Below are 56,898 nucleotides of genomic sequence, written 5' to 3'. Positions count from 1 at the left end.
CCTCCCATTCCCGATCGGATTTCGCGTTTAAAAGCCGAATCATTTCTCGTGTGAGAATCCTGGTTCTATCCTCTAACACGGAATAAACGGAATCCCTCTGCGCTTTCCGCAGCGTAGCAAAACCCGCTCTCATTCCGAACGGATTCCCGCTCAAGGTTCCCGCTTGATACACGGGACCGGAAGGAGCGACGAGATCCAATAATTCCTTTTTGCCCGCATAACAGCCCACCGGGAAACCGCCCCCGATGATTTTTCCGTACGTTACGAGATCGGGACGAATTCCGAGCAAACCAGACATTCCTTGAAAGCCCGTTCTAAAACCGGAAATTACTTCGTCAAAGACGACTAACGTTCCGTGTTTTCTCGCGATCTCGACGATCTTTGACAGGAATTCTTTTCTTTGAATCAAAAGTCCGTAGTTTGCGGGAAGAGGTTCGATGATCAATGCGGCGATATTCTTCCCTTCGGTTTCAAAAACCTTGTCGACCGCCGCTTCGTCGTCCAAAGGAAGAACGAGAGTGTTTGCGATCGCGGTTGCGGAGATTCCCGCGCTATCGGAAGAGGATTCTCCCGCAAGACCGGAACCCGCTTTCACGAGCAAGGCGTCCAAGTGACCGTGATAACATCCGTCGAACTTTAAAATTTTTTCCCTTCCGGTTGCGGCCCGAGCGACACGAAGGGCGCTCATCACGGCTTCGGTTCCGGAATTCACGAAACGAACCTTTTCGGCCCAAGGGACATTGTTTGTGATAAACTCGGCGAGTTCGAGAGAGTAGGGCTCCGCAGCTCCGAAACTCCACGCAAGACCCGCGGTTTCACGAACGACTTCCTCGACTTCGGGGTCTCTGTGGCCCAAGATCAAAGGACCGAAGCTTAGACAATAGTCGACGTATTCTTTTCCTTCGATGTCGGTTAACGTGGCTCCGCTTGCCGAAGCGAAAAAGACGGGAGTTCCGCCCACAGATCGGAACGATCGCACGGGAGAATGAACTCCTCCGGGAGAAACCTTCACCGCTCTTTCAAAAAGTTCCTTGGAGTTTTGACCTTTCCAAGATTCGGAAATCAACTTTGAATTGGATGTTTGCGAACTCACGATAAAATCTCCTTTCCTCTTCTTGCGGCATACGTGATTAAATACGAAGCCCCGGCTCTCGAAAAAATCTGCCAGGTTTCGCGAAGCGCTGCGTCAAAATCGCAGAAGCCGTTTTGTGCGAGATAATGAATCGATGCGTATTCTCCGCTGACCTGATACGCTCCCGTCGGCAGCCCGGTTTGTTCTCGGATCGGACCGATCAAATCGATCGAAGTCATTCCGGGTTTGACCATCAGAAAATCGGCGCCTTCTTCCTTGTCGCGAAGCGAAGAAAGAATGGAATCCTCCCGATTGCGAACGTCGATCTGATACGAAGAACGATCTCCGTGCCCCGGAGCGGAATCCGCGGCCGCACGAAACGGTCCGTAGAAGTTGCTTTTGAACTTAGTAGAATAACTTAAAATTGGAATATTCGAAAAACCGTTCGTATCCAAGATCGCACGGTGACTGCGAACCCTTCCGTCCATCATGTCGCTCGGCGCGATCCCGTCCGCACCGGCCTGCGCGTAGGTCAGGGCGATTTTAGAAAGATGTTTTACGGAAGAAGGATTGTCGATGCTTCCGTCCCGATGCAGAAGACCGCAATGTCCGTGCGTCGTCAAAGAACACATACAAGTATCGATCCACAAAAACGCGTTCGGAAATTCTTTTTTTAAAGTCGAAATCGAACGTTCGTAAAACGGCTTCGGGATTTCCGTATTCGATTTGAGTTCCGGAACCAGAAAAAGAATAAAATGAGAAACTCCCGCCTTGAGATCGGATTCCACTTGTTTTAAAACGGACCCTTCCGTATCCCGAAACACGCCGGGAAGAGAATCCATCTTCTCTTTTTCCTTCAGGCCTTCCACGATAAACAAAGGCTGTATTAGTTTTTTTGAATTTAAACTTTCCGAAGACGCGAGATCTCTGAGCGGGGCGTTAAGCCTGATTCTTCTTTGTTTGGTTTCCAAGGTCGTTTCCTTTGAATTCTTTGAGTCCGAGACTTTCCAACCAAGACTCGTAGTGTATAAAGACGGATAAATTTGCGGATTCTCCCAATACGTTCCGGATATGAGAGGAAGTGATTCCGGGTCCGCAAGCGTGGAATCGATTTCGAATCTGCGGATATAAAGAAAGCGCCTTATCGAATTGAGATGCGCTCATCCAAAATAAGTGCGTCTTTTCGGATAAGTCCGGATGATCTTCCATCGGCTGTGTTTGATAGGTCAGCACGCGTTCCAGCCCGGAAGCGATCTCCGTCGAACCGACGTGCGTGCATTTTACGAAGTCCAACGGTTTTCCGAAAAGAATTCCTTTGGGCAACTCTTCTTCACCGAGAGCATCCAAAGAACCGTGAACCCAAATGTCCCGTTCCGCAAGTTGAACCCATGTTTTTAAACCGGAAGTCCACACAAGGCCTTTGTGTTCCAATGCCGGATCGATGTTCGGATATGCGTTTCCTCGAGTGACGAGCCAATCCTTGAGAACCAATTCTTTCGGAAGAATTTTCCGATCCTCTTTGCCGTCCGCGGAAAGAACAAAACCTTCTTCGGAAGAAAGCGGAACCCGCCTTTGTTTTACGGCTTCTCCGGGAACGGGATACGCTTTGAATACCGATTCGGCGGGAGGAGCGATCGTTTCGGAGAATTGTTCTTCGATTTCGAGCGTTTCGCCGGAATCGGTCAATCCGCGTTGGTACAAAACCTTTCCAAAGGGGCGATATAAGATCGAAACGCCGATCTTTTGGTGACAACCGCCGCCGAATTTTTTTAGAATACGACGCTCTTCTTCCACCGCTTGAACGACTTGCGGTTTGCTCAACGCGCGGATGAGATCGATCGTCCACGAGTCGTTCGATCTGGCTTCCGCGGCGATCGCGCCTTGCGCGGGGGCGGAAGGATTGAGAGAAAGAGGGAAAATCTGAAAAACGGAATCGGCAAGCGCCTCTTTTAAGAATTTTCGTATTTCTTGATATTCTAATTCGTCCGAGTTCGGAAAATTCTCCGATAACAATCGATCGAGCGCGGCCTTTGCAAGAACCAAACCGTCCGCGTCGGATTCTCTCCATTTGCGGATTCTCGTCTGAATATTACCGCGTACCGGCAAAAACGCGAGCGAGGAATTTTTATAACGGGAAGGCAGGGACTGAACCAAGAATTTCTTTAGGTTGTATTCTCTGCGCGGAGAAGAAGTCTGAATCTTCAATTCCTCCGGAGAATTTTTGTCGAGGGAGGATTTTTTCCAAAGAAGCACATCCCTTTGATCGGCTCGATCCAAAACGCCGAAGATCGTCGTTCCCGGATGACCTTCCAGATCCAAGTCCTTCCAAGAATGGATCACGAGATCGACTTTTTCATCCACAAGATCTTTCGTTAAATCCTGCGTAAAAACGCCTCTGCTTCCCATTTTCCAAAGAGGGGTTTGAAGATCCTGATCCCCGGAAGCTTCCCTAAAATGAAGTTCGATGATTAGATCCGGATATTTTTCTCGGAGGGCGCCGAGTACAAGGTAGGTTTGAAGTCTTGCGAGTGCGCTTTTACGGGAACCGATCTTCAGAACGCGGGACAAGTCAAATCTTCCCAACCGAAAATGAATTGCTGCGCTTCGAGTTCTCTTTCTTCGACGAGATCGTCTAACGCGGGCTGCACCTGCTCGCGGATCTGCATCGCCCTTTCTTCGGTTTCACGAAGAGAATCCAACATCGCCGCAAACGAAATATACTGCACCGAATCAGGCCATTTTTGTTCCAGAGGAACTTCTCTGAAATCGACGACGATCGTTCCCGGTTTGATTGCGTCGAGAACCGAGGAAAGATCCAAAGGCGCAGCGATAACGATCGCTTCTCCCGAAGGGTTCCATTCGCTTAACAATTTCACGGAAGCGTCCGCTTCTTTGGAAAGATACGCGAGTCTTTCTTCGTTGCGTCCCGCAAGAGTCACGTTTCGCGTCTTCAACCAAGGAAGAATTTTTTCCGCGAGTTGTCCCGTTCCCAACAAAGAAACGGACTTCGTGTCCTTAAGATATTTATTCGCGAGTCCGCCGTAGGATTGTTCGCCGATGTTTTGAAGATAACGGGAACGAATGCTTCTTGAATCTTGGATCAGACTGTCTCTGAATTTTGCGAGATATTCCCCGAACGCGGAAGAGGGGAGCGAAGCATTCTTAAATTGTTCCCGAAACTGAGCGAGAACTTCCGTCTCACCTAAAAGTCTGGAATGAAGTCCGGAAATGACTTCGAGTAAAAAACGATACGCTTCGTAACCGGAATACGATTCCAGAGTGGAAGGAAGTTTAGAAGGTTCCTTATGAATTCTGCTGTCAGTGACCCATATCGTACGCATGCAAGTCATCCAGGAATAAGAACCAGGAATCTCAACATTCTCTCTATCCTTTTGGATTGAATGATAAACTCGCAAAGTGGACCACATATCGATAAAAGAACTATACCAGTTTTAAAGCTTTGATTGTCAAAGAAGTGTCACTGCCTTAAAAAACTTTCTGTTGACTTTATTGAGACTGATTTTCAATTTGGTCGTATGCACCTGGAGATACAAACACAGGATTGGATCGTTTACGGAATCGTCAGCCTAACGGCGATTCGATTGTTCTTTCCCTTGATCTCCGTGATCCGCGAATTTACGGATAAATCCTCGGCAAACAAAGAAGAGGACTTCGGCTGCTACAACGGAGCGTGCAAAAGCTGCGGCCCAGCGCCCGTTTCAAAAAAGAACAATCCCGTTCTCCACTAAGGCGAGAGCGACTCCGTCCTCTTCGTTGCTGTATCGCGTAACGTGTCTCGCGGAATTTCTGATTTCCGGAATCGCATTCTTCATCGCAAAACCCGCGCCGCTGTGAAGCAGCATCTCCAAATCGTTTCTTTCATCTCCGAAAGAGATCACACCGCTTCCGTCCAATCCCTTAAGAGATAAGAATCGGGAAATGCCCGACCATTTGGATACGGAGACGTTGATGATTTCCACGCAATACGACACTCCGGGAATTTTGGTGAGAATACATCGAAGAGAAGACGCTTCCGGCAGCGCGGAAATTTTATGAACCAGAGAATCCAAATCTTCTTTGCGAAGAGATAAAAAACAAATCACTAAAATTTTTTCGAGATCGGCGGACAAAAGATCTCCAATGGATCTTGTTCGCGAATGGTCTCCGCCGGAATAGTTGTGATACATTCCGTCCGTGATCGGAACCTCGGTCAGCATGTCGATGCCTTCCTCGAACCGGTCCACATGCAGAATGGGCGGCGTATGGAATTCTTTTCCTAAATGAAGAATTTTATGTACGACGTCGAGTTCCAGATAACTTTCCGCAATCCGTTCCGCGTTCGGAGACTTACGGAGAATCTGCCCGTTATTGGAGACGACGTGAACTTCTCCCTTGAATTCTTTTGCAAAGGCGAACGTGGAATAAAATCTTCTGCCCGTTGCGATCACGAGATTTTTTCCCTGATCGATCGCCTTTTGCAGAACGGAATGGGTGAGGGGAGAAATTCTGCTTTTGGAGTTTAGAAGAGTTCCGTCCAAATCGACGGCGATCGTATGAATTTGTGTCGGGTCAAAAGACATGATTCTTTCAGTAAATCCTGACAACGGCTTTCGTGAATGATTTTTTTAGAGATTCGCAGGAAAATAGGGGATTTGTCGGAGCAGGGATGTTTTTTTGTGAAACGACGGCCCCACCCTAAGTTTGGGCGGTGGTGGTGTGGAGGCGGGAGTGGTTGGGCCAATTTTCCTTTATCAGAAAATTCCACGTCCCGCAACCGGAAATCAAAGATGTTGTCGGAACATTTCCGATTTTCGGAAAAAGAATCTTATCAAAGTTCCGACAACATCTGCAAATTAAAGTTGCAAGAAGAGACTTTCTTTTTTCGGCAAAATCCGAAATCATGGAATCTAAGTAGAAACATGATGGAACTCAGCTTAGCTTATTCTCCCTGTCCCAACGATACGTTTTTATTTTATCATCTTGCGCACGGAAAGGCGACGGATCAATTTCGAATCCGCGAAGAACTGCACGACGTCGAAGAGCTCAATCGTGCCGCGTTTGCAGGAAAATACCAAGCGACGAAACTTTCCTTTGCCGCGTACTTTTCCGTTATGGATCGATATTCGATTTTGGATTCGGGCACGGCGCTTGGGAGAAATTGCGGACCTCTTCTTGTTTATAAAAAAGGGAAGAATCCCGGAAACGCAAAAGGAAAAAAGATACTGATTCCGGGCGAACTTACCACCGCGAACTTGCTTTTAAAACTCTTCTTAAAGAACGACTTTCAACCGACCGCGGTTCGATACGACAAGATCATTCCACTTCTTCTTGCGGAAGAAGCGGACTTCGGCGTTCTCATTCACGAAGAAAGATTTACTTACGAAAAACAAGGACTGGTCAAACTTCAGGACCTCGGAGAATGGTGGGAAGAAACGACAGGCAAGCACATTCCGTTAGGCGCAATCGCCTTTCGCCGAGATTTGGGCGCTCCATTAAAGGAGAATTTCGATTCTTCCCTGAAACACAGCTTGGATCTGGCTTACAAAAATCGCGAAGAAACTTACGAATACATTCTCAAACATTCCCAAGATACGACCCGCGAAGTCGTGGATGCGCATATCGGATTGTATGTGAACGAATTTACACGTTCTCTCGGAACCGATGGAAGAGAGGCGATTCTTACCTTGTATCGAAAAGGTGTTGAAGCGGGCTTTCTTCCTACAGGAAAAGAAGAATATCTTTTTTAAGGAGAGAAATTGTCCGCCGACAAACGGGCGGATCGCAAAGAGAAATAGGCAATCATTTTTGCAAGAGACGATTTGTAGGAGTTCCCACAAACGCAATACGAAGAAATACTTTACAAAAATAGAATTTTCGGATATAGAAAATTTCCCGGAATTTTTCCCGCCAAACGCCCACCTCCGCCACCCAAAGAGGGCGGGGCGCAGCGTTTTACAAAAAAATCTTGTCGGAACACGAAAGGATTCTCCGCCGCGTTTATCCCTTTAATTCTCGGACGATGTCATAACTCGCGTGCGATTGATTGAGCGTATAAAGATGAATCCCGGGGGCTCCCATCGCAAGGAGCTCGCGACATTGTTTCACCGTAAAATTCAAACTTCTCCGATAAAATTCCTCGGGGCGATGCTCGACTTCCTGCAAATCTTCGATCAAAGAAGAAGGAAACTCGCAGGCCGCCAAAGACCGGAATCGTTCAATCTGAGAAAACGAAGTGATCGGCATAATTCCCGGAATCACTGGAATCGTAATTCCGACCTTTCTCACGAGATTTAAAAAATTCTCAAAGATGGAATTCACAAAGAAAAGCTGAGAAACCAAAAAATCCGTTCCCGCTTCCACTTTTAATTTTAGATTGCGAACGTCCTCTTCGAGAGTTTTTGCATTCGGATGTTTTTCGGGATAACAACCGCCGCCGATACAAAAATCCATCTTTTCGGAACGGATAAACGAAATTAGCTCCGTCGCGTTTGCAAATCCGCCCTCGGTTTTTTTGAATTCGCCTTCGCCCTTGGGAGGATCTCCGCGCAGCGCCATCAGATTGACGATTCCCGCGGAACGAATTCCTTTCAATGTTTCCCGAATCTGATCTCGATTTGCACCGACACAGGTAAAATGAGAAACCGTCGGAACGGAATAATTCTTAGAAATCTCCGACAAAATCTGCACGGTTTTATCCCTGGTCGAACCTCCGGCGCCGTATGTCACCGTTACAAAGTCGGGATTCAAACGAGACAGTTCTTTCACCGTCTCCATCAATTTCACATCTCCTTCCGGAGTTTTCGGAGGGAAGAATTCAAACGAATACACCGGCCCTTTTGCAGAGCCGTAAATTTCAGATACTTTTTTCATAAACTCCCGATTATTGACAGCAAAGAAGAATCTGGATCTGACCTTTTCCGGATCGAAGCGGGCTCAAAGCTTTACCAAACAAAGAACCAGGACGAAGAGATTCCGCCGAAATTCGAACAGCGTGTCCGCCCGTCAAACCGGTAACGAGCAAGCTCCCAGGTTGAATCGGATACGCGGACGCATCCGCATTCACCGTAACGACCCCAGAAACCGCAACCAACCAATGAGTTCCGTCCGCAGGTGCTTCGCCCCCGAAGAGCAAGGCCGCCGATTTCACGGCAACGCCGATCGCATGCGTCGCGTTAGCTGTCTTTGCCTTTTGCAACCTTCCGTCTTCCCCCATGACCAAAATGTCGCCTTCGGAAATCACGTCCGAAGGATTTACGGGAAAGAATCTCGCGATGCAGTCGGAATTCTTTCCCGTCGAAATTCGAACAGTACCGGAAAATTCAGATTCTCCTTCCGCAAGCAGGGCCTTACCCGATCCAGTTTCTCCCAAGGAAGCGATTCCTTTTCCGGTCGCGTAAAGCGCAACTCCGGATCTCGAATGGAATATTCCGCCAAACCCTCGTTTGGCGAGACCTATAATTCCGGCTGCGTCCTTTTCGCCCGAAGAAGAATCTCCCCGAACTCCGTATTTTTCTCCGTAACCGATCAAGCCGGTGTTCCGACCCGCGCCGACAATTCCGGCGCCTTTCTCGCTTTCATTCTTCCCATAAATGGGCGCATGATTTTCCGGTGGGGGAGAAATGTTCGTATAAGAAGCTTCGGTATTTCCTTTTACTTTTAAGAATCCCGTATGAGAACTAAAGTCGTGATCCAACGGCGCGTAATCGTGCGTGTGCGGCTTCGGATCTCTTTTGTCGGACAATCTCGGGTCGTCGGCAGAAACAACTTTTCCCGGCACATTGCTGCCCAATGTTGCAATCTCCACGATCCCGGGATAAGAAGTCGTGGCGTTGCGAAGCCGTTTATCATTTCCCTGGACGACAAGACCTTCTTTCGATTCGCCCGACTGTGCGAGCTGAACGATTCCATACGATTCCGCGGTGGCGATTTTTAGGCGCTTATCATTTCCTTGAACGGCCGCATCCGCCGAATCTTCTCCGCTTTTCGCAAAACGAACGATCCCCGGAAATTCCGTATTCGCTTTTCGAATTCTCGGATCGTCAGCGGTGACCACTTTTCCGGGTTCCGACGCGCCCGGTTCGGAAAGAATCGCCAGTCCGTATTTTTTCGCAGTGGCGATTTTCAGTCGATCGTCGTTTCCTTGAACAACCACGCCTTCTTTCGTTTCACCGTTCTCGGCGAGTTCGACAATTCCAAGACTGGAAACGGTTGCCGCCTTCAAACGGTCGTCATTTCCTTGAACAACTCTTTCTGCCCGATTTTCGCCATTAGATGCCAGACGAACCAAACCGTGCGCGAGTTCCGTGGAATGTTTTAGACGTTTGTCGTTTCCTTGAACAACGACGCCTTCCTTGTCTTCTCCGTCCCCCGCAAGTTCGACGATCCCTTTGTATTCGGTAGAAGCGTCCCTCAATCTTCTGTCGTTGGATTGAACCGCAACTCCTTCCGAATTTTCCCCGTCCACCGCCAAACGCACCAACCCTGACCGCAACACGGTTGCATAGGGAAGAGGTTCGGCCGTCGGTTTATTCGTGAGGTCGCTCAAATGCGGCGTCGCGTATAATTCCAATTCTACGATTTTTGTCTGATAAACTTCTTGGCCTTTTCTTTCTTTCTGGCGCGCAACGAGTTTCAAATAACGGACGTTAGTCGGCAAAAATCTCCATTGATACCAAACGCCCGGCTCGGATAAAAATTGATTCTCCTCCAGCAACTGATTCCAAGAAAGATCGTCTTCGCTGTAATAAACTGTAAAACTTTCCGGAAAAAAAGTGGGGTTTAATTTCGGAGTCAAAAGTCGCAGCTCATTCACGCGACTGATCGATCCTAAATCTACAAGAAAGAATTCTTCCGACGGCTTGGAAGATTCTTTTGATGACCATCCGTAGTCAGGCCGTTGATCGATGAGATTTTCTTTTACCCAGAATCGATCTTGTTCCGTGCTGACTCCAATTTTGACGATGCCCGAAATTCCTACTTCTAACTGGCCAAGGGCGATCTTATATTTTCCCGAGCCGTCCTTCTCGCTTACCTGGCAGATCAGCTTTAAAAATTTAGCTTGAACCAGAGAAAAATTCCAAAGCCCGGTCTTCTGATTTAAACGCCTAAATCCGGTCTCTTGCAAAATCGGTTCCCATACGATTCCGTCCATCGAGATTTCAAAACGGAACGTGTCGGGAAAAAATGCCGCTTCTTGCGGATTCGAATGAAGACGGATTTGATTGAGGCTGGAAACTCCGTCAAAGTGCAAGGTGAGGGCGGAAATTCCGGGAGAATCTTTCGCTTCCGAATAACGGAGCAATTTCCCTTCTTTTAAATCGCTGGTCCCCGATGATTTGATTTCACGGATTTTGATCAGACCGGGGTGGCTGATTCGAATTGATTCAGAATTCATTCAAGATTTGTCCTGGTTCTCTTTTTAATATTTCGAGGATGTAGTTCGATTTTCTTCTGTTTTCGCGGAAAATATAACCAATATCGGGGGACGGATTTCCTCTGTGAAGTACTTTGCTATGATCATTCGCAACGACTCCGGCACGCCATCCAACACGCAAAGTGTTCTTCCATCCGGCTCGACTCGAATTCGTTCTAAGATTTCTAGGCTCGATCGAGTGAGTCTTTCCCGCGACCAATGTAAGAATCCGTTCCAAGTCGCATCCTGCTCAGGAGCCTTGGATTCCTGATTAAATTCCGGCATTGCTCCCAAGTCAGTCCGAATTAAGTTCTTACAAATTCCTTGAACATACTTTAAATTCGTTTCCATGCCTCGAGCTTTTGCAATTCCGAGCGCTTCCGCCAAGGTAGAGGCTCCGTATTTTTCTTCTAAAGAACCTAAATTCAAATGCATTCTCTTCTTTTCTGGTTCTTGATTTTGATTGTTGGTTATGGTTATATTAATATGGTTTGGGGTTCCTTCCGCCGACCCCTGAGGTCGCCTTCCTGATACCTCCGGAGATTCCAAATTGCCACCCCCCGGGTATCCGGAAATATACCCCTGCGGTGGAATTTTGGACCCTTGGTAGTTGAAGCAAAAATAATAACGAGAACTTGTGTGCCCCGTTCCCGGGGTTACTTGGAGTAAGCCTGCTTGGATCAGGTCTCTCTTTCCTTGAATGATGGATTTTTTTGTCTTAAAGCCGGTCAGCTTGAGTAGGACTTCCGTACTGGGCCAGACGGGTTTGAAATGTTGATCACTAAATTTAAGCAGCACCAGATAGAGCGTTTTTGCGGCCGAAGAAAGGCTCGCCCAGACGCCAGATTCGATGATATCTGCGAAAAATTTGATGTATGGATAATGCTCGCCCATCTTTCTTTTCGGGTCCCTCCGTTTCGGAAGTACATTAATTTTAAGCAAAAATTCCGAAGAAAGTTGACATTATCCGACATAATGATACTTATGTCTCATCCAACAACATTCCTTCGGGAAAATCCGGCCCCTGGTTCTCCAGGGGAATTTTTTTATCCGGATCCAGAAAATACGCCTTCGGCCCGAATCCTTTCGGATTTGAGCTTCGTACTATATTTCCGTTTACTATATTATGTCACATTAAACATTCAAGGCGAAGCTTTGTCAATCCCATTGAATGTTTTTTCAGGGGTTTTGGAAATTTCTTTTGCTAAGTACTTGTATGTACTTTTTTGATGTCGCTTAACAAAATTATTAAGCGACATTGAGCTGCGATTATGCGGATTCGAATTTCTTGCGGATTTCTTTTTTGATCAGCTTTAGAATCTCTCCGAGCAACTCTTCGTTTTCGGAACTGATCTGAATCAAACCTTGTTTCTTCGTGATTTTATATTCGGTCGTTTTGGACCCCGAAGAGGAAGTTTTTGGAACCGAAGTGCTTAATGCCTTGGGAGAGAAGAGGTTGTCTTCTTCGCGATTAAACGACTTCGCGTCCTTGACCGTTTTGAGTGCCCCGGTTTGGAATAAATTCAAGAATTCAGAAAATGTCCCTTTGCGGGACGCGGAAACCGCCTGGATCAATAGGTTCTTACTTTCGATTCCGGCTTCTTTGCAAAATTTCAATTCGTCTTTACTCAAGTCGGAAATTCCGAGGAGTTCCGTCATATAACTTCTGCTTTTTCCGAATAATGTTCCCAACTCTTGGTCCGTGTATTTGAAGCTGGTCTTCAGGTGAGACATGGCCTCGACTTCTTCATAAGGCGATAAGTTTTCTCTTTGAAGGTTTTCGATGATGGCGAGCCGAAAGGTTTCTTTTTCATCCCGGTCTAAAATTTTACATTCCACTTCGAGCCAGCCGAGTTGTTTGGCTGCGTGGTATCTTCTTTCTCCCGCAACGATTCTATAATTTTCGTCTTCGGGATTTTGTTTTGTTACGATGATGGGTTGGAGAAGTCCGTCTTTTTCCAAACTTCTCGCAAGATCTTCCACGCCTTTTTTTCGGTCTTGGCGAGGCTGATTTTCCGACGGAAGAATTTTATCAAGGCGGATTTTTTTGACGGTTCCTTCCAGCTTTTCAGCTTGGAATACGTCCGCGAGGGAACCGAGCCGTTTACTTTTTGAGCTCATTCAAAAACTCCTCAATAAAGCCTTCGTATTCTTGGGCCTGCTTGCTCGTTTTGTTATACTCAAATACCGATTTTTTTGCAAGATGAGATTCTCCCACAGCCACTCCGTCGGAGATGCTCGTTTCAAAAATACGGAAATATTTCGTAAGAACGGGGACGATCGTTTTGGTCAAAAGTGTTTGCGGCTTGAGTTGCGTCACGAGCGCGCCTAAGATTTCAAGCCCGGGATTGATTCTTTTTTTGATGCTCGTAATCGTTTGCTGTAGCCCGACGATTCCATCCACGGAAAATTTTTCTGCCTGCAAAGGGATCACAACATAGTTTGATCCAACTAATGCGTTGATCGTAAAAATCGACAAACTGGGAGGGCAGTCGATGATGCAAAATTCGATTCCGTCCACACCTTGGAGAGCATCTCTCAAGATGTAAGGGGCGTCGACGGAAGTTCCGGAAAGGGTTTCCACTTCGGCAAGATTTGTTTTCGAAGGCGCTAGATACAAATTGGGCTGTTTGGTTTCGATCATGATTTCTTTGATCGTCATTTTCGAGTTAAAAACCCCGTGCATCGATTTTTCCAGAGTCTCCGGATTCGTAAAAATGCCGGTTGAATTTGCCTGAGGATCGATGTCGACGAGCAGGGTTTTTTTTCCTCTTCTCGCGAGCCCCATGGACAGATTGAGAGAAGTAGTCGTTTTTCCTTCTCCGCCTTTCTGGTTTGCTATAGATACAACTATCATGATTCTACCTTATACTCTATTGTCGGATATCCGACATTGAATCCTTATCGAGACCGGGTTTGGATTGGAGGAATTTTTCTTGTAAGAAATGCGCGTCGTCGCTTCGAGTTCGGTCTCGGTTTCCAGATGGGATGATGGTTTTCTATCTTCAATCATTTATCCGAAATTAGATCTTTTTTGAGTAAAAAATCTTTTTCAGAATCGATTTTGTCGGACGTCCGACATTCTCCTGTACTTGGTTGACAGGATGCTTAATTTTAAACATCTTCCCTTTGTGCATCCGTCCTTTTTCAACCCATTCTTTGCGGAGAATTCTTCCTTGGAAACTACTAGGAAAGAGTTTGCAAGCGCTTTTGAAGAATGGGTTCGCATTTCCGGTGCGACGTGCGGAGTTCTTACGTTGAGTTCCGACCGCGGTCAAAGTCTGGAAGAGGTCGCGAGCGTCGGTTACGACGAGGACGGATTTTTCTATTCTTTCTTATCGCGGTCCACCGGGAACTTAGATCGACTCAATCGCAGTTCCGACTTTTTTCCGATCTGGTTTGTGGCCACGGAAAACGATATGTTCCATCCAGATTCCGCCGGGTGCTTGGTGGCCGGGATCCGGGGGAACTCTTTCTTGGAAGGATTTTTTCTCGCCGAATTTTTGGAGAAACCTCCCGATTCCGTTCTTTTGCTTTGGGCTTTGGCGGCTCAAAAAATCTCGGCAAATGCGGAGGTGAAAACCTCCGTTTTGAAAGCGCATTCTTCTTCTCATTCTCGCATTGATTCTTTGAAAAAAGAAGGGGTCGCGGATTTTCTTGCGGAAATTTCCGGCTGTGATTCTCCTCCGGAATGGCTCGAAAGAAAAAATTCTTGGGCTCGAATTTTGGGCCCTGCTGGTTCCGGAAAAAAGACTCTCGGGAAATGGCTGCATCGAAATCTGAACCCGGAAAAAGGAATTCTGGTTTTGGGATTTTTGCCCGAGCAGATTTCCAAGCTGGAAAAATCCTTGGACGAGTGGATTCGAATGACCGATTCCGGTACGATTCTAATCGAGGGCGCGGAAAAATTTACCTCGATCCAACAAAAATTCTTCTTTCAACTTTTGTCCGCGGCGTCGGGAGAATTTCGTCTGATTTTTACCGAAACCGCCGGTGTCGAACCCAACGAAATCTTCCGTCCGTTTCGGGAATTTTTACTCCAAAAGACGATCGAAATTCCGGGTTTGGACAAACTAAATTCTTCTCAAAAACGAACCGCGATCCGGTTGATTTTGGAGGAATTGAAAGAATCTTCCGGTCGCGAAGACCTTCGTCTTTCGGAAGAAAATCTTCAAAAGATCGCAAAAATGGGGTTTGAGAAAAATCTTTCTGGCTTGCGCAATCTTTTGGAAGAATCTATTTTGAGTTCCTCCGGTTCCGAAATTGAAATTCAGGACCGAACGGAAATTCGGGATCGAATTCTGACGATTCCCGATTCCGAAGATCTCGATCTCCGCAGGGCGGTCGAGGCCGTGGAACGGCAGAAGATTCTTTTGGCCCAAAAATTATTCGGCGGAAATCAAATTCGAATGGCGCGGGCCCTCGGAATTTCGAGGGGATCTTTGCAATACAAACTCAAACAATTGGAGATTGGCTAAAGTGGATCTCGATTCTCTCTACGAAGAACGAAAAACGCCGGGCGGATTTTTAGTAAAAGTCCGTCTCGCAAAAATGACCTACGTGGTCTTTACCCAAAAAGGGCCGGAAGTTCCTCGGGGAGCGAAAAATAATTCCATCGTCGTCGCCGTTCCGAGGGTCGTTTTTTTAGGGGCGGAATTTAATCTTTCCCACTTTCGTTTGGGCGAACTGAGTTTCGTGAACGTAAAACAGGGGAAACTCGTGATCCCGTATCAGCATTCCAATTCCGGAAACGAGGTTCGAACTATTTTTCTCAATAGCGGAAGCGACTGCGACGTCCTTCCGGTTGTAGTATATCATTTTCAGAATAACGAGGATTTGATCCGTTCTCGGGAAGAAGGGGTGGAAATGCACCATCTCGTTCTGGACGAATCCTATCCGCGCCAGGATTTGATCACTCTGAAAATCCGTTTTCCTTCTCTCAACATGCTGATCGTTCGCAAAAAAGTCGCGGCTCACAAGGTCGCCGAGGCGGCGCCTTCCGAAGCGAACAATAAAAAAGAATCCGGGATCGTCGACTTCAACAAAGTCCGCGCCGCGGATATTATGGATTCCGGAAATCTCAACATTCATTCCGGGAACCCGGTATTTTTGGCTCGGATTCATTTGAGAAGAATGGATCTCGAAAAGGTAAAACAACTTCTACTCGATTTCCAATTAAAGCCGGAGGAAGTTTCTTTTATTCGAACTTTTTTTGCGGTAATGATTCGCAATGAATTTGAGAAGGACGATTTAAAGTTAGCTAAACAAAAACTTTTGAATCTGGACGAAGGCTTTCGACTTGCGGAATTGATTTTAGAGATGAAAGTTCCCGAGTTCGAAGTTGAGTTGGAGAAAAATTTTGGTCCGGAAATCGCGAGCATGTGTTACGCGCTTCTTGAAAAAGAACAAGACCGCGCCGAAGAAGAGGAAAAAGGAATCATTCTCTGGGAGTGGAAGTTGAGAGTGAAGCGCCTTTTCCGGAAGGCCGCTTAGGTTTGAACTTTAAAAAAACTCCGAAAAACACTAAAAAAAGCTTCCATTTTCTTGAAAAACGGGCAAATTATAGAAAATTGCTATGTTTTTTCGAGCAAAAACAAAATTTCTGGCACAAATCTTGCTTATCGGGCTGGCCGGGTTCGGTGGGGTTGGATCTTTGTCCGCGTCCGAAAATAAGTCGGAAGCGGCGTCTGAAATTTTAACGCATCAAGCGGAAGTGAACCGAGTTTTATTGGAACCGGTCGCGAGCAAGTTTGAGTTGGATCAGTTGGACTTTTCCATTTCGAACGCTAAGCTTGTTGCTCAAAAAGAAATTCGTAAATCAACTTCAAAGTCGACTCCTGATTTCGGCTCCGACAAAAACGGAATCACCGCAAATTTGTCCGCGTCAGAATTTCACTTTTTAACTTTCCGTTCGAATGTAGGATGTCGCGCTGTCGTTCAAAGCAATCCTTCTCAAAATTCTTTCAAAGAAGTTCCCACTTTCGTTTTTACCGCGACCGATTTTTCTCATTCTTTTTCACCTGAGAATTTTCTGAGTTCGTTGTCGGAACATTCTTCCACATTTTCTTCGATTTCGATCTTTTCGGTCGGATGCCTTGCGGGTGTTTTTTCATCTAAAAGATCAATCTGTTTCGAAGCCGAATTTGCGTTCCGCGATTTTTTCGATCGAGTTCGGACTTTCGCCGGTGTAAATATGCCGCAAGTTGTGTTTGCAGGTCGGAACTCCGGAGCTCGGAAAAATAGGGGACAGTGGCAAGCTTGGAAATGGGCTCGAATTTCTGCAGATTGGGTTGGAATCCGGGGAATGTCGGAATTGCAAGGTTTATCCAAAAGGATCTTTGGGGCCCAAAGAAACGGTGGTCATTCGGTTATCAGCGGTTCGTTTCGATCGGATCTGAAAATCAGTGATGATTTACGGAGAATTCTTCCTTTGATTCGGATGCAATCCCAGCAATCTGCAAATGTCGGAATTCATGGAAAAACGGCTGCTCCTTCCGGCGCCATCCAGATGGCATTTATTCTCGAACGCCAACGTCTGGTTGAAAATTTGTATCTTCAAAATAATGAAATTCTTTCCGGTGGGCTGTCGACTAACGACAATATTCGGAAGTTAAAACTTTCATTCCAACTTCGTCCGAACTTCAGCGCGGAAATCCGCTCATAGAGAAAATTCTTATTTTGTTTGTTTTTCAGCCTACGGCTGAAAATCTTTGTCCATGGCTTCCAAAGTGAAACGGTCTTCTTTTCAAAAATTGCTGAACGCAATGAAAAAGATGTCTCTCGAGGTAAACGATTACGAAATTTGCAGACGATTGGAAACGATCATGATGACGAGCAAAGAAGATCTGAGCCAAGTAGTCGTGAAGTCTCTTCTGGATAATCCTCTTGATTTTGATCCGAAAACGTTGCCGGAACCCTATGGCCAATACATCCGTCACTTCGTATACATGGTCAAAAGAAACAAAAAACAGGGGATCGATACGAACTTTGACGCCCCGTCCGGTTCAAGAACGTCCGACAAGCAAGCATCTCTTCCGATGGACCTAACAAAAGCGCCCGCTAAAAAAGCAGCCTCCAAAAAAGCCTCAAAACGCTAAAATCTCCCTGTGCTCAGCACAGGGCACGAAATCAAAGTATCAAATGACCAAGAATGGGCAAATGGCGACGTCTTCACGTCATCATTGGTCAAATCTACGAAGCCAAGGCCGAATTCTGGGCGAATCTACAACTGCCTAAATTTAAACACGACGGGAGTCCGTCAAATAAGAGGGGTGCCTGTAGCGGGTGTAGATTTAGCTGGATCAGAAACCGGAATTGGCGAAAAATCAAGGACTCTGACCTCTATGACAGCGCGATTATGTCACATACAATAACCCTTGTGCCTAAAAATAGGCAAACGTTCTCTCATCGCAGTGACGCTTGAGCCCTTGCACGAAGAGATGGCGCCGCCGCTGATCAAATGGTCGGATCGCTGATTTGAATAAAAGAAACTGAATTTCTTAAAAAAGGGCATGGCTCTAAAGAAGCCTTTTGCGTTGCGCCCTGCAAAAGAAAAGGCAGTGCCGGATTGCCGGCACGGCGGAATGGACTGGAACAGACTGGTCTTACAAGGCCGGAGCCTGCAAGCAGAGGCCCTTTGAGCGGATTAGAGACGGGAGCGGGCGGAGAATAAGAAGAAAACCATGCAATCTTGTCATGTGTAGGAAGAATTCCTGCGGATGCAAGGATGTCAGAAAAAGGAATTTACGAAAGCTCTGCGTTTTTCGACAATCAACGAAAGATTTATGGCTGAAGTAATTAAACTCCGCGTGCGGTGCCACGCCTGTTCGTATATGATCGAAGGCTCTGCGAAGTATGGTGCAGGCCATTATGTCCCCGAAGGAGTGGATTTTGAGTTCGTAGCAATTGGGAAAGTGGAAACGCCTAAAGGACGAAGAGTTAAAGCTGAAATTTCAGCAGCTTGTCCAAATTGTGGTGTAAAGAATAAGTGGACTGTCTAAGTCTTCAGTTCTGATTAAAAATAATCCTTATTAATTTACTTAGAATAATCAAATCACATAATATCGATTAATATTAAGCATATATCATCCTCTGCCTTGGAGGAACCCCTGAATTCGATTAAGTGCTGATCAATGCTTTCCGGCGTAACTTCGCTTGCGGGAGCGATCGTTCCGACGGAAGATCGTTTGGTCAACCAGCGGTACAACTCCCGATCCCCCAGCATTTTTTGTTCTGGGCTATGAGTTTCCGGGATTCCATCAGTAAAAATTGCAATTCTGTCTCCAGAGCTAATTCGAAGCTCCTTTTCCTTGTAGTCCATTTTCGGAAAAATGCCAAGAACCTTTCCTCCGGGTGAAAGAAATCTGAGCTTAAAATTGGGCATCGAATGATTAAAAATAATCCCTTTATTATGACCAGCATTGGAGTATTTAATTAGCTTCTTTTTAATGTTTAAGTAGATGTAGATTGCTGTAATGAAATTATCGTTTAGTTTGCCATAGACATCTTCGTTGATTTTTCGCAAGAGTTTGCCAGGGCGTTCCCAATATCCGGAATTCTTCTCAAAGCTGGATTTGAGCGTATTGAAAAACAAGGCGGCTCCGATTCCGTGACCGGAAATGTCCGCGAGAAAAATCCCATATTCGGTGCCGGAAATCCGGCGGATCGTATAAAAGTCTCCTCCCACAGGAAGCACTGGTTTGTAGAGAACCTGCATTCTTACGCTTTCTTCGGGACCGGGGAGATCCGCGCGTAAGGATTTTTTCTGAATCTTCTCCGCTTGGCGGAATTCTTTTTCGAGATCGAGCTTTTCTTTCAAAGTGTTCTCGTGTTCTAACTGCCGCGTATTGAGCAGTTCTTCCAAACGTGTGGAGATGACTGCGTGTAAATTTTGGATAAGAGAATCGGATTCTAAGCTTAAAATCTCCGTGGAAATCAGATATTTGAGCCGGTTTTCCGATCCGATTTTCCGTAAAAGATGAAATTGAAAATTCTTCCGTAAAAGTACTTCTGCCTCGTAGATTTGCGCGAAGTTTAGGCCGGAGCCTTCGGGAGAAAGGATTCTTTCGATGACTTGAGACGGGCTTTGATACGTAAAAGGACGTTCTTCGGTAAAGGAATACAACTTCCAACGATATATCTGAAACGTGTCCACGACTCTTTGGAGGTTGAATGTCCACGTTTTCGAAAGCGCCTGAAACCAGGATTCGAGCAAAGAAATTCTCGAGTAGTCCCGCCCTGGATGCGGTCTGTGATAATTTCCGAGTTCCTTGAGGATCGCGAGAATTTCGCGATGAATCGGTGTTAGGTCCGGAAAGGAATCGTTTACGAATTTCGTGCCGGAGAGAATTTTTTGCAGAGAATAAACCATGTCCTCTCGAAGAATCTGAAACAAGGTTTGTTTGAGTTCGTTTCGATCGATTTCCTGAGTTTCGATTCCGCTTTTAGAACCGAGAAGCCGAAGTTTGGACAAAAACATTTCCACTTCGAAGTCCAGATCCTCGGACAAGGAATCGGGGATTTCGGAAACGGCTTTTTGAATCGAGTTTAGAATTTCGTTCGATAAATCTTTCAGCTTCTTTTCTCCCTAAGATGTTCGCTGGAACTGAAAAACGGCTGGAGGATTTCCGTTTTGCCGAAATTCTGGATTCGTACGTCGCCGCGGTTTGAATGAATTTTACGACTCCACAATACTTTCTTTTTTTTGCAATCGTTTGGTGCGTTCGATGGGCTTTTGCCGCCTTCTTTCCGAAGAAGAATGTTTTCGTTTTGTATTTTCTTCTTTCGGTCAGTTATTTTTTCTATCTTTCCTGGGATTATCGCTTCGGGGCCTTGATCCTTTTTACGACCGTTCTGGATTACTCCGTGGGCCGGGGTTTGGACGCCGAGGAGAATCTTCGAAAACGGAAAATTCTTCTCCTTCTTTCTTTAATCGGAAATCTTGCGGTCCTCGGTTTTTTTAAGTATTTCAATTTCTTTACGGATTCGTTTTTAACGCTCTTTCATTCGTTTGGCTGGAACGTCGAGGCTCCTGCTTTGAAGGTGATTCTACCCGTTGGGATTTCGTTTTATACGTTTCAATCGCTGAGTTATTCGATCGACGTTTATAGAAAACAAATCCCGGCGGAAAAGAATTTCGCGCATTACGCCCTATTCCTTTCCTTTTTTCCGCAGCTCGTGGCGGGACCCATCGTTTCAGCGAGAATTCTTCTGCCTGCGCTTCGTTCCCTGTTTCGCTGGGAGAACGTTCCGATTCGAGAAGGAATTTGGCTGATTCTTTTGGGTTTCGTGAAGAAGGCAGTGATCGCCGACCGTATTTCCGTGATTTCCGACTTCGCTTATCAATTTCCGGAATCCGTTTCCACCGTTTTTGCCTGGATGGGCGTCGTTTCGTATGCGATCCAGATATACTGCGATTTTTCCGGTTATACGGACATCGCGATCGGTTCGGCGCTTCTTCTGGGAGTTCGTCTTCCTGAGAATTTCAAACTTCCGTATACGGCGGATAGTTTTTCCGATTTCTGGAGAAGATGGCATATATCCCTGTCCGGTTGGCTCCGCGAATATCTTTACATTCCTCTCGGAGGAAATCGAATCAGCGGACTTGTGACCTATCGCAATCTTTTGATCACCATGCTTCTCGGCGGTTTGTGGCACGGCGCGAGTTGGAACTTCGTCGTCTGGGGATTTTTACACGGGCTTTGTTTGGCTTTGGAGCGATGGTTTCGGGACCGGATCCGTTTCCCTTGGACGGAAGGTTCGCTCGCGGCTCGGATCGCGAAAATCCTATATCAGATTTTTGTAATTCTTTCCGTATGTTTGATCTGGATCTTTTTCCGATCCAAAACGTTTTCGGGGTCGATGGATCTGTTTGTCGCTCTTTTTCGGTTTCGCGACGGAATTGAGCCCACTTACACGATGCAGACTCAGTTCCTGACGATTTTTGGGCTGATGGCTGCGGCGGCCTGGATCGGCAGAAAAGAGGAATTCTCCGGTTCTTTTTCATCCTTTCGGGAGAATCTTCACTGGAGTCTTTTCGCTTTATGGAGCGCTCTCGGTTTTATCGTGGGCGTCGTCTTGACCGTGGAAACAAAACCCTTTCTCTATTTCGTTTTTTGAAATGGACGACGGAGCGCTTCTTGAATTCTGCGGGAATCTTCGTAGAGTAAGAAAGCTTCGTCTCCGCAGGGGAATCGTTTGGACGGAACTCCGTACACTTCCCGAATCCGCTGTTCTCCGAATCCTTTCGTAAACACCGCGACGGTTCCCGCGTAATTCTGCAGATATCGATCCTTGTTCGAAATCGTATGAGAACCTTCTAATGTTCCGTACGCGACATGAACGGAGCGGATCTTCTTTTTTGAAAAAACGAAAATTCTTTTCGCTGCCCAAAAATCGCTCACGACCAGAGAAATCGGCGTTTTTTCGGCGATTGTGTCGATGCACGCGGTTTCCTGTGGTACCCTCAGGGAGAGCCGAATTGGTTGATTTTGACCGTTTTCGGTCGATTTTTGCCCGAGAAACAAAAGCAAAAGGAATAAAAGAAAAATCCCGAGGGTAAGATAACGTTTCGGAAATCCGGCGACGAAACAAAGAAAGAAGGGCCCGAGGATTAACGCCGGTGCCGCATAACGCAGGCTATATTCGTCGATGTAAGATCCCGTTGCGACGGGAGCAAGCGCAAGAATCACAAAGAAGAAAAACAGAAACGCGGTCGATTTCGTTTTGCGAATTCTTTTTAAACCGACAAGTAAGGCAAACGCGAGAAGCAAGAGTAGGATCGCGGGCACCGGAACGTTTCCTTGCAAACCCGACGTGATCCAAAGTCGAGCTTCGGTAAAAAAACGAATTCCATCTTTCGTTGCTTGCGCGAGTGAAAGCTGCACGGGGATTCGTCCCGCCTTTTCGATATATAAAAACGATTTTAGAATCGCATGTAAGATCAATCCGGCGGAACCCGCGAACAACAGAAGCTTGGAACTTTCCGGAAAATATCGTTTCCATCCTTTCTCTTTTGGATTTGCAGTGAAAGAAAAGAGGAAACCGGCTAAGATTCCGGGAACGATCAACTCGATAAAGAGAATCCGATCGGACGCTGTGGTAAGCGCGATCCAAAGAAATAGCAAGATCGCGTTTCGTTTTTCCATTCTATGATGAATAAGAGGCCAAACATACAACGCGATTAAGAACGCACTCGCATGGATCGACGGTAAAAAGAGAATATACAAAGTCGGGAACCGGCTCGCAGCGAGGAGCAAAAACGAGATCAAAAGTAAAACCCAGGCCTTCACGCGCCTTGCTTCCTTTTTGGAGAGTTTTTTTCGGTTCCGTTCTTCCTTTGTGAAAATCCAGAAACGTTCCATAAGAACGGTGAATGCGATCGTCTGTAAGAATGCGAAACAAAGCAGAGCCTGATATGCGTTTTCAAAAAACAAAAGAAGGATCGATACGGTCGGGAAGTCCGGAAAAAAATACGGAGAGGGGGTGAACGACCAGGAAAGAAAATTTCCTCCATCCCGAAACACATCCAGGGCAAGCGCCGGAAGATACAGGATGTCCGAGTTCAGATAAATTCCTTCCGGACTTCGCGTCAGGGAATAAAACAAGGAAAGAAAAAAGAGAATCAGGCTGAGAACATACTTCCACATTCTTCCCGAAAGAATTCCCGGATGGAATTGAGGGTAAAGTCAAAAAAGAAGTTCCTGGACAGACAACGCTCGGTTGCAAGAATTTGCAACGTCGGGTTTTGAAAACGAGGGATTACTTGGAACAACGGGAAACTGCGGAATCGAAAACGGAACGATCGCAACGAAGCGGGAAACAATGGATTCTTCTGGGGAGCGGGATTCTTTTTTTATTCCTCATCGACTTTTTATTCTTTCGCGTTCTGATCTGGAAGGTTCCGAACGAATCTCCTTGGAGTTCCAATCACTTCTATAATTTTTTATACGAATACTTTTCGCTTCGGGAAAAACGAAAACTACATCCGAGGGTTCTTATCGTCGGTTCGAGCATTGCGCATTATTCCTTCGATCGGGAATCCTTCCGTAAAGAGATCGTTGCCAGAACCGGAAAAGAAGTCGAGGTAGAGTTTCTTTCTTACGCGGGGATGACACCCCTCGACGCATGGCTTTGCCGGAAAAAGATCGCCGAACTGGAACCTGACTTCGTCGTGTTTCCGATCAATTTCATCGATTGGAGATTGCACCGCGCATACTCGATGAATCCCGAAAATAAAAATGAAACCATCGACCCTCAGATTCTTCTTTTGGACGCGCTGAATTTTTTCGAAGCGCCCCAATCCCGTTTTATTTTTCCGTTGGAAACCGCGTTGGAATTTTTTTCCGATCTCGGCTTTGCAAGAACTTCCGAGTATATCGTGTCGGGACTTTTCGGTTTTTATCGGTATAAGGACGTTTTTTGGAAAAATCTCCGTTCTCTTTACGATCATCGTTACGGAAGAAATACGAGTTATCACGGTTACAACGGGGTCCAAATCCCGGAACGGGTAACTTCTCTCGGTTGGACCGGACAAAAATTTTCTTTTGTTCCGACGAAAACGATGAAAAAGGACGGATTTTTAATCCAGATCGTTCCGGAAATTCTCGCCTCCGGGCAGCTTGAAATTACATTCCAAAAAGAGAATGTAGTTCAGTCGTTTCTCTTTACCGAACCGGGTTGGAAAAAGATTCTTTTGGACAAAGCGTTTTATGCGAGCGACGCGTCGTCCGATCCGAATGACGACGTAAATTCGGCCGCGGAAACCGATGATGGATCGTCCCGTGCGAAGAACGTTCCGCGTGATCCGCTGATTCACGCTGAACTTTCGAATACTTGGATTCCGTATTATGCTTCGGGTGAAAACAAGGACTGGAGCTACGATCGACTCGGGGTTCGATTGCAGCAAACGTTCGGGACGGACATTCCCCGAAACGGAATGCAATACACCAGAGAGGAACGGTTGGAGGATCTTCGGTATATCGGCATGAGCGATTTGGAATATTCTAAATACTTTAACTTCCGATTGCTCGACGATTACGCTCAAAGACCCGGGATCGGTTATCTGATCGCCCTTCGGGATGCGAAGGTCCGCATCCGCGACGAAAAGTTCGTTCCGGTGCTTCACTTTCAGTATCTCGAAAAGTTCGCCGGATTTTTGAAAGAAAAACGGATTTCCCTCTGGATCGTCAACAATCCCGAAAACCCGATCAGCCTCGGATGGTATGAACATTCGAACTGGTATCGGGACCACCTTTCGTTTTTAGAATCCCTCGCCGGAGCCGGGGTTTCGTTCAGCGATTTACGGCATTCTTTGCTCATGCAGGACTTCAGCGATTATCATCATTTCACCTTCCCGGGTATGATGAAAATGAGTTCGATTTACGCGGAAGAATTCGTCAAAATTTCTGAAAGACAACGCAAGAATCCTTTAAAACCATGATAAACGAGCCGAATTCGGCCAATAATATCGAAATGTGAGGGCGGGCTTTTCCGTTTTATTCAATTATGAGCAGGGTCAAAGTTGCCGTTTTAGGCGCCACCGGTTCCGTAGGTCAGCGATTCATTCAATTGCTGGAGAATCATCCGTACTTTGAAGTCACACATCTTTGTGCTTCCGAAAACAGCGCCGGCAAGACGTACGGCGAGGTTATGAAGACGAGATGGAAGATTTCTTCCGATATTCCTGCTTATGCAAAAAACATCGTCATCACGACTCCCGATCCCGAAAAAACCAAGGGTGTCGCATTAGCATTTTCCGGTTTGGACGCGAGCATCGCGGGCGAAGTGGAAACGAACTACGCGAATGCGGGAATTCATATCATATCCAATTCTAAAAATCATAGAATGGACCCGACGGTTCCTCTTCTTTCCGCGGAAGTCAACGCGTCGCACCTAGACGTTCTGACTTCTCAAAAGACCAAAGGAAAGATCATCACCAATTCGAACTGTACGATCATGGGCGTTACGATTTCTCTCAAGCCACTTTACGATCGTTTCGGAATCGAATCCGTTATGCTTTTTTCGATGCAGGCGATCAGCGGCGCGGGTTATCCCGGAGTTCCGACCATGGACATTTTAGGAAACGTGGTTCCTCATATCGGAGGAGAAGAAGAAAAAGCGGAGATCGAACCTCTCAAATGCCTCGGCAAAGTGGAGAACGGCAAAATCGTTCACGCGGATTTTCCGATTTCCGCACATTGCAACCGCGTTCCGGTCTTTGACGGACATACGGTATGTGTGTCGGTGAAGTTTAAAAAGAAACCGACGCAGGAGGAAATTCTTGCCGCTTGGAAAGAATTTTCCGGAGAACCGCAAAAGCTCGGACTTCCGCTCGCTCCGAATCCTCCGATTTTATATCGGGAAGAAGCGGATCGTCCGCAGCCGAGATTGGATCTCGATACAGGAAAGGGCATGACTACGGTAATCGGTCGTCTCAGACCCGATCCTGTGTTCGATTGGAAATATGTCGTCTTGAGTCACAATACGATTCGAGGAGCGGCGGGCGCTGCGTTATTAAATGCAGAACTTCTTTACAAAAAAAATTTCCTTGGATGATACTGTCATTCCATGTTGGAACCTCAGTCTCCTGAACTCAAAGTAGCGGATTATAATACTGCATTGCAGTTGACTCAGTCGCTTGAGTCCAGGGGCGATTTCCAATACAAGGGAATTCACAAACTTCTTCTCGTGGTCGGCGATTGGACGGATAAGTTCGTCGCGAACAAAATTCTTCCCAACGCCGATCAATTAGCCAGAGAATTAAACATCGAGAAGGAAAGGATTCAAACCTATCTCAAAGAACTCTGCACAAAATACAATCCCCCGATCATAAAAAAAATCTGCATGGTGGATTTCAATCCGAGCGGAGACGGCGCGGACGGAAGAATCGATTCGTATCTCAAGATGAACCCGGTCTTTGCAAGACCGCAGCCGACCGACGCTTCTACGAGCCATCGTTATGTGGACGGGGTCAATCAAACCACGTTTACTTCCATCCAGCGATGGGCGAAAGAAAAACGGGTTTTCCCCGGAAAGGAAGAATTTGTTAAGCGAATTCATGCCGCGATCCTTGAAAACAAACTCACGGACACGTACGCTTCCACAGAAATCGGAAGTCTTTTTAACGACCCTTTGGACGTAACTCCGGGCCTAAAACAGGTTACGGTGAACATTCATCTCAAACCGGTCCTCAAAAGACTGGTGGAGCAGAAAGTATTGTTCTTTTTTCGAAACGAACACGCTCTCAATCCGGGAAACCGTTCCGTTTTTTACTACAACGTTCACGACGAGATTCTCGGAAGAATCGAAGCGTATAAGAGTTTCCTAATGGACCGTCTGATCCCCGAACTTCAAAAGATCGGTGCGGTAAGCGCTTTGACTGCGGAGGAAAAGGAAAACACGAGAACCCTCGTCAATTCCATCATGCCGTATCTGAGCCCGGCGTACGGAGATCAGAAAACCGCGATGGAAGAACTTCTTGCGCTGATCCATTTCGAGGAAGAGGACAAGGAAAAAAAGGAAAAAGAAGAGAAGAAGGTCAAGCTCAACGAGATTCTCGACTATGTCAAATCCGCGAATCGTCTCGTGGATCTGAATTTTCTCCGATTCCGCGGACAACAGCTCGAAGAGGATATCCGCACGCTCGTCGCCAACCACGAACAGATTCTTCACACGGAGTTCGCGGACAAGAACGCCCTTTATACGTATGTTCTTCATAAACTCTCGATTTCGGGTGCGATCGAAGCGGCGCGAAAAATCTTCGCTTCCACCGGAAACGACGCCGAGATCCGGATTTTGGACCGGATGAAGGTGAAGGATTTTATCGACAACCGCGATGTGGCGGCTTCTTTCGATAAGCTCGAACTTTCGAGTCTGTTCAAGTATCTTCCTTTTTTTACGAGACTCTGGAGAAATCTTTTCGGAAACGCGACGGTTCATAAGTTCGAAGCGGAACAGATCCGAGCGCATAACGCCGTTGAGTTGAACAAACGAGTCGTCGAAGCCCGCACCAAAAAGATTCAGGAAGACGCTTCTAAACTCGCGGAAAAACGCGTTAAGGAAAAAGAAGCCAAGGAACAAGCGGAGAAACAGGCGCGTAAACAAGCGGCCGCACACGCAAAGGACGATAAGATTCCTTCCGCGTCCGCTCCCAAGGACGTCGATCCGCAGAACGCGAAACTTCTCGAGCGGGTTCTGGATATTCTGGACGATTATTGGTCCAGCCGTCAATACCCCGATCGCAACATTCTTCTGTATGAAATGGACGGAGAAATCGACGAGGAAGGTTTGATCAACTTACTCAAGAAGTTCGGAAAGAACGAAATCTTCTCCTTTATGGTCCGCAATCAGGAAGAACGATATACGTTTCCGATTCTCGTGACGAGACGTTACCTCAAAAAGAACGGAAGGGACCTGATGGAAAAATCTTCCGCGATCATCAGCGAACAAAAGGACGCGAGCATGCCCGATCAGGATTTGTTCGACTTCTGTATTTCCCTCGACGATTTTCTGAAGAAAACCCTGCCGAAAATCTGATTCCAGATTGTCCTGCGCCCCGCGCTCCCGAATAAAGGTACTACATGAAGAGCGAATCCTCTGTTTTTAGAAAAACGAAAATTATCTGTACCATCGGACCTGCCACCGCCGATAAAAAAATGATTCAGGCGCTCGCCGAAGCGGGGATGAACGTGGCTCGACTGAACATGTCCCACGGGAATCACGACTTTCACAGAAGCATCATTCGCAATATTAAGGCTCTCAATAAAGACGTTCTCAAAAATCCGATCGCGATTCTACTCGATACGCAAGGTCCCGAAATCAGAACGGGGGATCTTCAGGTCGATCACCTCGATTTGAAAGTCGGAGAGACGTTCACCTTTCATATCATTCCCGGAGAAGAATCCGAGGAACAATCCGTTTTCGTAAATTACAAGGACATCGTCAAAGATCTCAAAGTAGGAGATCCGGTCACGGTGGACAACGGTTTGATCAATCTCGTCGTAGAAGAGATCAACGATTCCGCTCTCAAGTGTAAGGTTTTGGACGGAGGAAGGCTCGGTTCGAGAAAGCACATCAATCTTCCCGGAATCCGCGTAAATCTTCCTTCGATCACGGCAAAGGATCATAAGGACATTCTTTTCGGATTGGAAGAAGACGTGGACTTTATCGCACTTTCCTTTGTCCGTTCGGTGGAAGACATCAACCAGCTGAAACAAATCATCGAAGAAAACGAAGGTCACGCGCAGATCATCGCAAAGATCGAAGATCAGGAAGCGGTTCGCAACATGAAAGAGATCGTAGCGGCCTCGGACGGAGTCATGGTCGCACGCGGCGATCTCGGTGTGGAAGTTCCGATCGAAGAACTTCCGATTTTGCAAAGAGCCATCATCAAAGAATGCGCTCTCAAAGGAAAACGAGTCATCGTTGCGACTCACCTCTTGGAATCGATGATCAGCAATCCTTCTCCCACAAGAGCCGAGGTAACGGACGTCGCAAACGCGATCTACGAAGAAGCGGACGCGATCATGTTGTCGGGCGAAACCGCCGCCGGAAAATTCCCGATCCGCTGTGTGGAGATGATGGACAAGATCGCTCAGCGCGTCGAAAAGACGGGCGGAGTGAATTACGTAAAAGATAAAATTCCTCAGGACAAAAAAGAACAGATGGCGAGATCCGCGTCGGAACTTGCAGATTCTCTAAAGTGTCCCGCGATCATCGTGATCACGAGAAGGGGGACGACCGCGCTCAACGTGGCGGGATTTCATCCTCATTATCCTTTGATCTACGCGTTTACGAATATGACTACGGTTCGCCGGAAACTTTGGCTGACACGCGGAGTGATTCCGTATCGGATCGATTTTTCCAGAGATCCTGAAAAGACGATCCGACTTGCGATCGAAACCCTAAAGAAAGCGGGGAGAATCGAGGACGGAGATCAGGTTGTGATTCTATCCGACATCATCGCCGGAGAGGATCGTGTGGAGACCATTCAGATCCGCGAAGTAAAAACGTATCCTGCAATCGAACCGGAAACCGCTTCCAAATAAAATTCGCAGACTCGATTCGAGGTCGGATAGACTCGAATGGAAAGAGTTTCAAACTGCTTTTTTCGATAAAAAACCTCTATAAGATTTATCTTATAGAGGTCGGCGACGGCTCGATTCTATGCCGAATCGAGCCGATTGACGAGTTCCATCTGCGCTCGGTTGAAAGGTTGCTTTACGTTCCCGAATAGGTCGAGTAGGCTTTCTCGAATTTTTTCTTCTTCAAATCCTTCCGATCGATTCGAATGTGAAAGTGTCCTTCGCCGATTTCGGAATGGAATATTAGGATTTCCGAATTTTCTTCGATTGCAAGGGAGGGTTTCTTACGACGGGATTTGCCGCTTTCTTCGTCGTCCTCATCGTCCATACGTTCGTCTTCTCCCTGCCAAAATAGGGGTCTTCCGAAAATTCTAAGGCTCGGATTCCAGGTCGCGACTTCGGCCTTGAGAAGTTTGGTCAGCTTGTCGTACAACGCTTTCGGGAGAAGTTTCGCGATCGTTCTGTAGTCGTACGCGTCGCCCGCCACATAGAAAAGATATTTCGGTGAAAAGGAAAGTCTGTAGGCCGCGTCCCTGTATTCTTCCAAATAATATTCCGGTTCGGGAAGGGAATCCTCGTCTGGGTATTCTATGACTTTTAAATTCTCGATCGGTCCTTCGTAAAATTTTAAGATGAACTCGCCTTCGACCGTATCGAAGATATAAAGAATTCCTGCGTCCGGAAAGAGATTTTCAATATCATACTTTTTGAATTCGGCGATATTGAGCTGCGCGAAAAAATACGTTTCTTTCGGCCAGAATTTCGCGTTGGGAAGATGCGGAAGCCCTTTCATCTTCGAGGCGCCGAGTGGAATCTTCTTTTCCGGGGTTTCCTTTTCGTCGATATCGATGAAGTAGCGCAATGCTTGGGCAAGAATCTTCGGCGTAACCGTCTCATCGTCGCCGAAATACACCGAAGAAGTTCCGTCGTAATAAGTTCCTTCCGCCGGAATCTTTTCCAAAAGACCTTTCGGATACGGATATTCGAGAACGAGTTTTTTTGCTGCAGAAATCGGGGTGCTCATAGAATTCCTTTTTGTTCGTTTTTATAATTCGAAAGCGTTATGCGTCTTGCGAACAAACAATCAACAAAGAGTCAAGGAAAGTATTGAGCCGGAAATGTGGGAGCTCCCACGTTTCTGGCGCGAGGATTTTGGTTGCTGAAAGTAGATTTTTCTGGTAGAGGGAATTTGCCGGAGATTTCCCACAAAGCCCGCCACCACCACCCGAACTAGGGTGGGGGCCCGGCGCTATTACGGAAAAATCGTCGTACCTCCGACAACATCCAAGTGCCCCGAAAATTCGGAGCAACACTTCTTCTTATGCGGAGGGTTTTAAAAAACGAATTATTCTTCGTCGGGAGAATATACGTGATCGGGAACTTTGAGAAAGGACTGTAAGAATTCTCCCATGCCCAATTTATCCAGAGCTTCTACGATCATACCGGTATAATTGATCGAAGACTGGAATTTTTCGAATTCCAAACGCACTCTCAGTTTTTGAATGTGGAGATAGAGTTTTAATTCTTCAAGACTCATCTCGGAAGGATCTTTGCCGAGAAAACGGTCGCTTCCTTCAAACGGATTGAGATCCGGAAATTCCTTCATGACCGGTCCTTGATCCGAAGAGAAGAGGCGGCTAACCACAAAAAGACGATCGAAAGGAAAAAGCTGATTCCCCCCGTGCCCAAGCTGGAGATGAGAAGATCGCCTCCCGTGATTCTATGGATAAAAACGAACGCTCCGCCTAACAACCCGATGGAACCGAATGCGAGAAAGAAAAGCCCGATCTTGAGAAAGATATAGGCTTGGATTCCCGCCTGAAACCGCTTGATGAGGAATTTTTTTCCGTAGAGGAGAAGGGTTTGGAAGTATTCCAGAACGGAATCCACCAAAGAGAGGAAATGCGATTTGAGATCGTTTCCTCGTTTCGTAGAATCGGAGTCGTACGATTCCGTTTTGGAATCTGATTTTCTTTTTTTAGCCATCGGTTCCCGGAGGTTTGTATTATTTTCTGCGAATCAGCATTCCGACGAGAAGTCCGATTCCGAGTCCCACTCCGAGTCCGATCAAAGCCGCCTTCTGCGGATTTTCCTTGATATAAGTTCCGGTTTCGTCAATAATTTGTTTCGCTCTTTCGGAAGTGTCTCCCGAGATCTGTTTGATCTTTTCCTTAAGATCGGAAACGTGTTCGAGATATTCTTCGCGCGCTTTGCCGGTGATGCGTTTCGCTTTGTCCTTTAAGGACTCCACTTCTTCATTGAAATCTTCCGCCTTGGATGTCATGGATGATTCCTCCCGATTCTTTTTGTAAGTTTTCCGTCTGTAGAATCAACCACTTTCGTTCTTTTGCAGGAAGGTTTTTCTCTCGAATTTTGAAGTCTAAGTAAAAGAGTGGAAAAATCCGTTCGAGAAAAGACGCAAACGCCCGGAACCTTTTCGGATCGCCTACGATCAAAAAGTCGATTCCTCGTTTCGATGTGAAAATTTTTTGCAGGTTAAGAATCATCCCAGTGTTAGGATAAACGTATGAATTGGATCAGTAAGCTGGTTCGTCTCAGAAGACGTCAAAAGCAAAGAATCTTCAACAAGGCGTACCGCCAGGCTCTGAAGTTAATGAAGAAAGAATTCAAGGCGGAACGAGACCGTCATCTTCAGGCGGAGAAAGAACTCGAGAAATATTACAGAAAAGACGTGGATACCGAGGCGAAAAAAACTCGGAAGAAAATTCAGGAACTCGACAACTTCAAACTTCTTTTGGAAAGAAGAGAGATGGAATTGGATTCCAAGATCGTGTTCTTAAACGAACAACTTCAAAAGATCGAAGAGCTCAAAGCGAGAATGGACGGCGCGGTCAACCTCATGGCAAGAGCCGGATCGCTTTCCAACGGAGCCGTCGACGACGCGGAAAAGATCAAACAAACCCTCAAAAAGGTTTTCTAATCCTTTATGAACGACCGCGAACTGCAAGACCTGAAAGAAAAAATTCCTTCGGGTTGGGAAGTGCGGTTCCGGGAAAGCGTCCCCTTCCTTTACAAAACGTATTCGTTTAACAAATACATGGGCGGAGTCGAGTTCGTAAACGCTCTTGCGAACATCGCCGAACGGATGGATCATCATCCCGATCTCTTCCTAACGTATCGGAAGGTTGCGGTGGAGATTTTCACCCATTCCAAAAACACAGTAACGGAACTCGATCTTCGTTTTGTGCAAGAGGCGGAGAAAGTTTATAAGGTTTAATCCTGCGTTAGGGATCATTTTGTTTCGACCCATAGTGAGAAACATTGAGTTTAAAAATTCTGGACGGGCTTCTTCTGAACTCGAAACGGCTCGCGTTCAAGAAGATTGTTATATTCAAAAGAATTGAAATGGCGCGTTTCCGATTGGAATGGAGAGCCCGACCGCGTAAGCGGCAACGCCCGTCGAATCGCTCGAAAATAAAAAAGCCCGGGGTTTAAAGCCGGGCTTTTGCGTTTCAAAGCGGGGGTTGCTTCGAAATCTTCCGGATCTTAGTCCGGGATTACGATGTTATCGTAGTTGTCCGTGAATCGGTAACCGATTCCCCAGATCGTTTCGATCCATTCCGGTTGAGCGGAATTTTTTTCCAGTTTGGAACGGATTCTTTTTACGTGGGAGTCGATCATTCTTTCAAAGCCGTCCCATTCCATTCCCCAAACCGCTTCGAGGATCATTTCTCTGGAAAAAACTTTTCCGGGAGAAGCCGCCATCAACTGAAGAATGTCGAATTCTTTCCGAGAGATGTTTACGATATTGTCCTTCAAAGTGACTCTTCTGCGAACCGGATCGATTTTCAAAGAACCGCGGATGATTTCTCCGCTTGCGCCGACGTTCGGTTTGATTCCGGCTTTTTTGTCCCATCTGCGGAAGAATACGTCCACTCTCGTCTTGAGTTCTCGAACGGAAAAAGGCTTCGTGATGTAATCATCCGCGCCCAACTCCAGTCCCATAATTCTGTCGATTTCTTCGTTTCTTGCCGTAACGATGAAAATCGGAGTGTTTTCGTCGTTGCGTCTGACCGTTCTACAAACTTCGATTCCGTCTATGTCCGGAAGGGAGAGATCTAGGATAACCATGTCAGGGTGATTTGCTTTATAAAATTTGAGTCCTTCTTCTCCGCTTGTTTGTAGAGTTGTTGAGTAGTGCGCCGAATCCAAGGATTTACGGATTAAATTTCCGATATCCGGATCGTCTTCGATGACTAAAATTGTTTTCATTACCAAGCCCCCGGTAGAGATTAGAGGATAAAATTACCTTATCTGCAACAGATAAAACCGATGAAATGTTAATAAAGGAATTTTTTTTATTCGCCACATTTTTACCAGATTCTAGGTCGTTTCATAATTTTGAGCCTTCGAGTTTCTCCGCCGAACGGTGATAAAACTGTGGATTGTGTAAAATTATAATCAAATATACGGAAAGTTTGAAAGTGTGTAAAATATCATGAGCCATCCTTTGTCCAACCCGCTCACATGGGCGATCCTCTCCGTCAACGAAGACGGACTCAACTCGGAATCCGTCACACGTGAGTTAGACCTCAAACCCGATTTTAGTACTCCAAGAATTGCCACGGACAAAGAAGGAAAACCTCTCGGTTTCGGTCACTGGCAGCTCCATTCCACGTTGGACGCACAGGCTCCGCTCGAAGATCATATTCTTCAAATTCTGGAGAAGGTGCTTCCTTCCCGTCATAAGGTGAAGGAGTTCGCGACGAAACATCATCTTTGCATGTACGTTTCGGTGGAGTTCTCGGATTACTCTCTCAAGGAAACGGAAATTTCTCCGAAGCTTCTTTTGCTTTTGGGAAACTTGGGGATCAAACTCGTGTTTCAACCTTGGAAGCGGGACGAAAAAAGAAGAAGGTCAGAAGACTAAGACGGCCTTGTCGAATCGATAGAATTGAATCAGTTTTTTAAAGGAAGGGCTCGCACCCGAGATGACGAGGGTTCTGTTTTTCAAACGAAGATCGAACGCGAAAGAAAGAATCTTCATCGCGACCGGAAGAGGCAGCACTTTGACGCCGCTCAGATCGAGTTTTACATGCAGACTGGATTGATAGAACACGAGAGCGAGGACGGACTTCAATTCGTCGAAAGAGGAATCGTCAAAGGAAGCGAAGAGAGGAATCACTTCCGTGGATTGGCGGTTCTTGCGGATTTCGAAATGTTCGTGTCTTTGAATCGGGTCCATGCGTTCCGTTCGCCGAAGAATTTTCGATCGGCGAAAAAAATCAAACGAGATCCTATGCTCTCTCTTTTTAAAATGGAATCAAGAGGAAAACGAATTCAAAGATGAACGAATTGAGCCGGGAAATTCTCGTCAAACGCGCCAAGTTCTTATCCGTTCTGCGCCGCTTTTTCGAGGAACGAAATTATCTGGAGATGGACACGCCTTGTCTCAAGGCGGTCCCTTCCATGGAACCGTATTTGGATCCGTTTCAAGTTCGATCTCCTTCCGGAAAAGAAAGGGGATTTCTCATTACGTCTCCCGAATATTCTTTGAAAGAGATTCTCTCCAAGGGTTTGGAAAGAATCTACGAGATCACCCACACTTTCCGCTCGGGCGAAGAAGGAAGTCCGTATCACAGCGCCGAATTTTTGATGCTCGAATTTTATACCGCCGGAATGCGACTCGACGGACTGATGGATTTTTGCGTCGAACTTCTCGAGGTTTTGGATCGAGACTTTCATCCTTTCGGTTTTGAGAAGAAGTCGGTACGCAGAATTTCCGTCGCAGAGGCTTTCCGTGAATTCGCGAACTGCGGAATTTCCAAGGAAGAATTGGACCGAACGATTTCGCTTAACAAACTCAGCGAGATTCCCGCGGAAAAAAGAGCAACCGAAGATTCCTTTTTTATTGTATTCTTAAATCTAGTGGAGGCGCATCTTCCGAAAGGTTTTACGTTTTTATACGATTATCCGCCGGAGTTGGCCGCGCTCTCCAAAATCGAATCCGGTTTCGGGAAACGTTTCGAACTCTATTACGGAAATCTGGAATTGGGAAACGCGTTTCAGGAACTGACCGATCCCGTGGAACAGATTTCCCGGTTTCGTTCGGAGCAGGTTCTTCGGAACAATCTCGGAAAGGAAGTTTTCCCGATCGACTCCGGTTTGGAGCGCGCGCTCAAAGAAGGGATTCCCGAATCGTGCGGAATTTCCATCGGTTTGGACCGACTTCTTCTCACCATTTTGGGCGGCGGATCGCTTCGGGAAATCAGTCCATATTATGGTAAGTTCTGATCAACAAATCGGCTCGAGCGACCGATCTTATAAAAGAGAGTAAAAACTTTGGTTGCAGGGAATGAATTCTTCCTTAAACCTTGGTGCGGCGGGGATCATGGCGAAAAAAGAGAACTACTACGTTACCATCAAAGGTAGAAAATACGATCGGGAGTTGATCAAACTCGCCGAGGAATTCACTTCCGGAAAACGGGACGGTAGAATTTCGGTTAACGACGCGAAACAACTCTTAAAGGCCGTCAAAGATAACAACAGTTATACGGACATCGAAAAACACACGATCGAATACATTCGCGAGAATTATAAATTTACGGAGAAGTCGGACGAATGGTTCCGCACTGAAATCCGCAAATGGGCCGCTAAAAAAGTTCAAGAAGCCAAAAAGAAAGGAACCTCTTCCCCGGATTCCATCGTGGTCGACGAGAACGAAGCCCCGGACGCGAATTTTCCGTCCAGCTGGTCCGACGACAAAGGAATCGGCGCTTACGAAACTCCCGCAAAAGATTATACGAATTACATTCCGACCCCGTCCGCAAAACCGCATCTGAAAAAGGACAAAACCGTTCCGATCCTGATTTTCTTAGCGGGACTTTTGATTCTCGTGGGATTGATCTATTTCTTTTGGACCTTATTCTCCGGGGAAAACAAGGATCGTTCTCGGGATTACGCGAAGTCGAAAGGAAAGTCCGAGGTCGTAACGGAAAAAGAATCTTCGGCGACTTCTTCGTCGAAAGAAACCTCCGCGCCGAAATCGGAAGAGAAGGAAACCGCAAAAGCTCCGGTCGTCGCCAAAACGAACGAACCGAAGGTCGAACCGAAATCTTCTTTCTCCTGGTTCGGTAAGAATAACTCGGAAGAATTGTCTTCCAACCCAAAATTCCGCCAGCTCGAAGAGAAGACGATCCGCTTTGAAAAGAACAGCATTCAAGTTCACAAAGAATCGAGACCGAATCTCAACCAACTTTCCCGTTGGATGCGGGAGGATTCTTCCCTTCGCGTAAAAATCATCGGACATACTTCTTTGGAAGGTTCCGAAGCCGCGAACCTAAAAGTTTCCCAGCTTCGCGCGGAGATGGTTCGGGATTATCTCGTCGGGAACGGAATTTCTCAGGATCGTTTTGAAATCGTTCCGAAAGGTGCGAGCGTTCCGATCGGAGACAACTCCAAGGAAGAAGGGAAGGAGATGAATCGCAGAGTGGAGCTGAGAATCCGCAACTGAGTTAGAACGCGAGACCCATAGGGAGCGTTCTGCTGAGTTCACGCGACCTATCGAACGACCTATCGAACGACCCATAGGGAGTGAGATACGAGATTGAGTTCCAGGAAGCGTTAGCGTTCTTGATTTCCACGAATTCCGAAAAAGTTATTTTTCAATCTCCCGTTTGAAAAATCCTATACAAACAAAATGCTTACAACAGCATGATTTTATAACTTGTCCCAACCACCAACCTTTCTGAGGCTCGGAAAGTTTGCCGACTCCAATACGCACGCCGGCCTTGTCTAAGGTTCTTGTCCTCCTCGATGAACTTCAGGGCATTCTTGGGGCAGGTGCATAACCTACGGAGAAAACAATGGCATTCGATATAGAAATGATTCGCGCCCGATACGCTAAGATCGGGGATCTAGTTACAAAAGCGAGAAACGTTGTTGGAAGACCTCTTACTCTTACCGAAAAAATTCTTTATTCCCACCTCTGGGACGGCGAACCGAAGACCGCTTATGAAAAAGGAAAGTCTTACGTTGACTTCGCTCCGGACAGAGTCGCGATGCAGGATGCTACGGCTCAGATGGCTCTTTTGCAATTCATGTCTGCGGGAAGAGACAAGGTTGCGGTTCCTTCTACCGTTCACTGCGACCACCTGATCCAAGCAAAAGACGGTGCAGCGGAAGATTTAAAAACCGCGAACAGCGTAAACAAAGAAGTCTACGATTTTCTTTCTTCCGTTTCGAACAAATACGGAATCGGTTTTTGGAAACCGGGCGCAGGAATCATTCATCAAGTAGTTCTTGAAAACTACGCATTTCCGGGCGGGATGATGATCGGTACCGATTCTCACACCGTAAACGCGGGTGGCTTGGGTATGATCGCGATCGGAGTCGGTGGAGCGGATGCCGTGGACGTGATGGCTGGCATGGCTTGGGAATTGAAGTTTCCAAAACTCATCGGCGTAAAACTCACCGGTAAACTTTCCGGCTGGGCTTCCGCAAAAGACATCATCTTAAAAGTAGCGGGAATTCTTACCGTAAAAGGCGGAACCGGTGCGATCGTGGAATACTTCGGCGAAGGCGCCGATAGTCTTTCCTGCACCGGTAAAGGAACGATCTGCAACATGGGCGCTGAAATCGGTGCAACCACTTCGGTGTTCGGTTACGATCAGAACATGAAGGAATATCTCTTAAAGACGAACCGCAAAGACGTCGCGGAACTCGCGGACAAAATCGCGGAACACTTAAACGGAGATAAGGAAGTCTACGCCGATCCTGCAAAATACTTCGATCAAGTCATCGAGATCAACTTGTCGGAACTCGAGCCTTATATCAACGGGCCGTTTACTCCGGACCTCGCGACTCCTCTTTCCAAGTTCAAAGAAGCGGTTCAAAAAAACAACTGGCCTACCAACTTGGAAGTCGGTTTGATCGGTTCCTGCACGAACTCTTCTTACGAAGACATTACGCGCGCCGCGTCCGTTGCGAAACAAGCCGCGGAAAAAAATCTCGAAGTCAAAGCGGAATACACCGTGACTCCTGGTTCCGAAATGATCCGTTATACGATCGAAAGAGACGGGCTCATCAAAACTTTCTCCGATATAGGCGGCGTGGTTCTTGCAAACGCATGCGGTCCTTGTATCGGTCAGTGGAGCCGTCAGACGAAAGATCCGGAAAGAAAGAATTCCATCATCACTTCGTTTAACAGAAACTTTGCGAAACGGAACGACGGTCTTGCGGGAACGCACGCATTCGTCGCGTCACCCGAAATCGTGACCGCGTTCGCGATCGCCGGAAAATTGGACTTCAATCCTCTTACGGACGCACTCAAAACCAAGGACGGAAAAGAAGTGAAACTCGATCCTCCTACCGGTTTGGATTTTCCTCCGAACGGTTTCGACGTAAAAGACGCGGGCTTTATCGCTCCCGCAGCGGACGGTTCCAAAGTGAACGTCGCTGTCGATCCAAAGTCGGATCGCCTCCAACTTCTTTCTCCGTTTACTCCTTGGGAAGGAAACGATCTCAAAGGCCTCAAACTTTTGATCAAAGCAAAAGGAAAGTGTACTACGGATCATATCTCCATGGCTGGTCCTTGGTTGAAATACAGAGGACACTTGGATAATATCTCCAACAACCTTTTGATCGGCGCGGTCAATGCGTTCAACGATAAGACCAACGAAGTGAAGAATCAACTTTCCGGAGCTTACGAACCGGTTCCTCAAACCGCAAGAGCGTACAAAGCGAAGGGAATAGGTTCCTTGATCGTCGGCGACGAAAACTACGGAGAAGGTTCTTCGAGAGAACACGCCGCTATGGAACCGAGACATCTCGGTGCGAGAGCGGTTCTCGTGAAGTCTTTCGCGAGAATTCACGAAACCAACCTGAAAAAACAGGGAATGCTCGCGCTTACGTTTGCGGACAAAGCCGATTACGATAAGATTCAGGAAGAGGATGAAATCGACATTCTCGGTCTGACTTCGTTTCAGGAAGGAGTTCCTCTGACTCTCGTGTTGCGCCACAAAGACGGTTCTTCGCAAGAGATTAAAGTGAATCATACGTTCAACGCGCAGCAGATCGCTTGGTTCAAAGCGGGAAGCGCTCTGAATCTGATCAGCGAAGAGCAAAGAAAGAAGGGCTGATTTTTAAGAATTTAGAAATCGTTTTTTGACTTTGTAAGGTCTTCCTTTCGAACTTCGATCGTCGAGGTTTCGTTAGGAAGACCTTTTTTGTTTGTGGGAACTCCTACTGTAAACGTTTCAAGGCCCCTCCCTGATTGGGTGGTGGAGGTGGGCTGGCGGGGAAAAAATCGGACAATTCCCCTATATCAGAAAAATCTTATATTTGCGAGCGGAAAATCGCTCCAAGATGTTTGTCGGAACTCCGACAGATTACGTCGTTCGTTCTTCTTATTTGGATTTTTTCTTTTCCGTTTCCGGTTCTAAACCTTTACGGAAGATTCTTGCGACTTCTTTGATGGTGGCTTGGATTTCAGCGGGAGGAATTTTATAAACGCATTGGCCCATAAAGCCTAAGGCAAAGGTAAGGGAAGAGATCGCATACGCGATGGATTTGAGATCCGCTTTCGGATCGATTTTCCCGGCCTTCTTGAATTTTTCCAACTCGGCCATAAACTCGGGAAGGGCTCTCGTATAAATTTTCTTTTGAATGATCTGACTGACTTCCGGGTCCAGGATGATCTGGCTCACCGCGACTTTCATAAAGTCTTCCGCGTCTCGAAAGTCCCTGCATTTGCCGGACATGGAATATTGAAGACTCGCTTCCAAGTCCTGATAACTTTCCGTAGTTTTGTTCGCGCGGGGAGGGGCTTCTTCTTGTTTGATGTCTTCGGATCGGGTGAGGATGGCTTCAAGGAGACCTTTTTTGTTTCCGAAGTATCGGAAGATCAGAGCTTCGTTCGCATTAGCAAGCTTCGCTATATCTTTCGTATTAGCAGCGTCGTAACCTTTCTTAGCAAACACCTGAATCGCAGCCAAAAGAATCGCTGTTTCCGTGGCGGAACGATCTCTTTTGCGAATCATCGTCTCACAGGCAGCCTCATCCTTCATTTGTTGAGCTTCTGAGTTGTTTGCCTTTGATTTAACCGACTTCATTTTGATCCCTATAAAAGTTAAGACTGGCCCAGTGTCACTCACTATTTCAGTAGAGTCCCGCTTCCTTCAAAAAGCGGAAATGCAAAGCATGCGATAACGTGGAGATTCGGAGAATCTTGTACTCCTTTAACCGACCTTAAACCTATTTTTTTCAATAAGACCTGACCGATACTTTTTTCCGTTCTGAATTTTATTCCTGATTGTCATTTTTTAGATTAGACGAAAAAGTTGCAATAAGTAAGTAAGTAATTACATATAAAGAAGGTGCAAAATGTCAGGCAATTCTTCTAAAAAAATAGAGTATTCCCTCGTTCCGGATGTTTCGCAGAAAGATTCCCTTCGAAAAATTTCCTCCAGTCGGAGAGATCTGCTTATGGCGGCCGTTCTTTTCGTCATTTCGGTGCTTTTCCTTTTCCCCAACCTAGGGTCGAGAGCCGTATTACCTCAAGGCGACGAGGAAATGCACATCGCGACGATTCGGGAAAGCATTCAAACCGGAGAGATTCTTTTTCCGAGGTTCGAAGGTTTTATGAATCTATACAAACCTCCCGTTCTTTTTTGGACGGGGATCGCTTCCGATTTGATATTCGGAATGAGTTTAACCTCCGAAAGACTTCCTTCTTTGCTTCTTTTTGCGGGAACCGGAATTCTGATCTACTTCGCGCTACGATTGTTCAAAGCGGGACCGATCTATTCGGCGATCATCGCTTCGAGTTATCTTCTGACTCTCGGAGTTTTTAAGTTTTCGAGATTGGTGATGATGGAAGCGTTGATGACGTTTCTACTGGCGGCTTCCACCTATCTACTGTTAGTTTATTTTAAAAAACGGAACCGTTCCTTTCTCGTCGCGGCGGCGCTCGTATCGGGCTTCGCTTGCCTTGTCAAGGGACCCTTGTTCCAAGTGTATTCGGGAACCTTGCTCGCAGGTTGGGCCTTCCTACACGCCTTTCAATTTCAGGCAAACGGAGAATGGTCCGGCAAAAAACGTTTGGTCCGAATGATTCTGGATCAGGTTCTGTTTCACGCGCTCGCACTCGGAGTTCTCGCCGCTTGGGGAGGAATTCTTACTTCTCTTTCGCCTGCGGGAAGCGCGTTCTTAAAAGTATTCTTTTTCACTGAGAACCTTGGTAAATTCTCATCTGCTACTACCAATCAGAATGAGTTCATTATCCTTTTGGGGTGGATCCTGTACTGTCTTCCTTTTACGCCGTTTCTTTTGGAAACGATGTCGAAGACGATCCTAAAGACTTCGAAGAGCTTCGGAGGAATGATAGGCAGGGTCCTTATTTTTTCGACTGTTGCGATTTCGATCATACACGAACTTCCCAATCGAAAGGATTATTATTATATTCTGCCGCTCATACCTCTTGCGTTCATCGGAGTGGGTTTGTATTTTTCGAGAAAGGATCAGGAAGTTTCCTTGTCCGGTCCTCTTTCGCGCAACTTCCGATTTTTGATTTTCGTTTCGATCGTTCTCGGACTCGGAAAGATTCTATTGGATTTTCGTTCGGGACAAGAGGCTTGGGTCGATCTGCTTTGGGTAGGCTTCGCGAATATCGTGGGAGCGTTCTGGATGATTCCCGATAAAAAGACGATTCTTTATAAGACTTCTCTTACGCTTCTGCTCGGAACCGGGTTCATGTTTTATTTGCAGCTTCTGTTGATTCCTTCGGTGAATCTTCCCGATGTACCGTTAACGGGAAGAATTCAGGAAAGCAAGAATCTCTGCGTCGTATCGGAAAACCCCTGGGTTTCTCTTACGTTCAAAAACGCGTTACCCGGAACCTCGGTGGAACATTCGCTTCCCGGAGCGCAGATGAATTGTATGGACGGAAAGAGGGACGTCGTATTGTATCGGGCGGAAACTTCTTTGCCGAAAGGATACGCGCTTGCGCAAACATGGTCGATCTGGAAACGCGATTTAGGACTTAAGGAAGTTCTCATACACCAGGATCTCTACGATAAGATCCGTTTTTACAGTCACGATTCTTCCTTTCTCCGGTCCGCGGAAGCGTCGACCGAGGCCCGAAGATGAATGCGACTCTTCGACATATCGTTCGATACGCTCCCGTCTACGCGCTGTTAGTTCTTATGCTCTCGGTCGTTTTGTTGAAATACGGAAGAATGGTTTCCAAAGAGGAATTCTATTCTTCCGAATCGAAGGATATTTGTCTCACGTATTGTACGAAGTTGACCGGTTGTGTGACGGAGTTGTTTCCGGGAGCGGTCGTTCAAGAGCAGATGGGGAAGATCGAAAATTCCTGTCTGCGCGGATGCAGAAAGCACTTCGATAAGATGCAGGTTTGTTTAAACGGAATTTCGACCGCGACCTGCAAATCTCTTACCGGTTGTCTGGAAACCGAGATTCAAAAGTATTACTGATTTGTGGGAACTCACACGGAGTTTGGCTGTGAAGTTCCCGTGTGAAAGCTCGGAATTTGTGGAATGAGACTAAAAATGTGGGAACTCATACGATTTCCGAAATTTCGAAAAAGTTCCGATCATAAACGAACTATTCGGAAAAATCTTTGTAATACTTTTTAACCTTCTCCACGTATTTCTGCGTTTCCTTATACGGAGGAATTCCTCCGTACTTATCCACGGCTCCCGGTCCCGCGTTGTAGGCCGCGAGCGCGTGATCCAGATTCTTGTATTTGCTCAAAAGATCGCTTAAGAATTTCGTACCGCCCGCGACATTCTCCGCCGGGTCGGAAGGATCTTCCACTCCGAGAAGGTTCGCGGTGGAAGGCATGAGCTGCATCAAACCGATCGCTCCTTTGGGAGAAACCGCATTCGCCTTAAATCCGGATTCGGCTTTGATCACGCTTTGAACCAAAGAAGGATCGAGGTGATTCTTTTCCGATTCTTTGCGAATGATTTCCGCGAGAGTAGGTTCTACGCCTTTTAAATCGCCTCGGGAATCTCTTCTCCAAGGTTCGGTTTGCAGGTTCGGTTCCGCGGTTTTTTCCTGAGCCGCCTTCAGAATGGAATCAAAGTTCTGCTGCGAGGCGGGAATTCGCTCGGGCGTCGGCGTTTCCCGGACGAATTGATTCGGAAGACTTTCGATTTCTCGAATTCGATTCAAAATCGTTTGGACTGTGGGAAGTTCTTCGATCCTCATATTATGTCTCTCGGAGAATTCTCCCGAAAGAATGATCTTTTTTTGTCTTTTTGAGGAAATTTCAAGGGATTCTTGATAAATCTGCCGCGTGCGAAATACTGCCTTTTGTGATCGAAATTGCAATCACATCCAGAATCACGGCGTTCCCGATCGTATACGCGAAGTCACGGGGCTTTTTTGAAAAAGAGGGAGTTTCGGTTCAGGTCCGCGTACTCGAAAACTACGACGCGGTTCTCGCTTTTTTAAGTTCGGGAAAGGTAGAAGCCGGAGAAATTCCGTTTACGACTTGGCTCGATCTTCATTTCAAAAAGGCGGCCCCGAACAAATCGATTTATCGAGGAATGATTCTCTCGAGAATGATCCATTCCTTTTATTCGAGATACAATTCGACCGCGGATTCCATCTTGGAAGGAACTCCGTATCTGATTCCGGTTCTGCAAAGCACTTCTCTCGATAAATTGCTCGCTCAGGAATTTCTAAGTTCGAGTCGTCTTCGTAAAAAAATCTCCGCTTCCTTCGTGTATTCCCGATCGTATCTTTTGGAGAACGAATTTGCACAAACGGGAACGCTCGGCCTCGTGGGTTCCGTTCAGGAATCCCATTTTTTAAACAACGGGTACCGCATTTCGGACGGAAGGGATCTTCCTCCGTATCGATTGCCGGTCAACATGCTCGCGTTTAACGGAAGATTTGCGAGAACGTATCCCGATCGCATTCAAAAAGTGCAAACCGCTTTGACCCGAGCGATCCAATCCTTGATCGAGAACACGAGCGTTTCCACCGAACACGTGATTCAGGAAAGTATTCCCGAGTTCAAGATCGAAGCCGAACAACTGCATTACTTTTACAAACAACCGTCCCAAGACTTAAAGGAAATTCTTTCTCCGGTCGCGGCGTCGGAAGAGTTGGAATATCTTGGAAGAATCTACTGGAGATCGATGGGACATCTCGCCGATCCTCCTCCGGTTCTTTTGGAAGCTCTCGACTTTGCCGCGCAGGAACCGTTCCCTTCGTACCCATCCGCGTTTAAAACGAAAAAGACGGCGCTGATGGAAGAACAGTTCAGCCGTAAGGACGAGTCGAACAAACTTTTACAACAAGCGGGCGATCGACGCGAACTCGGGGATTTGGTTTCCGATCTTCAGAATCTCGTGTTGAACATCTACAATTCCAAGAAAGGAGTCCGTCTTCCGATTCTTCCTTTGAAAGGAACCGCGTCCGCGATCCGTTCCGGAGTCAATTCGATTCTCGACTTTCTCTTTCAGGAGATTCGAAGTCAGGAAATCCGTACATCAGCAATCGATAATGTTCTTATGATGCAGGGTCTGGAGATGGACAAAAGAAGCATCGAGCTTCAATTCTCGGACGATCGATTCAATTATCTTTTCGAGTTTTCACCGATCCCCGTCATTCTTCTGGATTCCGTTTCGGGAGCGTTGATTGCGGGGAATTATAATTTTAGAAGTTTGACCGGCTACAGTAAGGACAACATCACCAATCTCAGGCTCGAAGATCTGTTCCCCGGTTTGAACGAAATGGGCGATTGGTCCTCTCCGACGAAGTCCGCCGAAACGATGTTGCGCGTCGATCAAGCGAAGATGAGACTTCGGGACAAATCGGAGATGGGAGTTTCCTTGAGCATCACCGCGTTGTTCGAACGCGCGCGCAAAATCTATCAGGTTCATATCCTTTACGATTCGGAAAAGAAGGAAACCGAACAAGCGAAGCACGAATTCATTTCCAATATCAGTCACGAACTTCGTTCTCCGATGACGAACATCCAAGGTTATTTCGAACTTCTCCGCGCGGAATTGAATTCTTCCATTTCCAAAGAACAAGTCGGAATGTTGGACGTGATCGAAAAGAACATCAAACGTCTGAATCATCTCATCGAAAACCTGTTGAAGTTCGAAGAAGTTCGGACGGAAGACAACTCCGGTTTGATCGAGAACTTCGATCCCGCTCTCGTCATCGAGGAAGTCGTATATTCGAACGGGCCATCGGCAAAGGAAAAAGGGCTCGGAGTCGAACTCAGTTTGATCAAGAAGTTGAAAGTGCGCGGAATCCGTTTCGAATTCTCGCAGGTGATCACGAATCTTTTCGTCAACGCGATCAAATATACAGAACGGGGAAAGATCGAAATCCGAATGATCGAATCGGGAACCGGCAAACTCGAAATCAACATCAAGGATACGGGAGTTGGGATCGATCGACAATACGTCGAAAAGGTGTTCGAACGTTTTTTTAGAATCCCGAACGATCGAAACAAACGGATCGGCGGAACCGGACTGGGACTTCCGATTTCCAGAAGCATTCTTCATAAGATGGATGGGGAAATCACCTTGGAATCCCGCGTCAACGGCGGGAGTAATTTCCGCATCTTCCTTCCTTTGCAGAAACAGGAATCGTGATGAACAAAAAAATCGCATATTCTAGTATTTTAATTCTTTTATGTATTTCCGCGTATTTCGCTTTTTTCGACGGAGAAGGTCCGTTCGGCGGCGGAAGTTCCCGATCGGGTAACGAGCGTTTGGCGGGCGGTCTCAGCCGAGACACGGTCAGTCGGGAAGAAGGTTCTCTCTTTGAATCCGGAAATTTTTTGGACTTCTCCAATGCGAGCGAGTCGGATACAAACGTCGCTTCGACCGGAGATGCGTCCTCCGCGGAAGCGGCGGGCGGTTATTCCAATCTTTCTCCCGAGGAAAAGGAACGAATCCGGAAGGAAGTCATTCAAAAAGTAAAACCTTTGGCCGACCGCTTCCCGAATAACAGCCTCATTCCGAGGGAGTTGACCAAGGAACAAGAAGAGAAGAAAAAGAAGGACGAAGAAAGAATGGATGAAGTGCGCGCGGCCCTTCTCGAAGGAAGAGAAGTCGCGAAGCCGGAAATGACGTTTTATCTGGATTCTAAGATCAAACGTTCGGACGATATGACCGAGATTCTGGAATACAGCGTGCAGTTCTTTAAGGACGCGGGAAGAAATTATCCGGCTTCTTCCCTGAAAGTGATCGAAGAACGGCTTCATTCTCTGCGTGAAAGCAAGAACGAACTTTTAAACGCAAAAAAGAATTTGGATCAACCTCAGTAAAAAAATCGCCCGAACCGACCGTTCATCGATTCGGCGGAACTTCGTATGGAATTCTTTCCTTACTGAACGTTGATCTTTTGTTCCGCTTTCTTCCCGTCCGCGCTTTGCGGAAGCGTGAGTTTTAGGATTCCATTTTCGTATTTCGCGGCGATTTTTTCCCGGTCTACGGTATCGGGGAGGTTGAACGAACGGCTAAAGGATGAATAATTGTATTCCCGTTTGCTGTAGTGTTTGTCTTCCTCTTTGGATTCCGTTTTTTTCGTTGCACTGATCGTCAGCAAATCCCCTTCGAGATCGATCTTGAAATCCTTCTTATCCAAACCGGGAGCGGCACATTCCAATTCGTACCCTTCTTTCGTTTTGACTACGTTTACCGCAGGTATATGACGCACCCAATCCTTTTGCAGGAACTCGTTCCAGTTGTGGAAGAAGTGGTCCAAGTTATTCAGACTCAAAAAGTGGTCGTGAGTTTTTGCGAGACTGTTCATAAAATTCTCCTTTTGTTTGAAACGAATTTTTATCATCCTTGTTTTGTTCGGTCAAGATTGGCTTGGGTGAACAGCCGGAATAAGGCGAGACCTGCAAATTTACAGGATTTTCGGAATGGAAGAAACACAAAAAGAACTGAATCGGTTACGAAATGTCGTCGATTGCCTGGAAATGTTGTCCGGTTTATACGGCAAGGCCGTGGACTTGGAAGAGGCGTTATCGAAAATTTTAGAACGATTGTCCCAGGTTGCTAATTGTCTGTACGGCCAAGCCTGGCTTTTCGACGAATATGCGAATTCCTTTTTGCTCGAAGCCGTTTTTCTTCCGGATCGATCGGTTTCTTCTTCGCATTCTCCGCAGGAAAAGAACAACGATACTTCCTTAAAAATAGCGCCGAACGGCCTTGTTTACGATCGATTCTTTCGCAATCAAAACAACGCTACGATCGAGTGGAACGTTTCATTCTCGCATACGTTTTCGGTTCCTTCTCCGCTTGCGGCCCGTATCGGATCGATTTTGAATATTCCGATCATCGACGGCGGTGAAATCATCGGAACCTTTCTTCTATTTTTGGAAACCGGTTCCGAACTGAAGGAAGATTTCGCGGCCGAATTGAGCTGCGTTACGCGTCATTGGGGCGGTCTGATTTCGGAAAAACGTCTTCGCAGATCCCTGCAGGAAAGCGAAGGAAGAATGCGGAAGGTTCTCGAGAACATGCCGATTCTCTTTATGGCGGTGGACAGCGGATTTCGTCTCGTATCTTGGAATCACGAATGCGAACGGGTGATGGGTTATTCCGAAAAAGAAGTTCTTGGAAAAGAGGAATTCCTTCAGGAAAAACTTTTACCGGAATCCAATTCCGGATCTTTGATGAAGATGGATTCGAAAATTTTCGATTCCGACTTTAAGAACTGGGAACTCGAACTCATCGCCAAGGACGGAAAAACGAAGACGATCTTCTTATCCAATCTTTCCTCCGAGTTTCCTTTACCCGGTTGGGAAAAATGGTTCGTCGGCGTGGACATCACTCACACAAAAGAGATCGAACGCGAGTTAAAGGGTTCTTTAAAAGAATTGTCCGATTTTCAAACCGCGTTGAACGCGGTTTCCATCGTTGCGTTCACCGATCGGGCGGGAACGATCATCTACGTGAATCAAAACTTCTGCAATATCAGCGGTTATTCGCGGGACGAACTTCTCGGACAAAATCATCGCATCATCAACTCCGGTTATCATTCGAAGGAATTCTTCAAGGATCTTTGGAAGACGATTTCCAAAGGAAAGATCTGGAAGGGAGAAATCAAGAACAAGGCTAAGGACGGAAGATTCTATTGGGTGGATACGACGATCTCTCCGATCTTGGACGAAACCGGAAAACCGTATCAGTATCTCGCGATCCGAAACGACATCACCGAACGAAAGGAAACGGAAGAGAAGGCGAGACACGCAGAAAACAATCTGAAGACGCTTCAGGATAGAATGAGTCCGCACTTCCTATTCAATACGCTCAGCATCATTCATTCGTATCTGCAGACCAATCCCGAACTCGCGGATTCTGCGATTCTTATGCTTGCGGATAATTATCGGTTTCTTACCGATCAAGCGGTCAAACAACTCGTTCCGTTCGACGTGGAATGGGAGTTTATGGAGAATTATCTCCAGCTGCTCAAATTGCGCTTTTCCGATTTTATCGACGTAAAGGTGGAGAAGATCGGAAACTTCAGCAAGTGCCAGCTTCCGCCTTTGACCTTGCAGCCGATCGTCGAGAATTCCTATCTTCACGGACTGCGAAACAAAAAAGGAAAAGGGACGATTTCCGTTCACGCGTTTATCGAAGGAACAAAAACCCATATCTTAATTCGAGACGACGGGGTCGGACTCAAATCGGATATGATCCATTCCAGAACTCTTACGAACATCTCGGATCGACTTAAATTTTATCTTTACGAATCCGAAGTGAAAATCGAGAATCACCCCGAAGGCGGCACGGTGGTGACCGTAACTTTTGATAAACCGAACAACGAAAAACTTTCGGATTCAATCGGAAAATGACTACGGGAAGAGAATGGAAAACGATGATCGTGGAAGACGAGGCTCCCACTCGGGAACTTCTCGTTAACTTTTGTTTGTCTCGTCCCGAACTCAAACTTTGCAAAGTAGCAAAGGACGGAGAGGAAGCTCTCGAATTTCTTTTAGCCGAACCGATCGATCTCGCCTTCTTCGACATCAATCTTCCCTTGCTTTCCGGTTTGGAAATTTTGGAACGGCTGGAAGTTCCTCCGTATATCATCTTCATCACTGCGTTGAAGGACAAGGCGATCGAAGCGTTCGAGTTGGGAGCGATCGATTATCTGCTAAAACCTTTCTCGAAGGACCGCTTTTACAAAGCCGTTGATCGCGCCGTTCAGTTTCTCGATCAAAAGGTGGAACCCGCTTCCAAAAACGTATTCAACGAACACGGACTTTTCATACTCGAAAAGGAGAATCACTTTCTCATTCCGTACAAAGAAATCAATTACATCTCTTCTCGCGACAACTTCAGTCTCGTTCATACGGACGCGAGAGAATACGTCACGTATAAATCCTTAAAAAGTCTGGAAACCAAACTTCCGCCGACTCGCTTTTTAAGAATCTATAAACAATACATCATCAATCTGGAAAAACTGTCTCACCTTCAAAGCGACAATATGGGAAATTATTCCGTGTATTTAAAGGACGAAGAGGAAACACAACTCCCTGTCGGCCGCAAATACATCGCGAAGATCAAGGAACTTCTGTAACTTAAGTGCCAAGTTTCCCGCAGTTTCGCCTAACGTACAATCGGTGAGATCTCCGCAAAAACTTCTCCTTCTTTTTTACCCTCTCATTTCACCGAAAACCTCTCCCATTCGCAACATCCCCCGGGAGTGATTGACCTCCCGTTCCGAATCGATTACGATTCTTCATCCGTGCGGAAACTCCGCGCGCCGAGACGCGCTTTGTTGTAAGAGCGGGCGTTTCGAATTCGGAAAAAGCGTTCAAACGATTTATGATGAGGGAAAGAAAAGATCATAGCAAAACCATCGCCATTCGAGTGAATCGAATCGGCTTGAAGGGTGAACTGCGTCTTCCTCTTCATTCCAAATTGCTCGTGATTACGGTATTGGGAGAGAAGGACGGAAAACATCAGGAACGCTTCGACGCTCTTTGCCGGACTTTGTACGCGAACGGGATCGGTACTTTTTTTCTGTCCGGGCTTTTGACCGAAGACGAGAAAAAAATCTCCGCAAATCTTTTCGACGAGTCCCTGCTCGCGGACCGATTGGTGGAAGTGACGAAAAAGTTAGAAGCGCTTTCCGAAACCAAAGGACTGAAGTTTGCGTATCTCGGTTTTTCCAATATCGCCGAAAGAATCTTTCGTGCCGCTTCCACATTGAAGGGAAAAATCGAAAGTCTGACTTTAATCGGAGACGGATTGCTGCCTTTGAACGTCGTGTTTAGCGACGTTTCGATCCTGAACATCATCGGAGCCCTCGATTTTAAAACGATCAAATCCAATCAGATTTTTCTGAATCGTATCGAAACTCCGTTGAAAAAATTGTATTTGATACCCGGTTCTCCGAGTCATTTTGAAGATCCTCAAAAATGGAGATTGGTGTCGGATACGGTTTTAAAATGGTTCTCTCACCCGGAACGGAGAAAGCTGGAGTTCGCCGAATAAAGAACCCGAGCCGGGTTTCTGAAAACCCGGCGATCTTTGTTTCACTTCTTCATGGGGCAAGTGCTGAATCCGAATACGGAGTATAACGGACACCATCCCAAAATACCGGTTCCTAACGGAACGAACCCCGCCACCAACATGACTGTTCCGATCACTCCCTGAGTCGCATATCCGAAACCGATGAGAGCGATTCCCAAAACGATTCGAATGATGCGGTCGATTGTTCCTTCGTTGATTTGCATAGCCGACTCCTTGTTGTTTGTTACAAGAATTGAATGCCGAAAATCGAATTTCGCAAATCCGAATCGATTTTATAGGGAATGATAATTATCATCCGATTTTTCTCCTCTAAATCCGCCGAAAACCGTCCAAATCCGCCTCATACCCCGTCGCCCGTTGACGGATCGATCGAATCGGAGTATGAATGAATCACTCCGAAAGAGGTAGATAAGCATGAACGCACTCAAAAAAACCTTCACACCGATCCCAGAAAACGACGTAACCTCTGAAAAAGGTACCTTGCGATTGGTGAATCCTTCAAGCTTCAATCAAGATAAGAAGATCAAGACTTTCGTGAAAGGAGAGGTTTTATTTCGAGAAGGCGAAACTTCCAAAGGATTCTATATCATTCTGAAAGGAGCGGTTCGCGCTTATCGTGCTTCCAAAAACCAGGATAAACAGCAGACATTTAAAATCCATTGTGTAGGAAGCTGGGTCGGATTGAGGGATTCGATCGGAGGAGGAAAGTATCTTCACAATGCGACCGCGCTCGAGGATACGGAGGTGCAATTCATATCCGAATCGGAATTCAGGCTTCTTCTGCAGGCGGATTCCGGATTTCGGGACTTGGTTTTCGATCGAATCGCGAATGAAAGCAGAGAAGCCGAAAATAAGATCTATTCTATGGGAACCCGCCAAGTGCACGCGCAGGTAGCCGAATATCTTTTAGAGAGCATGAACGAACAGGGACAGGAAATTGAACTTCCCTTTACGCGGGAGGTTATGGCTTCGATCATCGGAGTGAAAACGGAAACCCTCGTTCGGACCCTTTCCGATTTAAAATGCAGGGGTTGGATCGAGATCGATAAGAAGAAGATCATAGTACAAGACAAAGAACATCTCGCGCGATTGCTGGATTGAATCGCCGGAAACGTACGTTAAATGAATCTAATTCGAGCTTATTTTAAAATCGTAATCGGATCTCGCTGGGGACGCGTCGCGCTCTTGGGAGTTTCTTCGATCATTATAATATCCGTATTTTATATAATCCTAAAGAACAAACGATCCGAGTTTACTCCCAAGGTCGGACCGATCGTAGAACTGGTGTATTCGCTGGGAACGGTAAAGTCGGAACGGGTCTACCATCTCAAAATGGGCGTGACCTCCTCGGTTCGCAAGCTGTATGTGGAGGAGGGCCAGGTAGTAAAGGCGGGTCAAATGATTCTCATAACGGATTCCGGGGTTTCCTTTACAGCACCGTTTTCAGGAACGGTCACTTCTCTCTTATTTCAGGAAGGCGAAATCGTCATGCCGGGAACGCCCGTTCTTACGATGATGGATTTGAACAAAACATACGTCCTTCTTTCCCTGGACCAGGATTCTATGTTGCGGATTCGCACCGGACAAAAGGCGGAACTAAGCTTCGAGAATTTGCGCGGCAATAAGATGCTCGGGAAGGTCAGCCGGGTTTATCCTTCCGACGGTCAATTTTTTGTCCGTGTAGACGTGGACTCGATGCCCGAAGGAATTTTACCGGAGATGACTGCGGACGTCGCTCTGGAAGTGGCACGTAAAGAAAACGCGGTGTTGATCCCGATTCGAGCCGTCGAAAAAGGCAGAATCCGCGTTAGACGAAACGGGAAAACGTTCTGGATACAAGCGAACGTCGGCGCCGTCGACGGAGAATGGTGCGAGGTCTTGGAAGATTCCGTGCTGCCAACCGATACGGTCTTTTTAAACGGAGAAAAGTAGACCCTTATGTTTTTTCTCGCGATTCGGCAGTTGTTAAAGAGGCCGCAGCAGACTTTTCTGACTTTTTTGGGGATTCTCTTGGGGACCGCCGGATATGTCGTTTTTTCCGGGATGATGTTGGGCTTTCAGGAATATATCACGGATCAACTCGTGAACAACGACGCGCAGATCCGCATCTCTCCCAGAGACGAAGTTTTAAAGAAGGAAAGTTTCGAAGGAATTTTCTCTCCCGACTCGACCGTACGATGGATCAATCCTCCTTCGGGAAAAACGGATTCTACTCAGCTAACAAACGTTAAAGGTTGGTTTTTGAAATTGGATCAGGACGAACGCGTGGAAGCGTATGCCCCGCAGCTCAATAGACAACTGATCTTCAAATTCGGAAAGCAGACCTTGCCCGGAAAACTGCAAGGGATCGATCCCGCCCGTCAAACCAAAGTGACGACGATCGGTAAATACGTGGAAAAGGGGAATCTTCGCGATCTCGATCGGGGAGGTGATATGATTTTCGCCGGTTCCGGATTGTTGGAAAAACTCGGCGCCGAAACCGGCGATACTCTTCAAGTGGTTACCACGAACGGTAAATTATCCAACGTCAAAGTCGGCGGAGTCTTTCGAGTCGGGAATCGAATGATCGACGATACGACCGTCTACGCGTCTCTGAGGACGGTTCAACGAATCACGCAGTCGAACGGAGTCATATCGGAAATCGCCGTTCGATTGATAGACGTTTCGAAAGCGGCCGATGTCGCCACGGAGTGGTCTTTTTTCACCAAGGACAAGGTTCAAAGCTGGGATCAAACGTATGAAAGCGTGTTGTCCGTGTTCAAAACGCAGAATATCGTAAGAAATACGACTACGTTCACGATCATACTAGTCGTCGCTTTCGGAATATACAATGTTTTGAATATGGTTGTGAATCATAAAAAAAGGGAAATCGCGATTCTTCGGTCCGTCGGTTTTGACGAAGGAGATACGATCCGACTCTTTATCATACAAGGGCTCTTGTTGGGTTTGCTCGGAGCAGCTTGCGGTTTGATCGTGGGGGCGATCGCGTGTTACGCTTTGGACGGTTATCCGATCGGCGGTAAAACGACCAAGGGACAAGTGATGATCAACGTGATGAAGATTTCCTGGGATTATACGATCTACGTTAAGGCTTTCAGCTTATCCGTGATCACGAGCGGAATCGCGGCTTATATTCCCGCGAAGTCCGCGTCGAAACTTTCTCCCGTCGAAATCATACGGGGTAGCGCATGAATCCGGGGCGATCCTATACGAGTGAAAAGAAGGAAGAGGCCGCGATCGCGTGCACTTCCTTATCCAAACGTTTCGGAGAACCGCCTACATACGCGGTGCAGGACGCGGAGTTTCGTCTGCAGCGGGGAGAGTTCGTCGCATTGACGGGAAGATCCGGTTCCGGAAAATCCACTTTGTTATATATGTTGAGCGGATTGGATCAGCCGAGTTCCGGAAAGGTGTTCCTGAACGGAATGGATCTATTTTCGATGCCGAGCAAGGAAGCGCATATATTCCGAAATCTGAATATAGGGTTCGTATTCCAATTTCATTATCTTCTGCCCGAGCTGACCGCGATCGAAAATATATTGATGCCGACGCGTAAAACGGAAACGAATATCGTTAAGCGGGACGAAGCGAGGCGACTTCTCTCCGAGTTCGGATTGGAACATTGTAAGGACAAATTTCCCTCCCAAATGTCCGGGGGCGAGCAGCAAAGGACCGCAATCGCGCGGGCTTTGATCATGAATCCGATTTTTCTGTTTGCGGACGAACCGACCGGAAATTTGGACACGGCAAACGGGGATAAAGCTATGGAAATCCTAAAGCGGATCAACCGAGAAAACAGAACCACCGTCGTTTTCGTGACGCACGACCCGGATTATGCGGCTCTGGCGGGACGCAGAATCAACATGGTGGACGGAAGAATCCATTCCGATTCCCTGCAAAAGACGAGTAAGGCGGCTGCCCGTTAAAAAACGCGTTGCCCGCGCCTTCCACTTTAGAAGTTTCTAATTTACGAATGTTTTCGTTTCTTTTTGGCGGGAGTTTTCTTTTTCGGCTTCGCCTTTTTTTTGGGAGATTTTTTAGAGGCGGATTTTTGGGATTTGCCGGAACCGCTTGCCGCACCCGGAAGTTTCATTCCTGAAATCGTATACGCGAGTTCGATCAATTCCTCCAAACCCAAAACGCCCATGATGTGAAGGTTCTTTTCGAACCCGAGGGTTCTCAAAAACACCAAAAGATTCTGAACGCCGAAGGCTTCGATCAACCTCGGAATGTCTCCGATTCCGCGTTGACGGATCCAGATCCCCGATTGCTGCGGAGTCAATTCGGCGACCACGGGAATCAGTTTGGTGGGCGGGACCTTTAAGGAAAGTTCGATGAAGTTCTGAACTCCCACTTCGTTTAACAAAGCGATCGATTTGTGGGGACCGATGTTTTTTAAAAGTTCCGCGGAGGATTCTTTTCCGGTCTTTAAGGACATTTCCGCGATGTCGGCCGCGGGAATGGAAGTGGACAGTAAGACGAGATCGTCCATCGGAATGCTATTTGCAAAATACGTAATGTCTGCCGGACGAACCGTGGATAGAAGTTGTACGAGGGTTTCTTCCGGAATTCGGTTTAAAAATTCGATGATTGTTTTTTCGTCGAGATTCTGGCTGATGTACAAAAGGGTTTTGTGATCCACCTTCTCCGAAAGGGAATACAGTTTTTCATAACCGAGTGAACGAAACAGTTGAAAGGATTTTCCGGTACCGAGTTTGTCCAGGTATTCGAGGGCCTTTCCGATCTGATTGATCACTTTTTTCATCCAAGCACATCCTCCAGCAGATCCGTTACGAGCCCAGTCAGCGGCTTTTGTTTGTGGATGGCAAGAAGGTTTTCCGCGGTCGTTTTAGAAACGGAATTTTTAAAGCGAACATATTCCTCTTCGGAATAACCCAGAAACTCCTTCAAGGTTTCTCCTCTGTATTCGTTTAACACCGCGTCCCTGAAATTCTCGTAAAACTTTTCTATGCTTTGTTCCAAAAGGGGATCTTTGGAAACAGCTTCTCTCAGTTTTTCCAAATGTTTTCGGAGATCGGCGGATTCGAGATGTCCGATGTCCGCAAAGCCGGTTTGAAAGAGGATCTTCAGCGTGTTGCGGAGAAGAATCTTGCCCGCCTCGCTTTCGGAGGAAGAATGCAGAACCTCCGCCATCTTTTCCGTAAATCCCGGAAGCAGAACCGAAAGAAAACCGGAGATCTGCTTCTCGAAACCCGCGGCTTGAAACACACCCGCAAGAGGGTTCAGCTTTTTATTGAATTCTACTAATATCTTTTCGAGACCTTGCGAAAACATCTCCTGTATCGGAGATTGATTGAGGATCTTCATCAAAAACATCTTAGAAGGAGCCGCGACCGTTCCCGCCGCGAGTTCCAAGATCGCTTCCTGCGTATCGGCGCTCATCGCTTCGGAAACCGAGTTGAACGGAAGAAGCGTCCTTACATCCAGACCTTGTAAGATGATTCTCGCTTTTTCTTCCGGAACTCTGAGCCCCGCGACCGGTTCCAAGGAGACGGAAATTTTTTCCGGCAGCAACTCTTTCAGGGTGGAATCAAAAACGAAGTCGAAAATTCTTCCGATACTTTTCTGAACTCGTTCCGGATTTTCGATCCAAGCTCTTGCCGAGGATCTAAATTCTTTTTTAGGGGAGAAGAGGCGTTTCCAAAATCCCATCGAATCAAATTCCCGAATCGCTTAAAGAAAGAAGAATTTTATCCAGCTCCGGTTTGTGAAAGGTGAGCTGGTTTGCATGATACAGGAACGGATTTTTCTTTCTCAAATTCCTCGTGTCTCCTTCCTTATGAAGAAGTTTTTCCGTAGCAA

General features: G+C 46.7%; 54 protein-coding genes (2 of these 54 only partly in view). 29 read left to right on the top strand and 25 right to left on the bottom strand.

From position 1 onward, the window contains the following. The 4 genes in view from hemL to DLM76_RS17795 are tightly spaced (each overlapping or abutting the next) and all read right to left on the bottom strand, a layout consistent with a single transcriptional unit that may run on beyond the window. Positions 1 to 1,093, bottom strand: the 5' portion of a protein-coding gene (hemL, locus tag DLM76_RS17810; protein WP_118966031.1) for a glutamate-1-semialdehyde 2,1-aminomutase. Its footprint begins 239 nt before the window's first position; 1,093 of the gene's 1,332 nt are visible here — the first part of the coding sequence; its start codon is at positions 1,091 to 1,093; its stop codon lies beyond the left edge, outside the window. Beyond that, positions 1,090 to 2,043, bottom strand: coding sequence for a porphobilinogen synthase (hemB, locus tag DLM76_RS17805; RefSeq protein WP_118966030.1), 954 nt, complete (start codon positions 2,041 to 2,043; stop codon positions 1,090 to 1,092). Before hemB ends, hemL begins: the two co-directional genes overlap by 4 nt. Then, positions 2,012 to 3,640 carry a type 2 periplasmic-binding domain-containing protein gene (locus DLM76_RS17800; protein WP_118966029.1) on the bottom strand — a complete coding sequence of 543 codons (1,629 nt, stop codon included), beginning with the start codon at positions 3,638 to 3,640 and terminating at the stop codon, positions 2,012 to 2,014. The genes hemB and DLM76_RS17800 overlap by 32 nt, the downstream gene beginning before the upstream one ends. Then, positions 3,625 to 4,500, bottom strand: a complete 876-nt coding sequence (locus tag DLM76_RS17795) for a Rossmann-fold NAD(P)-binding domain-containing protein (protein WP_118966028.1) — start codon at positions 4,498 to 4,500, stop codon at positions 3,625 to 3,627. Before DLM76_RS17795 ends, DLM76_RS17800 begins: the two co-directional genes overlap by 16 nt. 108 nt (positions 4,501 to 4,608) lie before the next feature. On the opposite strand from DLM76_RS17795, the gene DLM76_RS17790 reads away from it, so the two are divergent. Next, positions 4,609 to 4,821, top strand: coding sequence for a hypothetical protein (locus DLM76_RS17790; protein ID WP_118956982.1), 213 nt, complete (start codon positions 4,609 to 4,611; stop codon positions 4,819 to 4,821). Here the strand turns inward: DLM76_RS17790 and DLM76_RS17785 are convergent. After that, positions 4,792 to 5,652 (bottom strand): Cof-type HAD-IIB family hydrolase, encoded by an 861-nt coding sequence (locus DLM76_RS17785; protein WP_118966027.1) that lies wholly within the window; start codon positions 5,650 to 5,652, stop codon positions 4,792 to 4,794. The genes DLM76_RS17790 and DLM76_RS17785 overlap by 30 nt on opposite strands. Before the next feature lie 342 nt (positions 5,653 to 5,994). On the opposite strand from DLM76_RS17785, the gene DLM76_RS17775 reads away from it, so the two are divergent. Then, positions 5,995 to 6,819 carry a 1,4-dihydroxy-6-naphtoate synthase gene (locus DLM76_RS17775; RefSeq protein ID WP_118966092.1) on the top strand — a complete coding sequence of 275 codons (825 nt, stop codon included), beginning with the start codon at positions 5,995 to 5,997 and terminating at the stop codon, positions 6,817 to 6,819. 250 nt (positions 6,820 to 7,069) lie between these two features. On the opposite strand, the gene metF is transcribed toward DLM76_RS17775, so the two are convergent. From metF to DLM76_RS17750, 5 genes are all read right to left on the bottom strand, one after another. Further along, positions 7,070 to 7,942, bottom strand: coding sequence for a methylenetetrahydrofolate reductase [NAD(P)H] (metF, locus tag DLM76_RS17770; RefSeq protein WP_118956985.1), 873 nt, complete (start codon positions 7,940 to 7,942; stop codon positions 7,070 to 7,072). A gap of 10 nt (positions 7,943 to 7,952) precedes the next feature. Continuing rightward, entirely contained in the window at positions 7,953 to 10,466 is a 2,514-nt protein-coding gene (locus tag DLM76_RS17765) for a discoidin domain-containing protein (protein WP_118956986.1), read from the bottom strand. A 24-nt stretch (positions 10,467 to 10,490) separates the two neighbouring features. Beyond that, positions 10,491 to 11,378, bottom strand: a complete 888-nt coding sequence (locus DLM76_RS17760; protein ID WP_118966025.1) for a helix-turn-helix domain-containing protein — start codon at positions 11,376 to 11,378, stop codon at positions 10,491 to 10,493. Between the two features lie 375 nt (positions 11,379 to 11,753). Beyond that, the gene (locus DLM76_RS17755; RefSeq protein WP_118966024.1) at positions 11,754 to 12,605 is read right to left on the bottom strand and encodes a ParB/RepB/Spo0J family partition protein; all 852 of its coding nucleotides are present in this window, start codon (positions 12,603 to 12,605) and stop codon (positions 11,754 to 11,756) included. Next, on the bottom strand, positions 12,589 to 13,341 hold the full coding sequence (locus DLM76_RS17750; protein WP_118956989.1) for a ParA family protein: 753 nt from the start codon (positions 13,339 to 13,341) through the stop codon (positions 12,589 to 12,591). The genes DLM76_RS17755 and DLM76_RS17750 overlap by 17 nt, the downstream gene beginning before the upstream one ends. 247 nt (positions 13,342 to 13,588) lie before the next feature. On the opposite strand from DLM76_RS17750, the gene DLM76_RS17745 reads away from it, so the two are divergent. The 5 genes from DLM76_RS17745 to DLM76_RS17715 all read left to right on the top strand — a co-directional run bounded on the left by DLM76_RS17745 (position 13,589) and on the right by DLM76_RS17715 (position 18,484). Then, the gene (locus DLM76_RS17745; RefSeq protein ID WP_118966023.1) at positions 13,589 to 14,962 is read left to right on the top strand and encodes a helix-turn-helix domain-containing protein; all 1,374 of its coding nucleotides are present in this window, start codon (positions 13,589 to 13,591) and stop codon (positions 14,960 to 14,962) included. 1 nt (position 14,963) lies between these two features. Beyond that, positions 14,964 to 15,977 carry a hypothetical protein gene (locus DLM76_RS17740; RefSeq protein WP_118966022.1) on the top strand — a complete coding sequence of 338 codons (1,014 nt, stop codon included), beginning with the start codon at positions 14,964 to 14,966 and terminating at the stop codon, positions 15,975 to 15,977. Between the two features lie 937 nt (positions 15,978 to 16,914). Continuing rightward, positions 16,915 to 17,148 (top strand): hypothetical protein, encoded by a 234-nt coding sequence (locus DLM76_RS21480; protein ID WP_147455806.1) that lies wholly within the window; start codon positions 16,915 to 16,917, stop codon positions 17,146 to 17,148. A gap of 52 nt (positions 17,149 to 17,200) precedes the next feature. Then, entirely contained in the window at positions 17,201 to 17,581 is a 381-nt protein-coding gene (locus tag DLM76_RS17725) for a phosphatidylinositol phospholipase (protein WP_118966019.1), read from the top strand. 687 nt (positions 17,582 to 18,268) lie between these two features. Continuing rightward, positions 18,269 to 18,484, top strand: a complete 216-nt coding sequence (locus DLM76_RS17715; RefSeq protein ID WP_118957237.1) for a hypothetical protein — start codon at positions 18,269 to 18,271, stop codon at positions 18,482 to 18,484. Positions 18,485 to 18,537: 53 nt separating this feature from the next. Here DLM76_RS17715 and DLM76_RS17710 read toward each other — a convergent pair whose 3' ends face one another. Next, a complete protein-coding gene (locus tag DLM76_RS17710; protein ID WP_118966017.1) occupies positions 18,538 to 19,992 on the bottom strand; it encodes a PP2C family protein-serine/threonine phosphatase in 1,455 nt (484 codons plus the stop codon). A gap of 161 nt (positions 19,993 to 20,153) precedes the next feature. Here DLM76_RS17710 and DLM76_RS17705 point away from each other — a divergent pair, with 161 nt between their 5' ends. Next, complete coding sequence (locus tag DLM76_RS17705) at positions 20,154 to 21,602, top strand: MBOAT family O-acyltransferase (RefSeq protein ID WP_118966016.1); 1,449 nt, start codon at positions 20,154 to 20,156, stop codon at positions 21,600 to 21,602. Here the strand turns inward: DLM76_RS17705 and DLM76_RS17700 are convergent. Continuing rightward, positions 21,587 to 23,131, bottom strand: coding sequence for a hypothetical protein (locus tag DLM76_RS17700; protein WP_118966015.1), 1,545 nt, complete (start codon positions 23,129 to 23,131; stop codon positions 21,587 to 21,589). The genes DLM76_RS17705 and DLM76_RS17700 overlap by 16 nt on opposite strands. Before the next feature lie 179 nt (positions 23,132 to 23,310). On the opposite strand from DLM76_RS17700, the gene DLM76_RS17695 reads away from it, so the two are divergent. The 4 genes from DLM76_RS17695 (at position 23,311) to pyk (ending at position 29,530) form a co-directional block, all read left to right on the top strand. Beyond that, a complete protein-coding gene (locus DLM76_RS17695; RefSeq protein WP_429946435.1) occupies positions 23,311 to 24,924 on the top strand; it encodes an LB_356 family protein in 1,614 nt (537 codons plus the stop codon). 65 nt (positions 24,925 to 24,989) lie between these two features. After that, positions 24,990 to 26,039 carry an aspartate-semialdehyde dehydrogenase gene (gene asd / locus DLM76_RS17690; RefSeq protein WP_118966013.1) on the top strand — a complete coding sequence of 350 codons (1,050 nt, stop codon included), beginning with the start codon at positions 24,990 to 24,992 and terminating at the stop codon, positions 26,037 to 26,039. Between the two features lie 12 nt (positions 26,040 to 26,051). Further along, positions 26,052 to 28,019, top strand: coding sequence for a hypothetical protein (locus DLM76_RS17685; RefSeq protein ID WP_118966012.1), 1,968 nt, complete (start codon positions 26,052 to 26,054; stop codon positions 28,017 to 28,019). Positions 28,020 to 28,063: 44 nt separating this feature from the next. Next, complete coding sequence (pyk, locus tag DLM76_RS17680; protein ID WP_118957001.1) at positions 28,064 to 29,530, top strand: pyruvate kinase; 1,467 nt, start codon at positions 28,064 to 28,066, stop codon at positions 29,528 to 29,530. A 172-nt stretch (positions 29,531 to 29,702) separates the two neighbouring features. On the opposite strand, the gene DLM76_RS17675 is transcribed toward pyk, so the two are convergent. The 4 genes from DLM76_RS17675 to DLM76_RS17660 all read right to left on the bottom strand — a co-directional run bounded on the left by DLM76_RS17675 (position 29,703) and on the right by DLM76_RS17660 (position 31,850). Next, positions 29,703 to 30,590: a DUF1963 domain-containing protein gene (locus tag DLM76_RS17675; protein WP_118966011.1), complete on the bottom strand. Its 888-nt coding sequence runs from the start codon at positions 30,588 to 30,590 to the stop codon at positions 29,703 to 29,705. Between the two features lie 321 nt (positions 30,591 to 30,911). Then, positions 30,912 to 31,172 (bottom strand): hypothetical protein, encoded by a 261-nt coding sequence (locus tag DLM76_RS17670; RefSeq protein WP_118957003.1) that lies wholly within the window; start codon positions 31,170 to 31,172, stop codon positions 30,912 to 30,914. Next, the gene (locus tag DLM76_RS17665) at positions 31,169 to 31,552 is read right to left on the bottom strand and encodes an LBF_4227 family protein (RefSeq protein ID WP_118966010.1); all 384 of its coding nucleotides are present in this window, start codon (positions 31,550 to 31,552) and stop codon (positions 31,169 to 31,171) included. The genes DLM76_RS17670 and DLM76_RS17665 overlap by 4 nt, the downstream gene beginning before the upstream one ends. Before the next feature lie 19 nt (positions 31,553 to 31,571). Then, entirely contained in the window at positions 31,572 to 31,850 is a 279-nt protein-coding gene (locus tag DLM76_RS17660; protein ID WP_118957005.1) for a DUF883 family protein, read from the bottom strand. A 243-nt stretch (positions 31,851 to 32,093) separates the two neighbouring features. Between DLM76_RS17660 and DLM76_RS17655 the strand changes: the two genes are divergently transcribed. Next, positions 32,094 to 32,507 carry a hypothetical protein gene (locus DLM76_RS17655; protein WP_118957006.1) on the top strand — a complete coding sequence of 138 codons (414 nt, stop codon included), beginning with the start codon at positions 32,094 to 32,096 and terminating at the stop codon, positions 32,505 to 32,507. Between the two features lie 6 nt (positions 32,508 to 32,513). After that, positions 32,514 to 32,804 (top strand): 4a-hydroxytetrahydrobiopterin dehydratase, encoded by a 291-nt coding sequence (locus tag DLM76_RS17650; protein ID WP_118966009.1) that lies wholly within the window; start codon positions 32,514 to 32,516, stop codon positions 32,802 to 32,804. A 269-nt stretch (positions 32,805 to 33,073) separates the two neighbouring features. Here the strand turns inward: DLM76_RS17650 and DLM76_RS17645 are convergent, their stop codons facing one another. Then, entirely contained in the window at positions 33,074 to 33,799 is a 726-nt protein-coding gene (locus tag DLM76_RS17645; RefSeq protein WP_069609813.1) for a response regulator transcription factor, read from the bottom strand. Between the two features lie 238 nt (positions 33,800 to 34,037). On the opposite strand from DLM76_RS17645, the gene DLM76_RS17640 reads away from it, so the two are divergent. Then, entirely contained in the window at positions 34,038 to 34,457 is a 420-nt protein-coding gene (locus tag DLM76_RS17640) for a DUF4279 domain-containing protein (protein ID WP_174714596.1), read from the top strand. Here the strand turns inward: DLM76_RS17640 and DLM76_RS17635 are convergent. Beyond that, entirely contained in the window at positions 34,446 to 34,772 is a 327-nt protein-coding gene (locus DLM76_RS17635; protein ID WP_118957238.1) for an anti-sigma factor antagonist, read from the bottom strand. The two genes, DLM76_RS17640 and DLM76_RS17635, sit on opposite strands and share 12 nt — an antisense overlap. 101 nt (positions 34,773 to 34,873) lie before the next feature. On the opposite strand from DLM76_RS17635, the gene epmA reads away from it, so the two are divergent. The 3 genes from epmA (at position 34,874) to DLM76_RS17620 (ending at position 39,666) form a co-directional block, all read left to right on the top strand. Further along, positions 34,874 to 35,821, top strand: coding sequence for an EF-P lysine aminoacylase EpmA (gene epmA, locus DLM76_RS17630; protein ID WP_118966008.1), 948 nt, complete (start codon positions 34,874 to 34,876; stop codon positions 35,819 to 35,821). Between the two features lie 52 nt (positions 35,822 to 35,873). Next, on the top strand, positions 35,874 to 37,040 hold the full coding sequence (locus DLM76_RS17625) for an OmpA family protein (RefSeq protein WP_118957010.1): 1,167 nt from the start codon (positions 35,874 to 35,876) through the stop codon (positions 37,038 to 37,040). A gap of 352 nt (positions 37,041 to 37,392) precedes the next feature. Next, a complete protein-coding gene (locus DLM76_RS17620) occupies positions 37,393 to 39,666 on the top strand; it encodes an aconitate hydratase (RefSeq protein WP_118966007.1) in 2,274 nt (757 codons plus the stop codon). Positions 39,667 to 39,933: 267 nt separating this feature from the next. Here the strand turns inward: DLM76_RS17620 and DLM76_RS17615 are convergent, their stop codons facing one another. Continuing rightward, positions 39,934 to 40,638 (bottom strand): TetR/AcrR family transcriptional regulator, encoded by a 705-nt coding sequence (locus DLM76_RS17615; protein ID WP_118957012.1) that lies wholly within the window; start codon positions 40,636 to 40,638, stop codon positions 39,934 to 39,936. A 373-nt stretch (positions 40,639 to 41,011) separates the two neighbouring features. On the opposite strand from DLM76_RS17615, the gene DLM76_RS17610 reads away from it, so the two are divergent. Both DLM76_RS17610 and DLM76_RS17605 read left to right on the top strand, forming a co-directional pair. After that, on the top strand, positions 41,012 to 42,673 hold the full coding sequence (locus tag DLM76_RS17610; protein ID WP_158586397.1) for an ArnT family glycosyltransferase: 1,662 nt from the start codon (positions 41,012 to 41,014) through the stop codon (positions 42,671 to 42,673). Beyond that, positions 42,670 to 43,020, top strand: a complete 351-nt coding sequence (locus tag DLM76_RS17605; protein ID WP_118966005.1) for a Cys-rich protein — start codon at positions 42,670 to 42,672, stop codon at positions 43,018 to 43,020. Before DLM76_RS17610 ends, DLM76_RS17605 begins: the two co-directional genes overlap by 4 nt. Positions 43,021 to 43,150: 130 nt before the next feature. Here the strand turns inward: DLM76_RS17605 and DLM76_RS17600 are convergent, their stop codons facing one another. Beyond that, complete coding sequence (locus DLM76_RS17600) at positions 43,151 to 43,759, bottom strand: lytic transglycosylase domain-containing protein (RefSeq protein ID WP_118957015.1); 609 nt, start codon at positions 43,757 to 43,759, stop codon at positions 43,151 to 43,153. Between the two features lie 98 nt (positions 43,760 to 43,857). Between DLM76_RS17600 and DLM76_RS17595 the strand changes: the two genes are divergently transcribed. Then, a complete protein-coding gene (locus tag DLM76_RS17595) occupies positions 43,858 to 46,170 on the top strand; it encodes an ATP-binding protein (RefSeq protein ID WP_118957239.1) in 2,313 nt (770 codons plus the stop codon). After that, a complete protein-coding gene (locus tag DLM76_RS17590; RefSeq protein WP_118966004.1) occupies positions 46,170 to 46,847 on the top strand; it encodes an LIC_20245 family lipoprotein in 678 nt (225 codons plus the stop codon). The genes DLM76_RS17595 and DLM76_RS17590 overlap by 1 nt, the downstream gene beginning before the upstream one ends. A 59-nt stretch (positions 46,848 to 46,906) precedes the next feature. Here DLM76_RS17590 and DLM76_RS17585 read toward each other — a convergent pair whose 3' ends face one another. Further along, positions 46,907 to 47,335, bottom strand: a complete 429-nt coding sequence (locus DLM76_RS17585; protein ID WP_118957240.1) for an Hsp20/alpha crystallin family protein — start codon at positions 47,333 to 47,335, stop codon at positions 46,907 to 46,909. Between the two features lie 115 nt (positions 47,336 to 47,450). Between DLM76_RS17585 and DLM76_RS17580 the strand changes: the two genes are divergently transcribed. The 3 genes from DLM76_RS17580 to DLM76_RS17570 all read left to right on the top strand — a co-directional run bounded on the left by DLM76_RS17580 (position 47,451) and on the right by DLM76_RS17570 (position 51,036). Next, a complete protein-coding gene (locus tag DLM76_RS17580; RefSeq protein WP_118966003.1) occupies positions 47,451 to 49,388 on the top strand; it encodes a PAS domain S-box protein in 1,938 nt (645 codons plus the stop codon). After that, entirely contained in the window at positions 49,385 to 50,116 is a 732-nt protein-coding gene (locus DLM76_RS17575; RefSeq protein WP_118957018.1) for a LytR/AlgR family response regulator transcription factor, read from the top strand. Before DLM76_RS17580 ends, DLM76_RS17575 begins: the two co-directional genes overlap by 4 nt. Positions 50,117 to 50,364: 248 nt before the next feature. Then, positions 50,365 to 51,036, top strand: coding sequence for a dienelactone hydrolase (locus DLM76_RS17570; protein WP_118957019.1), 672 nt, complete (start codon positions 50,365 to 50,367; stop codon positions 51,034 to 51,036). 41 nt (positions 51,037 to 51,077) lie between these two features. Here the strand turns inward: DLM76_RS17570 and DLM76_RS17565 are convergent, their stop codons facing one another. Further along, entirely contained in the window at positions 51,078 to 51,278 is a 201-nt protein-coding gene (locus DLM76_RS17565) for a YgaP family membrane protein (RefSeq protein WP_118957241.1), read from the bottom strand. A 211-nt stretch (positions 51,279 to 51,489) separates the two neighbouring features. Here DLM76_RS17565 and DLM76_RS17560 point away from each other — a divergent pair, with 211 nt between their 5' ends. The 4 genes from DLM76_RS17560 to DLM76_RS17545 are packed head-to-tail and all read left to right on the top strand — an operon-like array spanning position 51,490 to position 55,001. Next, positions 51,490 to 52,176, top strand: coding sequence for a Crp/Fnr family transcriptional regulator (locus DLM76_RS17560; protein WP_118966002.1), 687 nt, complete (start codon positions 51,490 to 51,492; stop codon positions 52,174 to 52,176). Between the two features lie 21 nt (positions 52,177 to 52,197). Further along, positions 52,198 to 53,007, top strand: coding sequence for an efflux RND transporter periplasmic adaptor subunit (locus DLM76_RS17555; RefSeq protein WP_118957021.1), 810 nt, complete (start codon positions 52,198 to 52,200; stop codon positions 53,005 to 53,007). A 6-nt stretch (positions 53,008 to 53,013) separates the two neighbouring features. After that, positions 53,014 to 54,267, top strand: a complete 1,254-nt coding sequence (locus DLM76_RS17550; protein WP_118966001.1) for an ABC transporter permease — start codon at positions 53,014 to 53,016, stop codon at positions 54,265 to 54,267. Beyond that, positions 54,264 to 55,001 (top strand): ABC transporter ATP-binding protein, encoded by a 738-nt coding sequence (locus tag DLM76_RS17545; RefSeq protein ID WP_118966000.1) that lies wholly within the window; start codon positions 54,264 to 54,266, stop codon positions 54,999 to 55,001. Before DLM76_RS17550 ends, DLM76_RS17545 begins: the two co-directional genes overlap by 4 nt. 41 nt (positions 55,002 to 55,042) lie before the next feature. Here the strand turns inward: DLM76_RS17545 and DLM76_RS17540 are convergent, their stop codons facing one another. The 3 genes in view from DLM76_RS17540 to DLM76_RS17530 are tightly spaced (at most 4 nt apart) and all read right to left on the bottom strand, a layout consistent with a single transcriptional unit that may run on beyond the window. Beyond that, positions 55,043 to 55,840: a hypothetical protein gene (locus DLM76_RS17540; RefSeq protein ID WP_118957024.1), complete on the bottom strand. Its 798-nt coding sequence runs from the start codon at positions 55,838 to 55,840 to the stop codon at positions 55,043 to 55,045. Further along, positions 55,837 to 56,748, bottom strand: coding sequence for a hypothetical protein (locus tag DLM76_RS17535; RefSeq protein WP_118965999.1), 912 nt, complete (start codon positions 56,746 to 56,748; stop codon positions 55,837 to 55,839). The genes DLM76_RS17540 and DLM76_RS17535 overlap by 4 nt, the downstream gene beginning before the upstream one ends. Positions 56,749 to 56,752: 4 nt before the next feature. Beyond that, positions 56,753 to 56,898, bottom strand: the 3' portion of a protein-coding gene (locus tag DLM76_RS17530; protein ID WP_118957026.1) for a 1-acyl-sn-glycerol-3-phosphate acyltransferase. It continues 1,006 nt past the right edge of the window; the window shows 146 of its 1,152 coding nt (coding positions 1,007-1,152); its start codon lies off the right edge, out of view; its stop codon occupies positions 56,753 to 56,755.

The sequence above is a fragment of the Leptospira yasudae genome, assembly GCF_003545925.1.
GTDB lineage: Bacteria > Spirochaetota > Leptospiria > Leptospirales > Leptospiraceae > Leptospira > Leptospira yasudae.
This window is presented reverse-complemented; position numbering and strand designations above follow the sequence as displayed.

What these genes read in the sequence shown, in the direction of transcription:
- DLM76_RS17795 (WP_118966028.1), bottom strand. Translation starts at nt 4,500, where the DNA reads ATGTGGTCCACTTTGCGAGTTTATCATTCAATCCAAAAGGATAGAGAG.
- DLM76_RS17790 (WP_118956982.1), top strand. Translation starts at nt 4,609, where the DNA reads ATGCACCTGGAGATACAAACACAGGATTGGATCGTTTACGGAATCGTC.
- DLM76_RS17785 (WP_118966027.1), bottom strand. Translation starts at nt 5,652, where the DNA reads ATGTCTTTTGACCCGACACAAATTCATACGATCGCCGTCGATTTGGAC.
- DLM76_RS17775 (WP_118966092.1), top strand. Translation starts at nt 5,995, where the DNA reads ATGGAACTCAGCTTAGCTTATTCTCCCTGTCCCAACGATACGTTTTTA.
- metF (WP_118956985.1), bottom strand. Translation starts at nt 7,942, where the DNA reads ATGAAAAAAGTATCTGAAATTTACGGCTCTGCAAAAGGGCCGGTGTAT.
- DLM76_RS17765 (WP_118956986.1), bottom strand. Translation starts at nt 10,466, where the DNA reads ATGAATTCTGAATCAATTCGAATCAGCCACCCCGGTCTGATCAAAATC.
- DLM76_RS17760 (WP_118966025.1), bottom strand. Translation starts at nt 11,378, where the DNA reads ATGGGCGAGCATTATCCATACATCAAATTTTTCGCAGATATCATCGAA.
- DLM76_RS17755 (WP_118966024.1), bottom strand. Translation starts at nt 12,605, where the DNA reads ATGAGCTCAAAAAGTAAACGGCTCGGTTCCCTCGCGGACGTATTCCAA.
- DLM76_RS17750 (WP_118956989.1), bottom strand. Translation starts at nt 13,341, where the DNA reads ATGATAGTTGTATCTATAGCAAACCAGAAAGGCGGAGAAGGAAAAACG.
- DLM76_RS17745 (WP_118966023.1), top strand. Translation starts at nt 13,589, where the DNA reads ATGCTTAATTTTAAACATCTTCCCTTTGTGCATCCGTCCTTTTTCAAC.
- DLM76_RS17725 (WP_118966019.1), top strand. Translation starts at nt 17,201, where the DNA reads ATGGCTTCCAAAGTGAAACGGTCTTCTTTTCAAAAATTGCTGAACGCA.
- DLM76_RS17715 (WP_118957237.1), top strand. Translation starts at nt 18,269, where the DNA reads ATGGCTGAAGTAATTAAACTCCGCGTGCGGTGCCACGCCTGTTCGTAT.
- DLM76_RS17705 (WP_118966016.1), top strand. Translation starts at nt 20,154, where the DNA reads ATGAATTTTACGACTCCACAATACTTTCTTTTTTTTGCAATCGTTTGG.
- DLM76_RS17700 (WP_118966015.1), bottom strand. Translation starts at nt 23,131, where the DNA reads ATGTGGAAGTATGTTCTCAGCCTGATTCTCTTTTTTCTTTCCTTGTTT.
- asd (WP_118966013.1), top strand. Translation starts at nt 24,990, where the DNA reads ATGAGCAGGGTCAAAGTTGCCGTTTTAGGCGCCACCGGTTCCGTAGGT.
- DLM76_RS17685 (WP_118966012.1), top strand. Translation starts at nt 26,052, where the DNA reads ATGTTGGAACCTCAGTCTCCTGAACTCAAAGTAGCGGATTATAATACT.
- pyk (WP_118957001.1), top strand. Translation starts at nt 28,064, where the DNA reads ATGAAGAGCGAATCCTCTGTTTTTAGAAAAACGAAAATTATCTGTACC.
- DLM76_RS17675 (WP_118966011.1), bottom strand. Translation starts at nt 30,590, where the DNA reads ATGAGCACCCCGATTTCTGCAGCAAAAAAACTCGTTCTCGAATATCCG.
- DLM76_RS17670 (WP_118957003.1), bottom strand. Translation starts at nt 31,172, where the DNA reads ATGAAGGAATTTCCGGATCTCAATCCGTTTGAAGGAAGCGACCGTTTT.
- DLM76_RS17665 (WP_118966010.1), bottom strand. Translation starts at nt 31,552, where the DNA reads ATGGCTAAAAAAAGAAAATCAGATTCCAAAACGGAATCGTACGACTCC.
- DLM76_RS17660 (WP_118957005.1), bottom strand. Translation starts at nt 31,850, where the DNA reads ATGACATCCAAGGCGGAAGATTTCAATGAAGAAGTGGAGTCCTTAAAG.
- DLM76_RS17655 (WP_118957006.1), top strand. Translation starts at nt 32,094, where the DNA reads ATGAATTGGATCAGTAAGCTGGTTCGTCTCAGAAGACGTCAAAAGCAA.
- DLM76_RS17650 (WP_118966009.1), top strand. Translation starts at nt 32,514, where the DNA reads ATGAACGACCGCGAACTGCAAGACCTGAAAGAAAAAATTCCTTCGGGT.
- DLM76_RS17645 (WP_069609813.1), bottom strand. Translation starts at nt 33,799, where the DNA reads ATGAAAACAATTTTAGTCATCGAAGACGATCCGGATATCGGAAATTTA.
- DLM76_RS17635 (WP_118957238.1), bottom strand. Translation starts at nt 34,772, where the DNA reads ATGGACCCGATTCAAAGACACGAACATTTCGAAATCCGCAAGAACCGC.
- epmA (WP_118966008.1), top strand. Translation starts at nt 34,874, where the DNA reads ATGAACGAATTGAGCCGGGAAATTCTCGTCAAACGCGCCAAGTTCTTA.
- DLM76_RS17620 (WP_118966007.1), top strand. Translation starts at nt 37,393, where the DNA reads ATGGCATTCGATATAGAAATGATTCGCGCCCGATACGCTAAGATCGGG.
- DLM76_RS17615 (WP_118957012.1), bottom strand. Translation starts at nt 40,638, where the DNA reads ATGAAGTCGGTTAAATCAAAGGCAAACAACTCAGAAGCTCAACAAATG.
- DLM76_RS17610 (WP_158586397.1), top strand. Translation starts at nt 41,012, where the DNA reads ATGGCGGCCGTTCTTTTCGTCATTTCGGTGCTTTTCCTTTTCCCCAAC.
- DLM76_RS17605 (WP_118966005.1), top strand. Translation starts at nt 42,670, where the DNA reads ATGAATGCGACTCTTCGACATATCGTTCGATACGCTCCCGTCTACGCG.
- DLM76_RS17600 (WP_118957015.1), bottom strand. Translation starts at nt 43,759, where the DNA reads ATGAGGATCGAAGAACTTCCCACAGTCCAAACGATTTTGAATCGAATT.
- DLM76_RS17590 (WP_118966004.1), top strand. Translation starts at nt 46,170, where the DNA reads ATGAACAAAAAAATCGCATATTCTAGTATTTTAATTCTTTTATGTATT.
- DLM76_RS17585 (WP_118957240.1), bottom strand. Translation starts at nt 47,335, where the DNA reads ATGAACAGTCTCGCAAAAACTCACGACCACTTTTTGAGTCTGAATAAC.
- DLM76_RS17580 (WP_118966003.1), top strand. Translation starts at nt 47,451, where the DNA reads ATGGAAGAAACACAAAAAGAACTGAATCGGTTACGAAATGTCGTCGAT.
- DLM76_RS17575 (WP_118957018.1), top strand. Translation starts at nt 49,385, where the DNA reads ATGACTACGGGAAGAGAATGGAAAACGATGATCGTGGAAGACGAGGCT.
- DLM76_RS17570 (WP_118957019.1), top strand. Translation starts at nt 50,365, where the DNA reads ATGATGAGGGAAAGAAAAGATCATAGCAAAACCATCGCCATTCGAGTG.
- DLM76_RS17565 (WP_118957241.1), bottom strand. Translation starts at nt 51,278, where the DNA reads ATGCAAATCAACGAAGGAACAATCGACCGCATCATTCGAATCGTTTTG.
- DLM76_RS17560 (WP_118966002.1), top strand. Translation starts at nt 51,490, where the DNA reads ATGAACGCACTCAAAAAAACCTTCACACCGATCCCAGAAAACGACGTA.
- DLM76_RS17555 (WP_118957021.1), top strand. Translation starts at nt 52,198, where the DNA reads ATGAATCTAATTCGAGCTTATTTTAAAATCGTAATCGGATCTCGCTGG.
- DLM76_RS17550 (WP_118966001.1), top strand. Translation starts at nt 53,014, where the DNA reads ATGTTTTTTCTCGCGATTCGGCAGTTGTTAAAGAGGCCGCAGCAGACT.
- DLM76_RS17545 (WP_118966000.1), top strand. Translation starts at nt 54,264, where the DNA reads ATGAATCCGGGGCGATCCTATACGAGTGAAAAGAAGGAAGAGGCCGCG.
- DLM76_RS17540 (WP_118957024.1), bottom strand. Translation starts at nt 55,840, where the DNA reads ATGAAAAAAGTGATCAATCAGATCGGAAAGGCCCTCGAATACCTGGAC.
- DLM76_RS17535 (WP_118965999.1), bottom strand. Translation starts at nt 56,748, where the DNA reads ATGGGATTTTGGAAACGCCTCTTCTCCCCTAAAAAAGAATTTAGATCC.